Origin of the sequence: Amycolatopsis anabasis, from assembly GCF_009765355.1 — a bacterium.
Classification (GTDB): domain Bacteria; phylum Actinomycetota; class Actinomycetes; order Mycobacteriales; family Pseudonocardiaceae; genus Amycolatopsis; species Amycolatopsis anabasis.
This window is the reverse complement of the sequence record NZ_VTHK01000061.1, coordinates 6470-51110: the sequence shown is the minus strand read 5'-3', so window position 1 is coordinate 51110 and position 44641 is coordinate 6470. Positions and strand designations below refer to the sequence as shown.

44 protein-coding genes and 2 pseudogenes are annotated in these 44641 nt (G+C 70.1%); 15 read left to right on the top strand and 31 right to left on the bottom strand.

The window, feature by feature from the left end:
* Positions 1-338: 338 nt before the first annotated feature.
* The 13 genes from tyrS to FXO23_RS42775 form a co-directional block, all read right to left on the bottom strand.
* Positions 339-1613 (bottom strand): tyrosine--tRNA ligase, encoded by a 1275-nt coding sequence (gene tyrS, locus FXO23_RS42835; RefSeq protein WP_158893308.1) that lies wholly within the window; start codon positions 1611-1613, stop codon positions 339-341.
* A 42-nt stretch (positions 1614-1655) separates the two neighbouring features.
* Complete coding sequence (locus FXO23_RS42830; RefSeq protein WP_158893306.1) at positions 1656-2279, bottom strand: DNA-3-methyladenine glycosylase; 624 nt, start codon at positions 2277-2279, stop codon at positions 1656-1658.
* Entirely contained in the window at positions 2276-2893 is a 618-nt protein-coding gene (locus tag FXO23_RS42825; RefSeq protein ID WP_158893304.1) for a VOC family protein, read from the bottom strand. Before FXO23_RS42825 ends, FXO23_RS42830 begins: the two co-directional genes overlap by 4 nt.
* 33 nt (positions 2894-2926) lie before the next feature.
* Entirely contained in the window at positions 2927-4348 is a 1422-nt protein-coding gene (gene argH / locus FXO23_RS42820; protein WP_158893302.1) for an argininosuccinate lyase, read from the bottom strand.
* A 1-nt stretch (position 4349) separates the two neighbouring features.
* Positions 4350-5552, bottom strand: a complete 1203-nt coding sequence (locus FXO23_RS42815; RefSeq protein ID WP_158893300.1) for an argininosuccinate synthase — start codon at positions 5550-5552, stop codon at positions 4350-4352.
* A complete protein-coding gene (locus FXO23_RS42810; protein ID WP_158893298.1) occupies positions 5545-6063 on the bottom strand; it encodes an arginine repressor in 519 nt (172 codons plus the stop codon). Before FXO23_RS42810 ends, FXO23_RS42815 begins: the two co-directional genes overlap by 8 nt.
* Positions 6060-6989, bottom strand: a complete 930-nt coding sequence (gene argF, locus FXO23_RS42805; protein ID WP_158893296.1) for an ornithine carbamoyltransferase — start codon at positions 6987-6989, stop codon at positions 6060-6062. Before argF ends, FXO23_RS42810 begins: the two co-directional genes overlap by 4 nt.
* Positions 6989-8191, bottom strand: a complete 1203-nt coding sequence (locus tag FXO23_RS42800; RefSeq protein ID WP_158893294.1) for an acetylornithine transaminase — start codon at positions 8189-8191, stop codon at positions 6989-6991. The genes argF and FXO23_RS42800 overlap by 1 nt, the downstream gene beginning before the upstream one ends.
* Positions 8188-9108: an acetylglutamate kinase gene (argB, locus tag FXO23_RS42795; protein WP_158893292.1), complete on the bottom strand. Its 921-nt coding sequence runs from the start codon at positions 9106-9108 to the stop codon at positions 8188-8190. Before argB ends, FXO23_RS42800 begins: the two co-directional genes overlap by 4 nt.
* A complete protein-coding gene (gene argJ, locus FXO23_RS42790; RefSeq protein WP_158893290.1) occupies positions 9105-10256 on the bottom strand; it encodes a bifunctional glutamate N-acetyltransferase/amino-acid acetyltransferase ArgJ in 1152 nt (383 codons plus the stop codon). Before argJ ends, argB begins: the two co-directional genes overlap by 4 nt.
* Positions 10253-11281, bottom strand: a complete 1029-nt coding sequence (gene argC / locus FXO23_RS42785; RefSeq protein WP_158893288.1) for an N-acetyl-gamma-glutamyl-phosphate reductase — start codon at positions 11279-11281, stop codon at positions 10253-10255. Before argC ends, argJ begins: the two co-directional genes overlap by 4 nt.
* A 114-nt stretch (positions 11282-11395) precedes the next feature.
* Positions 11396-11794 (bottom strand): VOC family protein, encoded by a 399-nt coding sequence (locus FXO23_RS42780; RefSeq protein ID WP_158893286.1) that lies wholly within the window; start codon positions 11792-11794, stop codon positions 11396-11398.
* Between the two features lie 41 nt (positions 11795-11835).
* On the bottom strand, positions 11836-12318 hold the full coding sequence (locus FXO23_RS42775) for a helix-turn-helix domain containing protein (protein WP_158893284.1): 483 nt from the start codon (positions 12316-12318) through the stop codon (positions 11836-11838).
* A 318-nt stretch (positions 12319-12636) separates the two neighbouring features.
* On the opposite strand from FXO23_RS42775, the gene FXO23_RS42770 reads away from it, so the two are divergent.
* The gene (locus FXO23_RS42770) at positions 12637-13038 is read left to right on the top strand and encodes a DUF4240 domain-containing protein (RefSeq protein WP_158893282.1); all 402 of its coding nucleotides are present in this window, start codon (positions 12637-12639) and stop codon (positions 13036-13038) included.
* Between the two features lie 133 nt (positions 13039-13171).
* Here the strand turns inward: FXO23_RS42770 and FXO23_RS42765 are convergent, their stop codons facing one another.
* Positions 13172-14764: an alpha/beta hydrolase gene (locus FXO23_RS42765; protein WP_158893280.1), complete on the bottom strand. Its 1593-nt coding sequence runs from the start codon at positions 14762-14764 to the stop codon at positions 13172-13174.
* A 208-nt stretch (positions 14765-14972) separates the two neighbouring features.
* Here FXO23_RS42765 and FXO23_RS42760 point away from each other — a divergent pair, with 208 nt between their 5' ends.
* Positions 14973-15668, top strand: a complete 696-nt coding sequence (locus FXO23_RS42760) for a DNA alkylation repair protein (protein WP_158893278.1) — start codon at positions 14973-14975, stop codon at positions 15666-15668.
* 35 nt (positions 15669-15703) lie between these two features.
* Here FXO23_RS42760 and pheT read toward each other — a convergent pair whose 3' ends face one another.
* The 6 genes from pheT to infC all read right to left on the bottom strand — a co-directional run bounded on the left by pheT (position 15704) and on the right by infC (position 21586).
* On the bottom strand, positions 15704-18229 hold the full coding sequence (pheT, locus tag FXO23_RS42755) for a phenylalanine--tRNA ligase subunit beta (protein WP_158893276.1): 2526 nt from the start codon (positions 18227-18229) through the stop codon (positions 15704-15706).
* Positions 18229-19296 (bottom strand): phenylalanine--tRNA ligase subunit alpha, encoded by a 1068-nt coding sequence (pheS, locus tag FXO23_RS42750; RefSeq protein ID WP_158893274.1) that lies wholly within the window; start codon positions 19294-19296, stop codon positions 18229-18231. The genes pheT and pheS overlap by 1 nt, the downstream gene beginning before the upstream one ends.
* A gap of 125 nt (positions 19297-19421) precedes the next feature.
* A complete protein-coding gene (locus FXO23_RS42745; protein ID WP_246258375.1) occupies positions 19422-20240 on the bottom strand; it encodes a TrmH family RNA methyltransferase in 819 nt (272 codons plus the stop codon).
* 14 nt (positions 20241-20254) lie between these two features.
* The gene (gene rplT / locus FXO23_RS42740; protein ID WP_158893272.1) at positions 20255-20635 is read right to left on the bottom strand and encodes a 50S ribosomal protein L20; all 381 of its coding nucleotides are present in this window, start codon (positions 20633-20635) and stop codon (positions 20255-20257) included.
* 73 nt (positions 20636-20708) lie between these two features.
* On the bottom strand, positions 20709-20903 hold the full coding sequence (gene rpmI, locus FXO23_RS42735; RefSeq protein WP_158893270.1) for a 50S ribosomal protein L35: 195 nt from the start codon (positions 20901-20903) through the stop codon (positions 20709-20711).
* Between the two features lie 74 nt (positions 20904-20977).
* Positions 20978-21586, bottom strand: coding sequence for a translation initiation factor IF-3 (gene infC, locus FXO23_RS42730; RefSeq protein ID WP_158893268.1), 609 nt, complete (start codon positions 21584-21586; stop codon positions 20978-20980).
* A 230-nt stretch (positions 21587-21816) separates the two neighbouring features.
* Between infC and FXO23_RS42725 the strand changes: the two genes are divergently transcribed.
* Together FXO23_RS42725 and FXO23_RS42720 are read left to right on the top strand one after the other, a co-directional pair.
* Entirely contained in the window at positions 21817-22191 is a 375-nt protein-coding gene (locus FXO23_RS42725) for a DUF1844 domain-containing protein (RefSeq protein ID WP_158893266.1), read from the top strand.
* Positions 22192-22205: 14 nt separating this feature from the next.
* A complete protein-coding gene (locus tag FXO23_RS42720) occupies positions 22206-22850 on the top strand; it encodes a GntR family transcriptional regulator (protein ID WP_158893264.1) in 645 nt (214 codons plus the stop codon).
* Between the two features lie 9 nt (positions 22851-22859).
* Here FXO23_RS42720 and FXO23_RS42715 read toward each other — a convergent pair whose 3' ends face one another.
* From FXO23_RS42715 to FXO23_RS42705, 3 genes are read right to left on the bottom strand one after another with little or no spacing between them, the layout of a single operon-like run.
* Entirely contained in the window at positions 22860-23243 is a 384-nt protein-coding gene (locus tag FXO23_RS42715) for a RidA family protein (protein ID WP_158893262.1), read from the bottom strand.
* On the bottom strand, positions 23243-24010 hold the full coding sequence (locus tag FXO23_RS42710; RefSeq protein WP_158893260.1) for an IclR family transcriptional regulator: 768 nt from the start codon (positions 24008-24010) through the stop codon (positions 23243-23245). The genes FXO23_RS42715 and FXO23_RS42710 overlap by 1 nt, the downstream gene beginning before the upstream one ends.
* Positions 24007-24963, bottom strand: coding sequence for a sugar kinase (locus tag FXO23_RS42705; protein ID WP_246258374.1), 957 nt, complete (start codon positions 24961-24963; stop codon positions 24007-24009). The genes FXO23_RS42710 and FXO23_RS42705 overlap by 4 nt, the downstream gene beginning before the upstream one ends.
* A 148-nt stretch (positions 24964-25111) precedes the next feature.
* On the opposite strand from FXO23_RS42705, the gene FXO23_RS42700 reads away from it, so the two are divergent.
* From FXO23_RS42700 to FXO23_RS42665, 8 genes are all read left to right on the top strand, one after another.
* Positions 25112-26437 carry a type III PLP-dependent enzyme domain-containing protein gene (locus FXO23_RS42700; RefSeq protein ID WP_158893257.1) on the top strand — a complete coding sequence of 442 codons (1326 nt, stop codon included), beginning with the start codon at positions 25112-25114 and terminating at the stop codon, positions 26435-26437.
* A gap of 18 nt (positions 26438-26455) precedes the next feature.
* The gene (locus tag FXO23_RS42695; RefSeq protein WP_158893255.1) at positions 26456-28051 is read left to right on the top strand and encodes an N-acyl-D-amino-acid deacylase family protein; all 1596 of its coding nucleotides are present in this window, start codon (positions 26456-26458) and stop codon (positions 28049-28051) included.
* Complete coding sequence (locus tag FXO23_RS42690) at positions 28048-29433, top strand: GntP family permease (RefSeq protein ID WP_158893253.1); 1386 nt, start codon at positions 28048-28050, stop codon at positions 29431-29433. The genes FXO23_RS42695 and FXO23_RS42690 overlap by 4 nt, the downstream gene beginning before the upstream one ends.
* Positions 29434-29463: 30 nt before the next feature.
* Positions 29464-30591: a lactonase family protein gene (locus FXO23_RS42685; RefSeq protein ID WP_158893251.1), complete on the top strand. Its 1128-nt coding sequence runs from the start codon at positions 29464-29466 to the stop codon at positions 30589-30591.
* A gap of 175 nt (positions 30592-30766) precedes the next feature.
* A complete protein-coding gene (locus FXO23_RS42680; RefSeq protein WP_158893249.1) occupies positions 30767-32053 on the top strand; it encodes an extracellular solute-binding protein in 1287 nt (428 codons plus the stop codon).
* Between the two features lie 5 nt (positions 32054-32058).
* Positions 32059-33024 (top strand): carbohydrate ABC transporter permease, encoded by a 966-nt coding sequence (locus FXO23_RS42675; protein WP_158893247.1) that lies wholly within the window; start codon positions 32059-32061, stop codon positions 33022-33024.
* Positions 33021-33863 (top strand): carbohydrate ABC transporter permease, encoded by an 843-nt coding sequence (locus tag FXO23_RS42670; protein ID WP_158893245.1) that lies wholly within the window; start codon positions 33021-33023, stop codon positions 33861-33863. Before FXO23_RS42675 ends, FXO23_RS42670 begins: the two co-directional genes overlap by 4 nt.
* A 3-nt stretch (positions 33864-33866) precedes the next feature.
* Positions 33867-35285, top strand: coding sequence for a beta-N-acetylhexosaminidase (locus FXO23_RS42665; RefSeq protein WP_158893243.1), 1419 nt, complete (start codon positions 33867-33869; stop codon positions 35283-35285).
* 10 nt (positions 35286-35295) lie between these two features.
* Here the strand turns inward: FXO23_RS42665 and FXO23_RS42660 are convergent, their stop codons facing one another.
* Together FXO23_RS42660 and FXO23_RS42655 are read right to left on the bottom strand one after the other, a co-directional pair.
* The gene (locus FXO23_RS42660; RefSeq protein WP_158893241.1) at positions 35296-35520 is read right to left on the bottom strand and encodes a hypothetical protein; all 225 of its coding nucleotides are present in this window, start codon (positions 35518-35520) and stop codon (positions 35296-35298) included.
* Between the two features lie 444 nt (positions 35521-35964).
* Positions 35965-36324, bottom strand: a pseudogene (locus FXO23_RS42655) (two-component system response regulator); the annotation flags it as partial.
* Between FXO23_RS42655 and FXO23_RS42650 the strand changes: the two are divergent.
* Positions 36323-36662 (top strand): annotated as a pseudogene (locus FXO23_RS42650) (cation:dicarboxylate symporter family transporter); the annotation flags it as partial. The pseudogenes FXO23_RS42655 and FXO23_RS42650 overlap by 2 nt on opposite strands.
* A gap of 45 nt (positions 36663-36707) precedes the next feature.
* Here the strand turns inward: FXO23_RS42650 and FXO23_RS42645 are convergent.
* The 6 genes from FXO23_RS42645 to FXO23_RS42620 all read right to left on the bottom strand — a co-directional run bounded on the left by FXO23_RS42645 (position 36708) and on the right by FXO23_RS42620 (position 43260).
* Complete coding sequence (locus tag FXO23_RS42645; protein ID WP_158893239.1) at positions 36708-37154, bottom strand: SRPBCC family protein; 447 nt, start codon at positions 37152-37154, stop codon at positions 36708-36710.
* A gap of 16 nt (positions 37155-37170) precedes the next feature.
* Positions 37171-37878: an anti-sigma factor family protein gene (locus tag FXO23_RS42640; RefSeq protein ID WP_158893237.1), complete on the bottom strand. Its 708-nt coding sequence runs from the start codon at positions 37876-37878 to the stop codon at positions 37171-37173.
* Positions 37875-38414, bottom strand: coding sequence for a sigma-70 family RNA polymerase sigma factor (locus FXO23_RS42635; protein WP_179957040.1), 540 nt, complete (start codon positions 38412-38414; stop codon positions 37875-37877). The genes FXO23_RS42640 and FXO23_RS42635 overlap by 4 nt, the downstream gene beginning before the upstream one ends.
* Before the next feature lie 204 nt (positions 38415-38618).
* Positions 38619-39080 carry an SRPBCC family protein gene (locus FXO23_RS42630; protein ID WP_158893233.1) on the bottom strand — a complete coding sequence of 154 codons (462 nt, stop codon included), beginning with the start codon at positions 39078-39080 and terminating at the stop codon, positions 38619-38621.
* Between the two features lie 16 nt (positions 39081-39096).
* Complete coding sequence (gene uvrA / locus FXO23_RS42625; protein ID WP_158893231.1) at positions 39097-41952, bottom strand: excinuclease ABC subunit UvrA; 2856 nt, start codon at positions 41950-41952, stop codon at positions 39097-39099.
* A 69-nt stretch (positions 41953-42021) separates the two neighbouring features.
* Positions 42022-43260 carry an acyltransferase family protein gene (locus tag FXO23_RS42620; RefSeq protein WP_425484961.1) on the bottom strand — a complete coding sequence of 413 codons (1239 nt, stop codon included), beginning with the start codon at positions 43258-43260 and terminating at the stop codon, positions 42022-42024.
* A gap of 109 nt (positions 43261-43369) precedes the next feature.
* On the opposite strand from FXO23_RS42620, the gene FXO23_RS42615 reads away from it, so the two are divergent.
* Positions 43370-44047 carry an MBL fold metallo-hydrolase gene (locus FXO23_RS42615; RefSeq protein WP_158893227.1) on the top strand — a complete coding sequence of 226 codons (678 nt, stop codon included), beginning with the start codon at positions 43370-43372 and terminating at the stop codon, positions 44045-44047.
* A partial coding sequence (locus FXO23_RS51220; protein ID WP_218952320.1) for a restriction system modified-DNA reader domain-containing protein occupies positions 44044-44641 on the top strand: 598 nt, incomplete at its 3' end. The genes FXO23_RS42615 and FXO23_RS51220, both read left to right, overlap by 4 nt.

The following is a 44641-nucleotide window of genomic DNA, read 5'->3' as shown; positions in this document are numbered from 1 at the left end:
ACATAAAAGCTCTACTGGCTTAGTTCACTAGCACACTGTTGAGTTCTCAAACAACACGCCAGAGTCCAGCCGACAAACGACTGTCACCGACTCATGTCTTCATCTGGTTCCGGAGCAGACCCTGCCCCCAGTGGAATCTTGCGATTCTTTGGAGGTGACTTCGCTCCGACTTCGGACCACCCAGCCTACCACATGATCGTGAGAGCTTGGTTCGTGCTCCGGCCGCCCGGTCTCCCTGGCGACGAAGAAAAGATTACACGTTGGGGGATGGGGCCGAAACAGGGGGGTCCCTTAACGACGAACCCGCAGGTCAACCCCTGTTTCGGCCCCGCGAAGCGCTAGCCCGCGAGCCGCACGCCGGCGATGTTCCGCTTCCCCCGGCGCACCACGAGCCACCGGCCGTGCAGGCCGTCTTCCCGCCGCGGCCGCCATTCCTCGTCGCCGATCTTCGCGTTGTTCACGTACGCACCGCCTTCCTTCACCGTCCGGCGGGCGGCGCCCTTGCTGTCCACCAGCCCGGCCGCCAGCAACAGATCGACGATCGTCGGCTCGGCGGACAACGCGACCTCGCCGGTGGGCACCTCGGCCATCGCCGCGTCCAGCGTCGCCGCGTCCAACTCGGCCAGGTCACCCCGGCCGAACAGCGCCTGACTGGCCGCGATGACCTGGCGGGTCTGCCGCTCACCGTGCACCAGGGTGGTGAACTCCTCGGCGAGCCTGCGCTGCGCGGAACGCAGCTGCGGACGTTCCGCGGTGTCCGCCGCGAGCGCGTCGATCTCCTCCCCGGACAGGAACGTGAACAGCCGCAGGTAGCGGATCACGTCGGAGTCGCCGACGTTCACGAAGTACTGGAACCACGCGTAGGGCGAGGTCATCTCCGGGTCGAGCCAGATGTTCCCACCGCCGGTGGACTTGCCGAACTTGCGACCCTCGGCGTCGGTGACCAGCGGCGCGGTCAACGCGTGCGCGCTCCCGCCCTCGACCCGGCGAATCAGATCCACCCCGCCGACCAGGTTCCCCCACTGGTCCGAGCCGCCGACCTGCAACCGGCAACCGTGCTCCCGGTAGAGGTGCAGGTAGTCCTGCGACTGCAGCAGCAGGTAGCTGAACTCGGTGTAGGACATCCCGTCGGTTTCCAGGCGCCGCTTCACCGTCTCGCGGTTCAGCATGGTGTTCACCGGGAAGTGCTTGCCGATGTCCCGCAGGAACTCCAGCACCGACTGCCCGCCGGTCCAGTCCAGGTTGTTGACCACCTTGGCGCCGGTCGGCGAATCGTCGAACTCGACGAACCGCTCCAGCTGACCGCGAATGCGTTTCGCCCAGTCGGCGACCACGTCCGCGGTGTTCAGCGTGCGCTCGCCGGTGTCGCGCGGGTCGCCGATCATCCCGGTCGCGCCCCCGGCCAGCACGATCGGCCGGTGCCCGGCCCGCTGGAACCGGGAGAGCATCAGCAGCGGGACCAGGTTGCCCGCGTGCAGGCTCGGCGCGGTCGGATCGAAACCGCAATAGAGGGTGAGCGGGCCGTTGTCCAGGTCGCGCCGGAGGGCGTCGAGGTCAGTGGATTGCGCGATCAGACCGCGCCAGGTCAGTTCGTCAAGGATGTGCTCGCTCACGTCCTCATCTTCGCCCAGGCCGGTTCGGGGCCGCCAACCGGTTTAGCGACGGGCCCGGACCTTGCCGCCCCGCCGGTAGGCGGAGACGGCCGGTGACCCGGCGACCCAGAACCGCCACGGGGTGTCCATCGCGGCCGCCACCCCGACGCGCGGCCCGGTGCTGACCTGGGCGGCGGGCACCCGCTCCCCGGCCAGCAACCGCACCGGCGAAGCCGGGTCGACCAGGTCCACCCCGTTGTGCACCCGGTCCAGGCCGAGCACCGAGGTGAGGATGGCCGGGCCCCGGGCAAGAGTCGCGTCGCCCCGGGCGGCCGGTCGCCGTTTCCGGACGACGTCCACTCCGGACACCACCTCACCGGCCCGCAGCAGCACCGCACCGGCCTCACCGTCGGTTCGGCCGACCACGTTCGCGCAGAAGTGCATGCCGTAGACGAAGTAGACGTAGAGGTGACCGGCCGGGCCCCACATCACCGCGTTGCGCGGGGTCCGGCCGCGATAGCAGTGCGACGCGGGATCGTCCTCTCCCCGGTACGCCTCGACCTCGACGAGCCGGACCGCGACCGTCCCTTCCGGACTCCGCGACTCGACGACCGAACCCAGCAGCAGGCGCGCGAGATCCACCGGTTCGATCGCGAGCTCGTCGCGGCTGAACACCCGATCGCTCACCGCAGCACCAGGCCGCCGTCCGCGGTGGCCAGTACCGCTTCCAGCGCGGGCTCCGGCCCGGCGGTCACCGCGAGCTCCTGCCCGATCGCCGCGAGTTCGGCCGCGACCCGGGCCGGATCGGGGTGCACGCCCCGCAGCGTCACCAGCCGACCGGCGTCGGGCGTGGTCTCCGCGGGATGCGGCGAGGAACCCCAGTCGATCAGGAACGGCACGACCCCGGCGCCTTCGGGCGAGAATGCCAGCCGCCACCGCAGCAGCACACCGTCCGGCCTGCGCCGGGACATCTCGAACGGTGCCCCGGGGTCGTACCCGGCGGCCCGGGCCCGCTCGATCACCTCGTCCAGCCCGGTGACCCGGGCGGCCCAGGCCACCAGCCGCGGGCCGGTGAGCTCGTCGATGCCGAACGGCCGCGGGATGTCGGGGGCGGGTTGCTCCGGATCCGGTCCGATGACCTCGAGGTAGCACCCCTCCCCCAGCCCGGCCAGGAAGTTCCTGGTGCCGAGGCCGGGATGCGGCCCGCCGGGGGCCAGGTCGACGCCCTGCGCGCGCAGTACGGCGACGGTGTCCGCCAAGGCGGGGGTGGCGTAGACGAGATGATCGATCGCGGTGCTCACTCGTTCAGTGTGCCCAAACACCACCGGCCGGGCTCAGCCGATCCAGTCGCGGTGTTCGGCGACCCGCTCGACGAGGCGGTCGCGCTGCTCGGCGACCCGGACGGGCGCGGTGCCGCCCCGGGCGTCCCGCGACGCGATCGAGCCCTCGACCGTGAGCACCTCCCGCACCTGGGGGGTGAGCGCCGGGTGGATCTTCGCCAGCTCCTCATCGGTCAGCTCGTCCAGCCCGGCCCCGCGCGACTCGGCGACGCGCACGCTCTCACCCGCCGCCTCATGCGCCACCCGGAACGGAACTCCTTGGCGCACCAGCCATTCCGCGATGTCGGTGGCGAGGGTGAACCCGGCCGGGGCGAGTTCGGCGAGCCGGTCGGTGTGGAAGGTCAGCGTGCCGAGCAGTCCGGCCAGCGCCGGGAACAACAGCTCCAGTTGCTCGACCGAATCGAAGACCGGCTCCTTGTCCTCCTGCAGATCCCGGTTGTAGGCGAGCGGCTGCGCCTTGAGCGTCGCGAGCAGGCCGGTGAGGTTGCCGATCAGCCGCCCGGACTTGCCCCGGGTCAGCTCCGCCACATCCGGGTTCTTCTTCTGCGGCATGATCGAGCTGCCGGTCGCCCACGCGTCGTCGAGCGTGACGTAACCGAACTCCGCGGTGTTCCAGATGATCACTTCTTCGGCGATCCGGGACAGGTTCACTCCGAGCATCGCGAGCGCGAAGGCGAACTCGGCGACGAAGTCGCGGGACGCCGTGCCGTCGATCGAGTTCTCCACGCTCGCGTCGAAACCGAGTTCGCGCGCGACGGCCTCCGGATCGAGGCCGAGCGACGATCCGGCCAGCGCGCCGGAGCCGTACGGCGATTCCGCGGTGCGCGCGTCCCAGTCCCGCAACCGGCCGACGTCGCGCAGCAGGGACTGCGCGTGCGCGAGCAGGTGGTGGGCGAGCAGCACCGGCTGCGCGTGCTGCAGGTGGGTCCGGCCCGGCAGCACCGCGTCCGGATGTGCCTTCGCCTGCGCCACCAGCGCGTCGACCACGTCCAGGGTCCCGGCCGCGACCCGGCGCGCCGCGTCCCGCAGCCACATCCGGAACAGCGTAGCGACCTGGTCGTTGCGGGAACGCCCGGCGCGCAGCTTGCCGCCGAGTTCGGCACCGGCGCGTTCGAGCAGGCCGCGTTCGAGCGCGGTGTGCACGTCCTCGTCCGCGATGGTCGGGGTGAACGCGCCGGAGGCCACGTCGTCGGCGAGGGTGTCCAGCGCGGCGAGCATGCGGGTCAGCTCGTCCTCGGTGAGCAGTCCGGCCGTGCGCAGCACGCGCGCATGCGCCCGGGACCCGGCGATGTCGTACGGCGCCAGGCGCCAGTCGAAATGGGTCGACGCGCTCAGCGCCGCCATCGCCTCGGCCGGGCCGCTGGCGAACCGGCCGCCCCACAACTGCACCGGTTGTCCGGTGTCCTTCTCGCTCACGCTATCCCTTCTTCTGCTGGCGCTTGGCGGCGATCTTGCTGGGCAGGCCCCAGAGCTGGACGAAGCCCTTGGCCAGGGACTGGTCGAAGGTGTCGCCCTCGTCGTAGGTGGCCAGGTTGAAGTCGTACAGGGACTCCTCGCTGCGGCGGCCGGTCACGGTCGCGCTGCCGCCGTGCAGCACGAGCCGGATGTCGCCGGTGACGTGCTCCTGCGTCTTCGCGACGAACCCGTCCAGGGCGTCCTTCAGCGGCGAGAACCAGAGGCCGTCGTACACCAGCTCGCCCCAGCGCTGCTCGACCTGCCGCTTGAACCGGGCGAGGTCGCGCTCGACGGTGACGTTCTCCAGCTCCTGGTGCGCGGTGATCAGCGCGATCGCGCCCGGCGCCTCGTAGACCTCGCGGCTCTTGATGCCGACCAGCCGATCCTCGACCATGTCCAGCCGCCCGATCCCGTGCGCGCCGGCCCGGCGGTTCAGCTGCTGGATCGCCTCGAGCATGGTCACCGTCTCACCGTCGATGGCGACCGGGACGCCCTTGTCGAAGGTGATCACCAGCTCGTCCGGCGCCTGCCAGTTGACGGTCGGGTCCTCGGTGTAGGAGTAGACGTCCTTGGTCGGCGCGTTCCACAGGTCCTCGAGGAACCCGGTCTCCACCGCGCGGCCCCACACGTTCTGGTCGATCGAGAACGGCGACTTCTTGGTCACGTCGATCGGCAGGTTGCGTTCCTCGGCGTAGGAGATCGCCTTCTCACGCGTCCACGCGAAGTCCCGGACCGGCGCGATCACGTTCAGATCGGGCGCCAGCGCGCCGATGCCGACCTCGAAGCGCACCTGGTCGTTGCCCTTGCCGGTGCAGCCGTGCGCCACGGTGGTCGCCCCGTGGTACTTCGCCGCCTCGGCCAGGTGCTTCACGATCACCGGGCGGGAGAGCGCGGACACCAGCGGGTAGCGGTCCATGTAGAGCGCGTTGGCCTGCAGCGCCGGCAGGCAGTACTCGTCGGCGAACTCGTCCCGCGCGTCGGCCACCACGGCTTCCACCGCGCCGCAGTCGATCGCGCGCTTGCGGATGGTCTCCAGGTCCTCGCCGCCCTGGCCCAGGTCAACCGCCACCGCGATCACTTCGGCTCCGGTCTCCTCGGCGATCCAGCCGATCGCCACCGAGGTGTCCAGCCCGCCCGAATACGCGAGCACCACCCGTTCAGTCATCGTCCTTCTCCTTACTCGTTTCAACGTCCAAAGTAGACGACCGCCGCGCCAGTGCGGCGAAACGCTCCGCCAGGTCCTTCCCGGAGAGCGGTTCCCTGGCGATCACCGCCACCGTGTCGTCGCCCGCGATCGAGCCGACCACTTCCTCCAGCGCCGCCCGGTCGATCGCGCTGGCCAGGAACTGCGCCGCACCGGGCGGGGTGCGCAGCACCATGAGGTTTCCCGACGCGTCCACCGAGACCATCAGCTCGGCCAGCAGCCTGGACAGCCGGGTGGTGCCGCCCTGCACGCCCCGCACCGGGCTGCCGTCCTCGGGGATGACGTACACCGGCGCACCGGCGTCGGCGCCCCGCAGCTTCACCGCACCGAGTTCGTCGAGGTCCCGCGACAGCGTCGCCTGGGTGACCTCGATCCCCTCCGCGGCGAGCAGTTTGGCCAGCTCGGTCTGACTGCGGATGGCCATGGTGGACACCAGTTCGGTGATCCTGGCCTGTCGGGCGGCCCTGCTCATCGTCGTCGCGCCTCATCCAGCAACCAGACGAGCAAGGCCTTCTGGGCGTGCAGCCGGTTCTCCGCCTCGTCCCACACCGCGCTGGCCGGACCGTCGAGCACCTCGTCGGTGATCTCCCAGCCGCGGTGCGCGGGCAGGCAGTGCAGCACGATCGCGCCGGGGGCGGCCCGGTCCAGCAGGGCCGCGTTGATCTGCAGCGCGCGGAACGGTCCCACCCGGTCCTTGCCGTCGGTCTCCTGGCCCATCGAGGTCCAGGTGTCGGTCACCAGCACCTCCGCGCCGTCCACCGCGGCATGCGGATCGGTGAACACGGTCGCGCTCCCGCCGGTTTCGCTCGCCCGGTGCTTGGCGTCGAGCATCACCTGCTGATCGGGCTGGAACCCCTCCGGGGAAACCACCCGAACGTGTAGTCCCGCGGTGGTCCCGCCCAGCAGCAGCGAATGCGCCATGTTGTTGGCGCCGTCGCCGAGGTAGACCAGGGTGAGCCCGGCCAGTTCGCCCTTTCGTTCCCGGATGGTCTGCAGATCGGTGAGCACCTGGCAGGGGTGGAACTCATCGGTCAGCGCGTTGATCACCGGCACCCTCGACACCGAGGCCATCGCGTCCATGCGCTTCTGCGCGAAGGTGCGCCACACCACCGCGTCGACGTACCGGGACAGCACCCGGGAGGTGTCCTCGATGGTCTCCTCGCGGCCGAGCTGCATCGAGCGCCCGTCCACGATGACCGGATGCCCGCCGAGCTGGTGGATGCCCACGTCGAAGGACAGCCGGGTCCGGGTCGAGTTCTTCTCGAAGATCGCCGCGATCGACATGCCCTCGAGCGGTTTGCGGCCGAGTGGATCGGCCTTCAGTTCGGCGGCGAGATCGAGGACGGCGGCCTGCTCCTCGGGAGTCAGATCGTCGTCGCGCAGGAAATGCCGTGGCATCAGTCGTCCTTGCCTGTGGTGGTGTCGAGCGCGTTCGGGAGGGCGGCCAGGAAACCGTCGGCTTCCTGGTGGCTCAGGATCAGCGGCGGGGCCAGCCGGATGGTGTCCGGCGCGACCGGGTTGACCAGGTAACCGGCGTCCTGGGCGGCCTTCGCGACGGCGGGCGCGACCGGTTCGCGCAACCCGATGCCGAGCAGGAGACCGGCCCCGCGCACCCCGCTGACGAGCGGATGCCCCAGTTCCTCGATCCCGGCGGCGATGTCCTTGCCCAGCGCGGAAACGTGGTCCACGAGATTGTCGCGCGCGATCGTGCGCAATACCGCGAGCCCCGCCGCGCAGCACACCGGATTGCCCCCGAACGTGGTGCCGTGCTGACCGGGCCGCAGCAGCTCGCCCGCGGCGCCGACGCCGATCACCGCACCGAGCGGCAGCCCGCCGCCGAGCCCCTTCGCCAGGGTGATCACGTCCGGGGTGATCCCGGCGTGCTGGAACGCGAACCAGTGCCCGGTCCGCCCGATGCCGGTCTGCACCTCGTCGAGGACCAGCAGCGCTCCGGCGTCCTTGGTGATCTCCCGCGCGGCCTGCAGGTAACCGTCCGGCGCGGGAACCACCCCGCCCTCACCCAGCACCGGTTCCAGCACCACGGCCGCGGTTTCCCCGTCGACCGCCGCGCGCAGCGCCTCGCTGTCGCCGAACGGCACGTGCACCACGCCGGGCACCAGCGGTTCGAAGGCCTCCTTTTTGGACGGTTGACCGGTGAGCGAGAGCGAGCCCATGGTGCGGCCGTGGAAGGCGCCTTCGCAGGCGACGATCTTGGTCCGCCCGGTCAACCGGCTGATCTTCAGCGCGGCCTCGTTCGCCTCGGCCCCGGAGTTGACGAAGAGAACTTTCGCCTGACCGGACAACCCGGCCACGTCGAGCAGTGTCTCGGCGAGTTCGACCGCGACCGGGTTGACGTAGAGGTTCGAGATGTGGCCGATCTTGGCGATCTGCTCGGTGACCGCGCGCACCACCTCGGGGTGGGCGTGGCCGAGCGCGTTGACCGCGATCCCGCCGACGAGGTCTAGGTATTCGGTGCCGTCGGCGTCCCAGACCCGCGCGCCCTCGCCGCGCACCAGGGTGAGTTGAGGGGTGCCGTAGTTGTCCATCAACGCGGACTGCCAGTGCCCCTGGCCGTCTACATTGGACTTGATCTCGTTCACGGGAGCTCCTGTTCGGGCAGCACCATGGTGCCGACGCCTTGAGAGGTGAAGACTTCGAGCAGTACCGAATGCGCGAGGCGGCCGTCGATGACGTGCGCCCGGCGGACCCCGCCGCGGATCGCGCGCACGCAGGCCTCCATCTTCGGGATCATGCCGCTGGCCAGTCCGGGCAGCAGCTGCTCCAGCCGATCGACGCGGATCCGGTCGACCAGGGACGACCGGTCCGGCCAGTCGGCGTACAGCCCCTCGACGTCGGTGAGCATCACGAGTTTCTCCGCGCCCAGCGCGGCGGCCAGCGCCCCGGCCGCGGTGTCCGCGTTGACGTTGTGCACCACCCCGTCGACGTCCGGGGCGACCGTGGACACCACCGGGATCCGCCCGGCGTTGACGATGTCGAGCACCGCCGCCGGGTTGACCTCGGCGACCTCGCCGACCAGCCCGAGGTCGACGGCCTCCCCGTCGATCGTGGCCGTGCGCCGCTTCGCGGTGAACAGCCGGGCGTCTTCGCCGGAAATGCCCACGGCATAAGGACCGTGCGCGTTGATCAGGCCGACCAGCTCGCGGCTGACCTGGCCGACGAGCACCATCCGGACGACGTCCATCGTCTCCGGGGTGGTGACCCGCAGGCCGCCGCGGAACTCGCCCTCGATGCCCAGCCGGTTCAGCATGGCGGTGATCTGCGGGCCGCCGCCGTGCACCACGACCGGGTGCAGTCCGGCGAGCCGCAGGAACACCATGTCCTGCGCGAACGCCTGCTTCAACTCGTCGTCGATCATGGCGTTGCCGCCGTACTTGACCACGACCGTCGCGCCGTTGAACCGCTGCAGCCAGGGCAGCGCCTCGATCAGGACACCGGCCTTCTCCGCCGCGGTGGCCAGGCGCGCGTCGGCGGGGACCAGGGATTCCGGCGGGGTCATGTGGAGTACGCCGAGTTCTCGTGCACGTAGGCGTGCGTGAGGTCGTTGGTCCAGATCGTCGCGGTTTCCGTGCCCGCCTTCAGGTCGACCACGATGTCCACCGCGCGGGGTGTCAGATCGACCTTCTCGCGCGGCTCGCCCGGTTCGCCGCCGCGGCAGACCCAGACGCCGTTGAACGCGACGTCCAGCGCCGCCGGATCGAAGGTGGCTTGCGTGGTGCCGACGGACGCGAGGATCCGGCCCCAGTTGGGGTCCTTGCCGAAGACCGCGCATTTGAACAGGTTGCTCCGCGCGATGGACCGGCCGACCTCGACCGCGTCCTGTTCGGAGGCCGCGTTCACCACTTCGATCGCGATGTCGTGCTCGGCGCCCTCGGCGTCCCCGAGCAGCTGCTGGGCGAGGTCGTGGCAGACGGCCCGCAGCGCCTCGCCGAACTCCGCCGGATCCGGCCGGACACCGGACGCGCCGCTGCTCATCAGCAGGACGGTGTCGTTGGTGGACATGCAGCCGTCCGAGTCGAGGCGATCGAAGGTCACCCGGGTGGCGCCGCGCAACGCCTGGTCCGCGGTTTCCGGGTCGAGCACGGCGTCCGTGGTGATCACCACCAGCATGGTGGCCAGTGCCGGCGCGAGCATCCCGGCGCCCTTGGCCATCCCGCCGATGGTCCACCCGTCGCCGCTGTGCACGAACTCCTTGCGCCGGGTGTCCGTGGTCATGATCGCTTCCGCCGCGGCGGGCCCGCCGTCCGGCGAGAGTCCGGCCACGGCCTGTTCGATCCCCGCGGAAAGTTTGTCGGCCTGCAGTTGCTCGCCGATCAGGCCGGTGGAGCACACCGCCACGTCGATCGCGCCGATCCCGAGCCGGTTCGCGACGAGTTCCGCGGCGGCGTGCGTGTTCTGGAAACCCTGGGGGCCGGTGTAGCAGTTGGCGCCGCCGGAGTTGAGCACCACAGCCTTGGCCCGGCCGCCGTGGGTGACCTGCTCGCTCCAGAGCACCGGATTCGCCTTGCACCGGTTCGCGGTGAACACCGCGGCCGCGATGTCGAGCGGCCCTTCGTTGACGACCAGGGCCACGTCGGGCTTACCGCTGGGCTTGAGGCCCGCGGTGACCCCGGCGGCCCGGAACCCCTTCGGTGCGGTGACGGTCATGGCGCGACTCCTACGGTGGAAAGTCCGGTGGTCTCGGGGAACCCGAGCGCGATGTTCATGGACTGGACGGCACCGCCCGCGGTGCCCTTGGTGAGGTTGTCGATGGCGGCTACCACGACCAGTCGTCGCGCGTCGGCGTCGACCGTCACCTGGAGCTGCACGTTGTTCGAGCCGAGGGTCGCGGCCGTGGCCGGCCAGCTCCCCTCGGGCAGCAGTTGCACGAACGGTTCCGCGGCGTAGGCCTTCTCGTACACCGCACGCGCGCCCCCGGTGTCCACTTCGGACACCAACGGCGCGCTCGCGGTGGTCAGGATCCCGCGGGGCATCGGGGCGAGCACCGGGGTGAAGGACACCGTGACCCGCTCCCCCGCCACCGCGCCGAGGTTCTGGGCGAACTCCGGGGTGTGCCGGTGCGCGCCGCCGACCCCGTACGCGGTGGCCGAGCCCATCACCTCGGAACCGAGCAGGTTCGGCTTCAGGCTCCTGCCCGCTCCGGAGGTCCCGGTCACCGCGACGACCGTCACATCCGGCCGGACCAGTCCCGCCGCGAGCGCCGGCGCGAGCGCGAGCGACCCGCCGGTCGGGAAGCATCCCGGCACGGCGATTCGCTTGGCGCCGCGCAGGTTTTCGCGCGCCCCGGGCAGTTCCGGGAGCCCGTAGGGCCAGGTGCCCGCGTGCTCGCTGCCGTACCAGCGCTGCCAGTCGGCCGCCTCGGCGAGCCGGTGGTCGGCGCCGAGATCGACGACCAGCACCTCGGGACCGAGTCGCGCCGCGATCTCCCCGGACTGGCCGTGCGGCAGGGCGAGGAACACCACGTCGTGCCCGGCCAACGTCTCGGCGGTGGTCTCGGCCAGCACGCGGTCGGCCAGGGGCACCAGATGTGGCTGGTGCTTGCCCAGCGCCGTACCCGCGTTGCTCGCCGCGGTCAGCGCGCCGATTTCGACCTCCGGATGCGCCAACAGCAGGCGCAGCAGCTCACCGCCCGCGTACCCGCTCGCTCCCGCTACCGCGATCCTCACCGTCATACGCATGATTATGCATGCCGACGTAAATCCAATCAAACCGGATTACGCCGCGGTCAGGTCGCCGTGAGCGGTCCCACACCGCGCCCGGTGCCGGTCGGAGAACGCGCGGACGCGTCAGGCCCGGTCGTGGTGGCACACCGCCTCGAGCATGATCCCGAACGGATCGAGCCAGAACGCCGCGAAGTAGGGCGGCGGGTACTCGGGAAAGTGCCGGGGTTCGTGCAGCACCTCGGAACCGAGGCGGACGGCCTGGGCATGCGCCGCGAGTACGGCCGAGCGTGTCCTGACCATGAAGGCGACGTGCTGAAGGCCAGTCCGGTGGCGGGAATACTCGCCCGATTCCCGCGCCGGGTAGACGAACAGGAACGTGCCGGGCTTGCCGTCGGCCGGACGGTAGGCGAACTGGTCCTCGGCGTTGAGGAACTCGTCGAAGCCGAGGAAGGGCATCAGCCCGTCGTAATAGGCCTTCGCCGCCGCCAGATCAGGAACGTTGATGCCGAGGTGACCGATCACGATCGGATTGTCCCGCAACCCGCACCCGCGATCGCGCGCTCCTAGTCCATGGCGCCCTCCCCTCCGCGAACCCGTTTGCTCGGCGGCACCGGCAGGTACTCGCCGGGATTCACCGGATCGCAGCCGACCCGCGGCAGCCGGGCGCGAATACCGCCCGGTGTGCGTTCGAAGTGCTTCGCGATGTCTTCGACGCTTTCGCCGGCGAGCCAACGACGTTCCAGTTCCGCGTCCAGCAACGAGGTCCACGGGCGACCTCGTTTCGCGGGACTGTCCCGGTTTCTTCGCCGTCCTGGCGGATCGAGCCCCACCGCGGAGTGCAGCGCCTCCGCCAGGAGCGTGCCCAGTGCCGGCGCGGAGCCGGGTGCCACCTCGATCCGGCCGTCGGCGACCGGTTCGCCCCGCGGACCGGCTGCGCCGATCCGGACCAGAACGGTGGCCGGATCGGCCTTGCTCGCGGTGACCTCGACGGAATAGGTGTTGTCGTCCTGCCGGATCTCGGTCCGACATTGCTGGATTTCGATCATGCCGCGAAGCTAGCGCCCACCCCCGACAGTTTCTGCTCACCGCTCGCCGTCGCGCGGACACGTTCCGAAATTGTCGGACCCCCGGCTTAGCGTGATCGCATCATCACAACGAGCCGTGGGGAGTCACGATGAAGGAGTCCGAAATCTGGCGCGTGATCAGGCGCGGAGCAGGAACGGCGTCGCCACGCCTCCGCGCGCGACGCGATGCGCAGGCTCTGCCGGGTGACCGACAGCGAAGAGATCTCGCGCCACCTCGAAGACCTGTTGGCGGATCTGTCCGTTGCCGAGTTGATGCGGTTCCAGGAACGGCTGTGACAGGTGCATCGCCGGGCCTATCGCTGGGATCTCTGGACCGCGTTCGGCATCGCCATCGGCGGCGCCGATGGTGGAGAGTTCCGCGACGCGATCTGCTGGCTGATCCTGCGCGGGAGGAGGGCGTTCACCCGGACGCTGGTCAATCCCGATGCGCTGTCCGGAATGGACCTTGTCCCGCGGGAGATCGAGAAAGCGGGGCTGTTGGCCACGGCCGCCCACAGCCAGTTCGAAGTGTGCCCGCGGGAAGAAGGCGAGCCCGAAGCGGCGCTGAAACTGAGTTTGCTGGAGAGTCTCGGGGAGATCGAATACTCGGCCCGCCGTCCGGCGAGCCCGTACCGCAGGATCTCCCATCGCTGCGGCGGCGGTATTCCCGGCTCACCGCGCGACACGTGCCCGCCGAACTGACCGCGCTCGCCGAACCGGTGACCCGTCTCGACTCGGTCAGGACATGAACGCGACGATTCGCGCGCTGCCGCGGACAGCGCGAAGGGGCGCCCCGGCACGAGACAGGCCGGAACGCCCCTCCGGGAGCCGAACCTCAGTGGTGCGCGGCGCGGGCGACCAACGCCGAGCGGAGTTCGGCGGGCTGGCCCGCCGCCTGCGCGTCCGCCTTGGCGTCGGCGCCTTCGGGCACCGGATCCGGCAGCGGTGCGCATTCGGCATCCGCGCGGTTGCCGGGTTTGCGCGGCGGCAGTTTGCCGTCGGTCAGGTAGTCCGCGATCTTGTCGTCCACGCACGCGTTCCCGGCAAGGGAGTCGGCGTGCGTGGCGCCGCCGGGCTCACCGATCAGCCTCGCGTTCGGGAAACGGCGGCGGACCTCCAGGCTGCCCTCGAACGGGGTCGCGGCGTCGAGTTCCTCACCGACCAGCAGCGCGCCCGCCACCCGGCTACCGTCCACATCCACCGGTTCGCCGGCCTTCGCCGGCCAGAACAGGCACGGCGCGTTGTACCAGGCGTTGCCCCAGGTCTCGAACGGGGCGCGGAAGTGGGTGAGCCAGTTGTCGAACCGCCACTGGTTCCAGCTCCGCGGCCATTGGGTGTCGGTGCACTGCACGGCATTGTAAACCGCGAACCCGTTGTCCTCGCCCGGCGCGTGGGTGCCGTCGTAGAGCGCCTTCAGGGTCGTCCAGTCGGCGCCGTGCACCCAGCCGGCGAACGCCTTGGCGATGTCCACCCAGCCGAACCGGTAGTACCCGGCCTGCAGGAAGATGTCGGTCCACTCGTCCGGCCCGATCACACCGCCCGCGGGGTTCTTGGCCAGTTCGGCCTGCTTGGCGTACCAGAGCTTCTCCACCGCCGCTCCGGTCCGGCCGAGGTGGAAGAGGTTGTCGTACTTGGCGACCCAGTCGAAGTAGATCTTGATGTTGCGGTCGAACGCGACATCCTGGGCGAGGTTCGCCTGGTACCAGACCTTGCGCGGGTCGACGTTGCTGTCCAGCACCATCCGGCGGACCCGCTGCGGGAACAGCGTGCCGTACACCTGCCCGAGGTAGGTGCCGTAGGAGAAGCCGAAGTAGTTGATCTGCTCCTCGCCCAGCGCCTTGCGCAGGCTCTCCATGTCCTGCACGACGTCGGTGGTCTTGATGTGGTCCAGCAGCGGACCGTTCGTCGCACACGCCTGCGCGTAACCCCGCGACCGGTCCAGCCAGGTCTTCTCCAGTTCCGGCGTCCGCGGCACGTACGCGGGACGGTTGTAGCTGAAATAGTCGCCGTCACAGGTCAGCGCGGGTTTGCTGGCGCCGACACCGCGCGGATCGAAGCCGATCCAGTCGTACGCGTCGCCCGCGTGGTTGGGCACGGCCCGCCCGAGCATGGACATGGCCAGGCCCGAACCACCGGGACCACCCGGATTGACCAGCATGACGCCCTGCGAGGTGGCCGTGGTGTGCCGGACCCGGGAAACCGCGAGCGACACCTTCGCCCCGCCGGGTGCGTGGTAGTCCAGCGGCACCTCGAGGAAACCGCATTCGGCCTTCGCCTTCTTCAGGTTTTCCGACTCGCACGGACCCCAGTGGATCGGTGCGGGCATGAATTCCGGTCCTGGCGCGGGCGCCGCGACGGCGGTCGGCACCAGTGTCACGCCGCTGGCGAGAATGCCGGCAGTCGCGACCGCGGCTGCGATTCTGTTCACGTCGATCCTTTTCCTCGGCCTTTGTCCGGAGTCCCGGAGAAGCTACCAACGGTTGCGAACAACCTCCCCCAACGACGCGAGTTTTTCCCTCCACCGATAGACGGGACTTGCCCGGCACCGCGGGAAGACACCGCACGATTGGGGCACAACGGCCGGGCGTGCCACACCGCGCGTTACGCTCGTTCACCAGATCAGGGCAGGAGTGGCGATGGAATCCGTGGCAGCTTTCGTACAAGCCGCCCGAACCGGGTTGGCGGGGCTCGCCGATCCGGTCAAAGCACCCGAAATGCAGCGGTACATGAAATCCGAAATGCCGTTCCGCGGTGTGCCGAAACCGCTCCGGAGCCGCCTCGCCCGGACGCTGTTCGCCGAACATCCGCTGTCCGATCGGGACTCGTTCGTCGCGGCGGTGTTGCGGCTCTGGCGCGAGGCGGAGTACCGGGAGGAGCGGTACCTCGCCATCGATCTGACCGGCGATCGGCGCTATGCGCGGTGGCAGGACCCGGATCTGCTACCGGTCTACGAGGAACTGATCGTCACCGGCGCCTGGTGGGACTTCGTCGACGAAGTCGCCATTCGCCGTGTCGGTCCGCTGCTGCGGGCCAAACCCGAAGCACTCACCCCGGTGTTGCGACGCTGGTCGACCGATCCGGATCGCTGGCGGCGGCGCACCGCGGTGATCTGCCAGGTGGGCGCGAAACAAGGTACCGATCTGGACCTGCTGACCGAAGTGATCGAGTCCAATCTGGACGATCGAGACTTCTTCCTGCGCAAAGGAATTGGCTGGGCACTGCGCGAGTACGCGAAGACCGGCCCGGGCTGGGTCCGGTCGTTCGTGCGGGCCCACCCCGGTCTTTCCCCGCTGTCGGTCCGGGAGGCGTTGAAGCACGTCGGCGCCGCCTGACCCGGCCGATGGGCCGGGCCAGGCTCAGCACGTGCTCAGGCGCGCAGGGTGGCGCCGAAACGTTCCGCCGCGGCGGCGACGGCCGCATCGCGTGCCTGGGTGGCCTCTTCGACCTTCAGCGTCCGGTCCGGCGCGCGGAAGCGCAGTTTGTACGCGAGCGAACGCTTGCCTTCGCCGACCTGGTCTCCGCTGTACACGTCGAACAGCGAGATGTCCTCCAGGAGGTCACCGGCCCCGCTGGTCAGGGCGGTGGCGAGGTCCGCGGACGGCACCTTCGCATCCACCACGAGCGCCACGTCGAGCAGCACCGGCGGGTATGCCGACACCGAGGGCGCGGGCCGCCCCTCGGGCAGCGGGATCGCGTCGAGGTCGAGTTCCATCGCGACCGTGCGCTTGGGCAGGCCGAGCGCCTCGATCACCTTGGGGTGCAGCTCACCCGCGTGGCCGACCGGCCAGTCGCCGACCCGCAACTGGGCACAGCGGCCCGGGTGCCAGGGCAGCAGATCGGCGGCTTGCACGCGCAGTTCGACCCCGGCCGCCGCGGCGACCGTACGGGCGGCCTGCACCGCGTCGGCCCAGGTCGCCTGCTCGCCGCCGCCCCACCAGCCGGCGCGCTCGCGCTGTCCGGCCAGCACGACCGCGACGTGCACCGGCTGCTCCGGCACCGAGGCTTCGAGCTGGGCGAGTTCCTCGTCGGTGGGCCGACGGTCGACGCCGAGGGCCGGCATCGGGACCGGGTTCGGGCTGGGCAGGACGACCTGTCCGATGTGGAACAGGGCGACGTCCTTGAAACCACGGGAGGTGTTGCGCTGCAACGTTTCGAGCAGGCCGGGTAGCAGCGAGGTCGCCAGCTGGTCCTTGTCGGACTCCAGCGGGTTCAGCACCCGCACGGTGTTGCGGCGCACGTCGTCCTCGGCCAGGCCGAAAGCGTCCCAAGTGGACTTCGACATGAACGGGAAGGGGAGCACTTCGACATAGCCGGCTTCGGCGAGCGCACGGGAAACGGTGCGACGGCGGCGTTGGGCGTCGGTCAACCCGCGCCCGGCGGGTGCGGGCGGCACCTCGGACGGGATGCTGTCGTAGCCCTCCAGCCGCAGCACCTCCTCGACCAGATCCGCGGGCTGGCCGAGGTCGCCCCGCCAGCTGGGCGGGTAGGCGGTGACCAGGGCCGTGCCGTCGTCACTGGTGCCCACCGAGACCTTGCAGCCGATCTGCGTCAGCCTGCGCACGGTCACACCGCGCTGGTACCGCACGCCGGCGACCTGGTCTGGCAGGTTCATCGGCATGGTCACCGGCGGCAACGGTTCGACCGACCCCTCGTCGGTGCGGCCGGGCTGGATGCTGCCGTCGCCGTACTGGCGCAGCAGGCGCGCGGCCAGTTCGACCGCGGCAGGGCACAGCTGCGGGTCGGTGAACCGCTCGAAGCGTTTCGCCGCCTCGGAGAAGAGCTTGTGCCGCCGGGCGGTTCGGCTGATCGACGGTGGGTCCCAGTGCGCGGCCTCGAGCAGCACATCGGTGCTCTCCGGGGTGATCTCGGTGCTCGCGCCACCCATGGTGCCGGCGAGGGACACCGCGCCGGTGTCGTCGGCGATGACCACGTCGTCCGGGTCGAGATCGCGGACCACACCGTCCAAAGTGGTCAGTTTCTCGCCGGGCTTCGCGCGGCGCACGACCAGTTCGCCCTGCACGGAATTGGTGTCCCAGGCGTGCAGCGGGTGGCCGAGCTCGAGCATCACGTAGTTCGTGACGTCCACGGCCAGCGAGATGGACCGGATGCCGGCCAGCAGGAGCCGGCGGTGCATCCACCACGGCGTGGGCGCGCCGGCGTCCAGGCCGGTGACCCGGCGCACCACGAACCGGGGGCAGCCTTCGGCGTCCTCGATCCGGACCGGCCAGGCGTCACCCTCGGCCTCGGGCAGTTCCAGGGCGGCCGGATCGCCGAACGGCACGTCCAGCGCGTTCGACAGCTCACGGGCGAGGCCGCGGATCGAGAGCGCGTACCCGCGATCCGGGGACGGCACGAGCTCCAGCACCGTGTCGTCCAGGTCGAGCACGGACCGGGCGTCGTCGCCGGGGCTCGCGGTACCCGGGGGCAGCACCAGGATGCCCGCGTGGTCGTCGCCGAGGCCGAGCTCACGCGCCGAGCAGATCATGCCGTCGCTGACGCGGTTGTAGGTCTTGCGCGAAGCGATCTCGAACCCGCCGGGCAGCACCGCGCCCGGCAGCGCGACGACCACCAGGTCGCCCTCGGCGAAGTTGGTCGCGCCGCAGATGATGCCGCGGGTCTTCAGGCCGGACGGGCCCTCTTCGGCGTCGTCCGCCTCGTCCGCGGCCTGGTCCTCGCCGACCTCGACCCGGCAGTACCGGATCGGCTTCTTGAACTCGGTCAGTTCCTCTATCTCGGCCACTCGTCCGACCACGAGCGGGCCGGTCACGTGGTCGAGCGGCCGCACGTCGTCGACCTCGATGCCGATCTTGATGAAGGCGTCGACCAGCTCCTGCGATCCGACCGGCTCGCCGATGCCGAGGTGCTCGGTCAGCCAGCTCACGGGGACTCGCACTATGCCTCCGTTCCGAAGGGAAGGGTGAACCGGATGTCGCCCTCCACCATGTCGCGCATATCGGGAATGCCGTTGCGGAACTGCAGCGTGCGCTCGAGGCCCATGCCGAACGCGAACCCGGAGTACACCTCGGGGTCGACGCCGCAGGCGCGCAGGACGTTGGGGTTGACCATGCCGCAGCCGCCCCATTCGACCCAGCCGGCGCCACCCTTCTTCTCCTCGAACCACACGTCGACCTCGGCGGACGGCTCGGTGAACGGGAAGAAGTGCGGGCGCAGGCGGGTCTTGGCGTTCTGGCCGAACATCGCCTGGGCGAACAGGTCCAGGGTGCCCTTCAGATGGGCCATGGTGATGCCCTTGTCCACCGCGAGGCCCTCGACCTGGGAGAACACCGGCGTGTGCGTCGCGTCCAGCTCGTCGGTGCGGTAGGTGCGGCCCGGGCAGACCACGTAGACCGGCAGGTCGCGGTGCAGCAGCGCCCTGGCCTGCACCGGCGACGTGTGCGTGCGCAGCACCAGGCCGGAGCCCTCGTCGCCCACGTAGAAGGTGTCCTGCAACTGGCGCGACGGGTGGTCCTTGCCGAAGTTCAGCGCGTCGAAGTTGAACCACTCGGCTTCGAGCTCGGGGCCTTCGGCCACCTCCCAGCCCATGCCGACGAACACGTCGGCGACCCGTTCGGCGATCGTGGTGATCGGGTGCCGGGCACCGCGCGGGATCCGGTCCCACGGGAGCGTCACGTCCACGGCCTCGTCGCGGAGCACCCGCTCGTCGCGTTCGGCCTGCAGGACCGCGCGACGGGAGTCGAACGCACGCTGAACGGCCTGACGGGCCTCGTTCACCCGCTTGCCGGCCTCGGCCTTCTCGCTCTTGGGCAGCGCCCCGATCTCACGGCGGGCCAGCATCAGCGGCGCGTGGTCACCGAGGTGGGCCGGTTTGACCGTGGCCAAGGCCTCCAGATCCGCGGCGGCCTCGAAATCGGCTTCGGCTTTTTTGATCGCGGCCTGCAGGGTTTCCGGCGCAAGGGTGTCGGCCGGCTTCGAGTCCTGGTTGTCGTTGGCTCCGGACATAACTCCTCGGCGTCCGCTGTGACGGGGTTCGCGGCTCCACGCTGACGCGAGCGCACGTGAGCAATTGAGACGAGATTCTATGCGATCGGGGTTGGCCGCCGACCGGTAACCCTAGGCCGGGGCCCTCATCGACGGGCCGCCATCGCGGTGCCGTAGAGGCAGACCGCCGCGGCGGTGGCCAGGTTGAGGCTCTCCGCGTTGCCGTAGAGGGGAATCCGGACCGCGGCGTCGGCGTCGGCCAGCACCTCCGCGGGCAGGCCGTGGGCCTCGTTCCCGAACACCCAGGCCGTCGGCGGCGCCAGGTCGACGGCGTCCAGCGCGGTGTCGGCGTAACCGTGCGCGGCGAGCACCCGCAGTCCGGCGTCCCGGCAGAGCCGCACCGCGGCCGCGGGGTCCGGAATCCGGGCGATCGGCAGGTGGAACAGGCTCCCCGCGGATGCACGAACGCATTTGCCGTTGTGCGGATCGACACTGTCCCCGGCGAGTACCACCGCGCTCGCACCGGCCGCGTCGGCGACCCGGATCACCGTTCCGGCATTGCCGGGATCCGATACACCGGCGAGCACGGCCACCAGTCCGGCCCCGGCGAGCGGCAGGGTGTCCAGCGGTTGGTCGAGCAGCGCGCAGACGGCGGCAATTCCTTGCGGAGTCACCGTTTCGGACAATCCGGCGGCGGCCCGCTCGGTGATGAGCGAGATTCGCACATTCAGTTCCGCCGCGTGTGCGACGAGTTCCGCGTGGCCGTTCCGCGCCTTTTCGGTGACGAACAACTCATCGACGAATTCCGGCGATCGCCGGGCACGAGCGAGCGCGGCGCCGACCGCGTTCGCCCCTTCGGCCAGGAAACGGCCCGCCTTCTCCCGTTCGGCCCGCCGGATCAGGCGCCGGGCAGCGACAACCCGGGGGGTCCGTTCGGTGAACGGAGCCGCCCCGGGTTGCGGGATCTCGCTTCGCCGGATCAGGCCGACTTCTTCGCGTCGGCGGCCGGGATGTTCTGCTTGGCGACCTCGGCCAGCGCGGTGAAGGCGGCCGCGTCGTTGACCGCGAGGTCGGCGAGGATCTTCCGGTCGACCTCGACGCCGGCGGCCTTCAGGCCCTGGATGAACCGGTTGTAGGTCACGCCGTTCTGCCGGGCGGCCGCGTTGATCCGGGTGATCCACAGCTGGCGGAAGTCACCCTTGCGGGCACGGCGGTCCCGGTAGGCGTAGTTGAGCGAGTGGAGCGTCTGCTCCTTGGCCTTGCGGTACAGCCGCGAACGCTGACCGCGGTAGCCGCTGGCCAGTTCGAGAGTTGCGCGACGCTTCTTCTGGGCGTTCACCGCCCGCTTGACGCGTGCCACGGGTCCATCCTGTCGATCTCAGGGGGCGCACCCGCGCCCCGGGTTTACGGAAAGTCTTGCTGTTGGCAGGCGGTCATCGGCCGAGAAGCCGCTTGACCCTGCTGACGTCGTTCTTGGCGACCTCGGTGGTGCCTTCCAGCCGGCGGGTGACCCGGCTCGACTTCTTCTCCAACAGGTGGCGTCGGCCGGCCTTCTGGCGGCGCAGCTTGCCGCTGCCGGTGACCCGGATCCGCTTGGCGGTCCCGCTGTGCGTCTTGTTCTTCGGCATCGATAACTCTCTCTTCGTGCGGCAGCACACCGGAATCCGGTGTGCTGCTGACTGCGTCGGGCGGTTGGCCGAGGTCAGGAACCGGCCGGTTCCTTCGTCGCCTTGGGCTTCGCCTTCGCGTTCTTGTGCGGCGCCAGCACCATGATCATGTTGCGGCCGTCCTGCTTCGGGGACGACTCGACGTAGCCGAGCTCGGCGACCTCGTCGGCGAGCTTCTGCAGCAGCCGGAAACCGAGTTCCGGCCTCGACTGCTCGCGGCCACGGAACATGATCGTGACCTTGACCTTGTTCCCGGCCGAGAGGAAGCGGGACACGTGCCCCTTCTTCGTCTCGTAGTCGTGCTGGTCGATCTTGGGGCGCAGCTTCTGCTCTTTGATGACGGTCAGCTGCTGGTTGCGACGCGATTCGCGGGCCTTCTGCGCGCTCTCGTACTTGTACTTGCCGAAGTCCATGAGCTTGCAGACCGGCGGGCGCGCCTGCGGGGCGACCTCGACGAGGTCGAGATCCGACTCCTGAGCGAGCCGGAGCGCATCCTCGATCCGGACGATTCCGACCTGTTCACCGTTCGGCCCGACGAGCCGGACCTCCGGCACTCGAATGCGGTCGTTGATGCGTGTCTCGGAGCTGATGTGGCCTCCTTGGTCCGAGGTAAGTTCTTCTACCGTTCTCGACCTGGTGCCCACATACCTCGGGCCCCGTCACCAAGTGCTGGCGCGCGGGGCCCTGCTTTCCGATCGGCATCCGATCGCGACGATCGGATGCTCCGCGAACCGCGGCCTCGGCCGAACCGAGTGCCACGTTTCGCGAGACCGGACCCGGCTACCTGGCTGAGGCGGTAACTCGGGTGGGAGCGGGGCTCCACTTGCGGCCCCCGATCGCTCAGGGGCTGGTCGCTCGTGGAAGGGTACCAGACGTGTCTGATAACGCGTCGCAGCAGCCCGAAAATTCCCGGCCGACCGATTCGTCCACGGTACGCGAGCTGGAGGACATCCCCAGCGTCGAGGTGATCAGCCGGGCCGCGGTGATGCTGATGTCCGCCGCGGCCGAGCGGCTCGGCCTGGCCGACGCCGAGCCGGAGAACAGCCCGCGGCGGGACCTGGACGAGGCCCGGCGGCTCATCACCGCCCTGGCCGGCCTGGTCACCTCCTCGGTCGAGTACCTCGGCATGCACGCCGCGCCGCTGCGCGACGGCCTGCAGTCGCTGCAGAAGGCCTTCCGGGAAGCCTCGGCGGTGCCGGACGCTCCCGGCCAGGGCCCGGGCGAGAAATACACCGGGCCGGTTCACTGACTAACATTTCAGCTGTGAGTGCCCTCAAGCCCATCCGGCGGACCCTGCTCCGGGACGAGGCTTACGAGCTGATCCGGCGCGCGATCGTCGAGGGCGACCTGGGGCCCGGCGATCCGCTCCGGGACGCCGAACTGGCCGAGGAGCTGGGGCTGTCCCGCGCGCCGGTCCGGCAGGCGCTCACCCGGCTGGTCGCCGAGGGCCTGGCGGAATCGAAGCCGCAGAGCTACACCCGGGTGGCACCGATCGTCAGCGACGACGTCCGCGACGCCCTGCACCTGGTCCGGGCGTTGCACGATCTCGCGGTGCGCACCGCGGTGCCGCGGATGACCAAGGACCACGTGAAGGCGATGCGCGCGGCGAACGCGCGGTTCGCCGCCGCGGTGGAGGCGGGCGAGGTCTCGGCGGCCATCGACGCGGACGACGAACTGCACGGCATCCCGGTCCAGGTGTGCGGCAACCGGGCGGTCGCCGACACCCTGGACCGGTACACCGCGCTGCTGCGGCGGCTGGAGCACGCGCGGTTCGCCAGCCTGCCCGCACGCCGGTCCATCCGCCGCCACGACCAGCTCATCGACGCCATCGCGGCGGCCGACGCCGAACGGGCCGCCCGGGTCAGCGCCGAGATCTGGACCGAACTGGAAGCGCTCCTCGAGGCCTGACCAGTCGCCCTAGTCGCCGAGGACGGCGAGGGCGTCGATCTCGACGAGCAGCGGCGACGGCAGGCCCACGTACACCGTGGTGCGCGCGGCGAAGGGCTCGCCGACCAGGGCGTTGTAGGTCTCGTTGAACTCGGCGAAGTGCTCGGTGTCGGTCAGGTACACCCGGACCATCACGACGTCGTCGAAGCTGGACCCGGCCGCCGCGAGGACCGCCTCGAGGTTCTTGAACGTCTGCCGGGTCTGGTCGGCCACGGTCTCGCCGACCACCGTCCCGGTCGCCGGGTCGAACGCGACCTGCCCGGCCACCTGCAGGATGTTGCCCTTGCGAGCGGCCTGCGCGAAGTTCGCCACCGGTTTCGGCGCGTTCTCCGTGCTGATCGCGACCTTGGCCATCAATTTCCCCTTTCTCGTCCTGTTTTTCCTGTCCATCCACTGTGGACGGAAGCTTCCTCGGCGGCGGCCACGAGTTCGGGCACCAGCGCCAGCAGGCCGTCGAAGTCCAGCAGGATCTTCGGGACCGACAGCGACACCGCGGCCAGCACCTCTCCCCCGGCCCCGCGGATCGGCGCGGCGACGCAGTGGATGAAGTCCTCGTGCTCGGCGTTGTCCACGGCGTACCCGCGCTCGGCGACCCGGTTCAGCTCGGTGAGGTAGTCCGCCGCGTTGGTGATCGTGTTGCCGGTCAGCCGGACGTAGTCGAGGCCCTCGGCGACCTCGGCCCGACGGTTCGGGCTGAGCGCGGACACCAGCACCTTCCCGACCGCGGTGCAGTGCAGCGGCGCGCGCTTGCCGACGCGCGAGTACATCCGCACCGAATGCCGGCCCTCGTACTTGTCGATGTACACCACCTCGCCGTCCTCGTAACTGGCGAGGTGCACGGTGTGCCCGGTGCGCTCGTTCAGCGCCGAAAGCGCCGCCTCGGAGCTGCGCCGGACGTCCCGGTCCTCCAGCGCCTGGTTGGCCAGGTCGAACAGCGCGCTGCCCAGCCGGTAGTACCGGGTGCTCTCGCGCCGGACGAAGTGGTGTGCCTCGAGCGTGCGCAGCAGCCGCAGCACGGTCGACTTGTGCACGCCGACCTCCTCGGCGAGCTGGTCGAGGGTCTTCGCGCCCTTGGCCAGCCCGGTCAACAGGGTCAACGCCCTGTCCAGGCTTTGACTCATGCTCGGACCACTCCCTCGTCGGTCAACCGGGTCGCCGCCCACGCGCGCTCGTCGGCGCCGAGGAGTTCGGTGACGATCGAGGCGGGCAGCGGCTGCCCCACATCATCGTGGGTGCGCAGGGTCGACGCCGCCTGCAGGTGCCCGCTGCGCAGGCGGGTCTCCGGTCCGGCGCCGCGCAGCGTGGCGGCCAGGAACCCGGCGGCGAAGGCGTCCCCCGCCCCGACCGGCTCGACCACCTCCACCCGGAGCGCGGGGGCGAACACCGGTGGCCCGTCGGTCCCGTCCGGACCGCGTTCGATGAGCGTGGCCCCGTGTTCCCCGTGCTTGACCACCAGCGTCGCGGGTTCCGGCAGGCGAGCGCGCAGCGTCGCCGGATCCCCGGTCCCCCACACCACCTGGGCCTCGTCGTCCCCGACCAGCACGACATCGGCGAGTGCGGCGAGCTCGGGGAGCACGCCCGGATCGCGGCCCGCCCAGAGCGCCGGTCGCCAGTTGACGTCGAACGACACCCGGCGGCCCGCGCGCGGACCGGTGAGCACCGCGCGCACGAGTTCCAGGCAGCTGTCCGAGAGGGCGGCCGTGATACCGCTGAGATGGATCACGTCGACGGTGCTGAAGTCCAGACGCCCCAGCAACTCCGGCCCCATCGCCGATGCCGCGGAACCGGCGCGGTAATACCGCACGGGGCTCCCCTGCGCGCCACTTTCCTTGATGTACAAGCCGGTCGGCCGCCGCCGGTCCACATAGGTCGCGCTCACGTCGACCCCGGCCGCGGCGATCTCGGCGAGCAGCGCCCGGCCGAACGGATCGTGACCGACCGCGCTGACCCATGCGCTGGGCACCCCGAGCCCGGCGAGGTGACAGGCCACATTGGACTCGGCCCCGCCGACCGTCCGCTTCCAGGTGCGCACCTCGTGCGCCGGTCCCGGTTCGGCCGGCACGAACAGCGCCATCGATTCACCGATGCAGAGCACCTGGACCGCACCGTCCGCCACCGCCGACCTCCGTCCCCGACCGTTGACCTGCCGCGGACCGGATGCTACACCTATGGCACTCATTATGCGCAACATGCGTTGCACCACACGCAACGGAGCCGAAGCGATGGCAAGTACGACCACGCGCGCCTGCACCTGGGACGCCGAGGCAACCGACCGCATCCGCCAGGAGAAACTCGACTGGCGTTTCAAGGCGATTCCCACCGCGCTGTGGGGACTCAGCCTCGCCGAGGCGGCCGGTCGGCGTCCATCCCTCTTCGCGGACGGATTCGTTGGTCCGTTCGTCGTACTGGAGGCGGACGCGCTGGACCACAACCTCCGCACGATGGCGTCCTGGTGCGCCGAACGCGGGATCGCCCTGGCTCCGCACGGCAAGACCACCATGGCCCCGCAGCTGTTCGAGCGGCAGATCCGGCACGGCGCGTGGGGCATCACCGCCGCCAACACCGGTCAGCTGCGGGTGTACCGCGCGTTCGGGGTCTCCCGGGTGCTGCTCGCCAACCAGCTCGTCGACCCGGCGGGGCTGCGCTGGCTGGCCGGTCAGCTGGACGCCGACCCCGGGTTCGAGTTCGCCTGCTGGGCCGATTCGGTACGCGGGGTCGAGCTGATGACCGAGACGCTGGTCGCCTGCGGCGCCCGGCGCCAGGTCGACGTCCTGGTCGAACTCGGCGGCGCGGGCGGGCGGACCGGGGCCCGCGATCCGGAGACCGCGCGGGCCGTCGCGGAGGCCGCGGGGAACAGCCCGGCGCTCCGCCTGGTCGGCGTCGGCGGTTACGAGGGCGCACTCGCCCACGACGCCACGGCGGGCTCCCGCGAGATCGTTGAGTCCTATGTGGACTCGATCCGCGAGCTGACGATCTCCTTGGCCGGAGGCGGCTTCTTCACCGACACCGACCGGATCATCGTGACGGCGGGCGGCAGCGCCTACTTCGACCAGGTCACCACGGGACTGACCACCGGCTGGCCGGACGGCCTGCCGGTCCTGCCGGTGCTGCGCAGCGGCGCCTACCTGACCCACGACGACGGGTTCTACCGCGGGATCTCCCCGCTCGGCGGCAACCCGCGGATCCAGGGCACGCCGCCGCTGCGGTCCGCGCTGCGCGCCTGGGCCCAGGTCACCTCGAAACCCACCGGCGAACTGGCCCTGCTCACCCTGGGCAAACGGGACGCCTCCTTCGACGAGGGCCTGCCCGAACCGCAGACCCTGCGCAAGCCCGGCGCGGCACCGGTTCCGCTGGACGGGCACCGGATCACCGCGCTGAACGACCAGCACGCGTTCCTCGCCCTGCCCGCGGGGTCACCGGTCGAGGTCGGCGACTGGGTCGCGCTCGGCCTGTCCCACCCGTGCACGGTGTTCGACAAGTGGTCGCTGCTCCCGGTGGTGGACGGCGACGGGGAAACGGTCGTCGACTTCGTCCGCACCTATTTCTAGAACGACAGGAGGCGAGCAATGGAGCTGGTCTTCCGGGGAGCCCAGGTCGCCGACGGCACCGGCGATCCCCTGTTCCGCGCCGATGTAGGCGTGCGCGAAGGGCGGATCGCCGCGGTCGCGGACCCCGGTTCCCTCACCGGTGGCCGGACCGTCGACGCGACCGACCTCGTGCTCGCGCCCGGTTTCATCGACATGCACTCGCATTCCGATATCCAGGTGCTCGCGCACCCCGAGCACCTGGCCAAGGTCTCGCAGGGGGTGACCACCGAGGTCCTCGGCCAGGACGGGCTCTCCTACGCCCCGGTTGACGACGAAACCCTGGCCGCCCTGCGCGGGCAGCTCGCGGGCTGGAACGACGATCCGCCCGGTTTCGACTGGAACTGGCGGTCGGTCGGCGAGTACCTCGATCGCCTCGACCGGGGCATCGCGGTGAACGCCGCCTACCTCGTCCCCCAGGGCACGGTCCGGATGCTCGCGGTCGGCTGGGCGGACCGCCCGGCGACCGAGTCCGAACTGGACACCATGCGCGAGCTGGTCGCGACCGGGCTGGCCGAGGGCGCGATCGGGATGTCGTCGGGGCTGACCTACACGCCGGGCATGTACGCGGACACCGAAGAACTCGTCGCGCTGTGCGAGGTGGTCGGCGCGCACGGCGGGTACTACAGCCCGCACCACCGCAGCTACGGGGCCGGTGCGCTGGAGGCGTTCGCGGAGATGGTGGACGTGTCCCGCCGCTCGAAGTGCCCGCTGCACCTGGCCCACGCCACGATGAACTTCTCGGTGAACAAGGGGAAAGCACCCGAACTGCTGACCCTGCTCGACGAGGCGCTGGCGGACGGCTGCGACATCTCCCTGGACACCTACCCCTACCTGCCCGGGGCGACCTACCTGTCGGCGTTGCTGCCCAGCTGGTCGACCGAGGGCGGACCGGACGCCACCCTGGCCCGGCTGTCCGATGTGGACACCCGGGAGCGGATCCGGCGGGAGATCGAGGAAACCGGCTCGGACGGCGCGCACGGCGTGCCGATCGACTGGGCGAGCATCGAGATCAACGGGGTCCGCCGGGCCGAGCATGACCACCTGGTCGGCCGTTCGGTCGCCGAATCGGCCCGGGCCGCCGGTCGGCCACCGGCCGAGCTGTACTTCGACGTGCTCATCGCCGAGCGGCTGGGCACCTCGTGCCTGATGCACGTGGGCCACGAGGAGAACGTGCAGACGATCATGCGGCACGTCACGCACACCGGGGGCAGCGACGGGCTGCTCGTCGGCGCCAAACCGCATCCGCGGGCCTGGGGCACGTTCCCGCGCTATCTCGCGCGGTACGTGCGCGAACTGGGCGTGCTGGAGCTGGCCGAATGCGTCGCGCACCTCACCGGGCGGGCCGCCCGGCGGCTGCGCCTGACCGACCGGGGACTCGTCCGCGAGGGCTACGCGGCGGATCTCGTGCTGTTCGATCCGAACGAGGTGCGCGACACCGCGACCTTCGACAACCCGCGGCAGCCCGCCGCCGGAATCCCTTACGTCTTCGTCAACGGCGTCGCCACGATCGACGACGGCCGTCCGACCGGCGCGGTCGCCGGGCGTTCCTTGCGCAATCCCGGGAGGACCCGATGATCGACTGGTTGCAGCATTCCACCGGCGGGCTGCTCGTCCTGGCCGCGGTGTCCATCGCCGTCCTGCTCCTGCTGATCATCCGGATCAGGATGGAGCCGTTCATCGCGCTGATCGTGATCGGGCTGCTCACCGCGCTCGCCGCCGGGCTCCCGGTGGGCACGATCGTCGGCTCCGCGCAGAAGGCCTCGGATTCGTTGCTGGAGAAGGGCTTCGGCGGGATCCTCGGGCACATCGCGGCGATCATCGGGCTGGGCACGATCCTCGGCGCCATCCTGGAGAAGTCCGGGGGCGCGCGGGTGCTGACGACGTCGTTGCTGCGGGCCTTCGGGGAGAAGCGCGCCCCGCTCGCGATGGGCATCGCCGGGCTCATCTTCGGCATCCCGGTCTTCTTCGACATCGGCATCTTCGTGCTGGCGCCGCTGGTCTACGTCGCGGCCAAACAGGGCGGCCGGTCACTGCTGCTCTACTGCCTGCCGCTGATCGCCGGGCTCTCGGTCACGCACGCCTTCCTGCCGCCGCACCCCGGACCGGTGGCCGCGGCGGGCCTGCTGCACGTCGATCTCGGCTGGATCATCCTGATGGGCGCGGTCTGCGCGATCCCCGCCTGGTTCATCGGCGGCGTGCTGTTCTCCACCTGGATCGGCAAGCGCATCCACGTGCCGGTGCCCGCCGAGATGCTGGTCGAGGACGAGACCGAGGACGGCCCGGAGCCGCCGTCGCTCGGCCTGGTCGCCGCGATCATCGCGGTGCCGCTGGTGCTCATCCTCGCCGGGACGTTCGGCAGCATCTGGCTGCCCAAGGACTCCACGCTCGCCGGGGTCGCCGCGTTCATCGGCACCCCCGCGGTGGCGCTGACGATCGCGGTGCTGCTCGCGTCCTGGCTGCTCGGCATCCGGCGCGGGATGAGCGGGAAGCAACTGTCCGAGTTGTCCGCGACCTCGCTGCGCCCGGTCGCGATGATCCTGCTGGTGGTCGGCGCCGGGGCGTTCTTCGGCGCGGTGCTGGCCGCGACCGGGATCGGCAAGGCCGTCGCGGGTTCGCTGGACGACGCCGGGCTCCCGGTCATCCTCGCCGCGTACGTGATCAGTTGCGGGATGCGGATCGCGCAGGGCTCGGCCACGGTGGCGATCGTGACCACGAGCGGGATCGTCGCCCCGACCGTGGCCGAACTGGGCTACTCGCAGGTGCAGCTCGCCCTGCTGGTCGTGGCGATCTCGGCCGGTTCGATCATCGCCTCGCACGTCAACGACGGCGGGTTCTGGATCGTCTCGCGGTACTTCGGGATGTCCGTGTCGGACACGCTGAAGACGTGGACCGTCCTGGAAACCGTCCTCTCGGTCTCGGGTTTCGGGGTGGCGGCTTTGTTGATGGCTTTCGTCTGATCTCACCATTTCACTGAGGGAGTTGGGTTCATGGCAGAGCTCGGTCGTCGTACTTTTCTCGCTGCCGCGGGCGCCGTGACAGCAGGTAGCATGCTGAACATCGGTGTCGCCGGTGCGAGTGGACGAGGGGGTCGCGTGGTTTTCGTTGGCAGCTATACGAGTTCTCCGTCCGCCGGGCACGGGCTCGACGTCGCGACCTGCGCCGGTGGGCCCGCCCTGCGCCTGGACCACACGGTGCCCGGGGTCCCGGACGCCTCCTGGTTCGCCTTCTCCGCCGACCGCAAGGTGCTGTACTCGACGAACGAGGCCGAACCGGTCGGTTCGGTCACCGCGCTGAGCCTGCGGGATCCGGCGCGCCCGGCGGTGCTGAACAAGCAGACCTCGCGCGGATCGGCTCCCACGCACCTGTCCGTGCATCCCAGCGGGCGCTACCTGCTCACCGCCAACTACGGCGACGGAACCGTGGTGGTGCACCCGATCCTCGCCGGCGGCAAGCTGGGCGAGTCGACCGATCTGGTCAAGCACACCGGCTCCGAGCGGGACGCGCACGCGCACCAGGTGGTCACCGATCCGAGCGGCCGCTGGGTGCTCGCGGTCGATCTCGGCGCCGATTCGGTGTACGTGTACCGCCTCGACCTCACCAGCGGGAAACTCGCGCTCCACGAACAGGTTCGGCTGCCCTCCGGCGCGGGGCCGCGGCACCTGGCGTTCCACCCGAACGGCCGGGTCGCCTACGTCCTCGGTGAACTGCGGCCCGAGATCACCGTCGCCTCCTGGGATCCGGGCAGCGGCAAGCTGACCCCCGGCAAGGTCGTGCCCACGGTCGCCGCCGGCGCGCCCGGGCCCAACTACCCCGGCGAGATCGCGACCTCCGGCGACGGCCGGTTCGTCTACGCGTCCAACCGCGGCGAGAACACGATCGCGGCGTTCGCGACGGGCCAGGGCGGGCACGACCTGAAACGGCTCGGGGACAACGCGTCCTCCGGCGGCGACTGGCCGCGGCACTTCACGCTGGATCCGTCGGAGCGGTGGGTCTACGTGTCCAACCAGCGGTCCGGCGCGGTCACCTGGCTGCCGCGCGATCCCCGTACCGGCCTGCTCGGCGCCCCGCGCGGTTCCCTCGCCGTGCCGTCCGTCGCCACCGTCCTCTTCCGCTAGTCCGAACAGCCGCAATTCGCCGCCGAGTTGCCCTCTCTCACCGACTGAGCGAGGGCAACTCGGCGCGGATTGCCCGGCTTGGGTGGTCTAGACCCTTGTGTGCCCCCGATCACGGTTCTACGATCGGTTGCCAATAGCGAAACGCTCATTGCAATTAATGCAACGGAGATTCCTCATGAGAATCCGTCGTACCCTGATCGCGCTGACGGCCGTCGCGCTCGCCGCCGGCTGCGCACCCACCCAGTCCGGCCCCGCGAACCAGGGCGGGGACGAGAAGACCGGGACGTTGCGGGTCTGGCTGTTCGACGAGGCCAACCGCGCGCCGAAGGAGGCGACCGTCAAGGAGGCGATCGCCGAGTTCAAGGCCGCCCATTCCGGTGTCGAGGTCGACGTCCAGTGGATTCCGGTGGAGGGTCGCGCGGACCGTTTCTCGGGCGCCTTCAACGACCGGGCGAACGCACCGGATGTGGCCGAATTCGGCAACACCGACGTGGCGAGCTACGCCGAAACCGGCGCGCTGGCCGACCTCGGCGGCGATGTGGGGGCCTGGAAGGAGGGCGCCGATCTGCTGCCCGCGGTCCTGGACACCGCGAAGGTCGACGGCAAGCTGTACGGGCTGCCCTGGTTCACCGGGATCCGCGCGCTCTACTACCGCACCGACATCTTCGCCGAACTCGGCCTGAAACCGCCCGCGACCCTGGCCGAACTCACCGACACCGCACGGCGCGTCCGCGCGGCCAAACCGGATCTGTACGGGATTTCCGTCGGTGGCAAGTACACCTACGGCATGTTGCCGTTCCTCTGGTCGACCGGTGGCGAGCTGGCCCGGCGCGAGGACAACCGGTGGACCGCCGCGGTGACCTCGGCCCAGGCGAAGGAAGGCGTCACCGCCTACGCGCAGCTCCTCAAGCCGGACATCTGCCCGCCCGCGCAGTGCGCGAACTTCACCGGGACGCAGAGCGTGCAGGCGTTCGCCGGGGGCAAGGCCGCCATGACGATCGGCGGCGACTTCAACCGCAAGGCCGTGGATCAGGGCGCGTCGGCCGGGAAGTACGCGGTGGTGCCGCTGCCCGGGACGCAGCCCGGTTCGATCGCCCCGGCCTTCGCCGGCGGCAACCTGCTCGGGGTCTTCGGGTCCAGCAAGCGGCGCGGGCTGGCGGTCGAGTTCGCCGAACTGCTCGCCGGTGCGAAGTACCAGGCGAAGATGTACTCCGCGATGGGGAACCTGCCCACGCTGGGCAGCGTGCAGCAGCAGCTCGCGGCCAACGACGCGTTCCTCAAACCGTTCGTGGACACGCTGAAGGCGGGGACGAAGTTCGTGCCCGCCACGCCCGCCTGGTCGAAGATCGACGCGCAGAACATCCTGCCCACGGCGATCCAGCAGGTGGCCACCGGCGAGCAGAACGTCGACGCGGCGCTCGCGGCCGCCGCGGAGAAGATGAACAACGTGTTCGGCGGCTGACCTCGATGACCACCCAGCAAGTGCTCACCTCCCCGCCGACGCCCCGCACCCCGGCGCCCGTGCGCCGGACGCGTCGGCGGGGCGACGGCCGCGCGGCCGCGCTCTACCTCGCGCCGATGGCGATCCTGCTGCTCGGCGTGCTGGCCTACCCGATCTACCAGCTCGTGCTGATCTCGGTGTACGACTACGGGCAGCCCGAAGCCGCGGGCAACGCCCCGCTGGTGTTCATCGGGCTGACCAACTACACCCAGTTGCTGGCGACCAGCACCTTCTGGGTCGTCCTCGCCAAGACCCTCGGTTTCGCGGCGGTCTGCGTGATCGGGAGCCTGCTCGTGGGCACCGCGCTCGCGGTCCTGGCCAGCCGGGTGCGCGCGGTGCCGCGCATGCTGCTCTTCCTGGCCGCGCTCGGCGCCTGGGCCACGCCCGCGGTCGCCGGTTCGTACATCTGGCTGTTCCTGTTCGACACCGATTTCGGCCTGGTCAACAAGGTGCTCGCCGGGATCGGTTTCGACGGGATGGCCCAGTACTCCTGGACCTTCGACACCTACAGCGCGTTCGGCCTGGTCGCGCTCGAGGTCATCTGGTGCTCGTTCCCGTTCGTGATGATCACCATGTACGCCGGGATCAAGGCGATTCCGGACGAGGTGCTGGAAGCCGCCGCGCTGGACGGCGCGTCGACGCCGCGGATCGCGGTTTCGGTCATCCTGCCGATGCTGCGGACCGTGCTGATGATCGCGACCGTGCAGTCGATCATCTGGGATTTCAAGGTGTTCACCCAGATCTACGTGATGACCAACGGCGGCGGGGTCGCCGGGCGGAACCTCGTGCTGAACGTGTTCGCCTACCAGCAGGCGTTCGCCGGGCAGGAATACGGCCGCGGCGCGGCGATCGGTGTGGTGATGACGGTGATCCTGATGTCCATCACGGGCCTGTACGTGCGGTCCCAGCGGCGCAGTGCGGGACTGGTATGAGACGCCCGGGCCGGACGATCGCGGAGATCGTCACCGTCGCGATCGCGGGCCTGGTCGCGTTTCCGCTCTACTGGATGGTGCTCACCGCGTTCAAACCACCCGGGGAGATCCAGTCCGCGAATCCGGTGCCGTGGACCCTGGCGCCCACTGTGGACAGTTTCGAGCGGGTGCTGACCGTTTCCGGGTTCGGCGGGTATTTCCTCAACAGCGTGCTGGTCGCGGCCGCGGTCGTCGTGTTGTCGGTGCTGTTCTCGTTCCTGTCCGCGGTGGCGTTGACCCGGTTTCGCTTCCGCGGCCGGACGGTGCTGATGGTCATGCTGCTGGTGGCGCAGATGGTGCCGCTCGAGGCGCTCACCATCCCGCTGTTCTTCCTGATGCGCTCGGTCGGCCAGGCGGTTCCGGCGTTCGGGCTGAACGAGCTCGGCTCGCTGGTCCTGGTGCACCTCACCTTCAGCCTGCCGTTCGCGATCTGGATGTTGCGCGGATTCGTCGCCGCGGTGCCGGTGGAACTGGAGGAGGCGGCGCGGGTGGACGGCGCGAGCCGGTTCCGGTTCGTCTGGCAGATCCTGTTCCCCCTGGTGGCCCCGGGCCTGGTGGCCACCAGCGTGGTGGCGTTCATCCACGCGTGGAACGACTTCCTGTTCGCCAAGACGTTCATCTACACCAAAACGGAGAACCAGACGCTGCCGCAGGCGATGCTGGTGTTCTTCAAACCCGAGGAGAACGACTGGGGCGCGATCATGGCCTCGTCGACCCTGATGACGATTCCCGCCCTGGTCTTCTTCGTGCTCGTCCAGCGCCGGCTGGTCTCGGGGATGGCGGGCGCGGTGAAGGGCTGACTCATGACTGGATTCGACACGCTGCTCCCCCGGCCGCTCGAGGTGCGCCCGGCGCCCGGCGAATGCCGTTGGCCCGCGCCGGTCTCGGTGGAACGGGACACTTCCCTGCCCGCCGAGGGCTACCGGCTGGAGATCACCCCCGAACGCGTCGCGATGCGCGTGGCGGACGACGCCGGGGAGGTCTGGGCCCACCAGACCCTGCGCCAGCTCATCGGCCCGGACGCCTTCCGGGCCGCATCCATCCATAGTGGACAGTTGACCCTGCCCTGCGGGACGATCATCGACCAGCCCCGCTTCGCCTGGCGAGGCTGCCTGCTCGACGTGGCCCGGAACTTCCGCCCGAAGGCCGACGTCCTGCGCTTCATCGAGCTGCTCGCCGCGCACAAGCTGAACGTGCTGCACCTGCACCTGACCGACGACCAAGGCTGGCGGATCGAGGTGCCCCGGTTCCCGAAACTGACCGAGATCGGCGCCTGGCGCCGCGAATCCATGGTCGGCCGGCACGACGGCCCGGAACGGGACGGCCGCCCGCACGGCGGCTTCTACACCGGCGACGATCTCCGCGAGATCGTCGCCTACGCGGCCGAGCGCGCGATCACGGTGGTCCCGGAGATCGACGTGCCCGGGCATTCCCGCGCGGCCATCGCGGCATATCCGGAACTGGGCGCACATCCCGACCGGCGGCTCGAGGTGTGGACGTCGTGGGGCGTCAGCACGGACCTGCTCGCTCCGGAGGAGTCCACTGTGGACTTCTACCGAGCGGTGTTCGACGAGGTGCTGTCGATCTTCCCGTCCGACGTGATCGGCATCGGCGGGGACGAGGTGCCCGGCGCGACCGACCGGCACGCCTGGTTCGTCGAGCGGATCATCGAATACCTGCACGAACGGGGTCGGCGCGCCCTGGGCTGGGACGAGATCCTCGACCCCGGCCGGCCGCTGCCCGGCCCGACGGTCATCGGTTCCTGGCGCGGGGAAGAGGCCGGGGTCCGGGCGGCGATCGCCGGGCACGACGTGGTGATGTGCCCCGAGCAGTACGTCTACCTCGACCACCGGCAGTCCGATCATCCCGACGAGCCGATCCCGGTCGGCTTCCTGCACACGCTCGAGCACGTGTACGGCTACGAACCGCTGCCGCCCGGGTTGCTGGAAAGCGCGCGGCACCACGTGCTCGGCGCACAGGCGCAGGTGTGGACCGAGCACCTGGATTCCGCGCGCCGGGTGGATTACGCCGCCTTTCCCCGGTTGTGCGCGTTCGCCGAGGCCGCCTGGAGCCAGGGGCCGCGGGACTACCCGAAGTTCGCCGCCCGGCTGCGGGCACACCACCTCCCGCGGCTGGACGCCCTCGGGGTGGAGTACCGGCCGCTCGACGGACCGTTGCCCTGGCAGACCCGGCCCGGCGTCCCCGGGCGCCCGCGATCCTGACCCCGCCTCGTCACCGGCGACGCCCGCGACGAGGACGCCCGCGGCGCCGGCGGGCGGCCCGCTGCTGGAACCGGCGGGCGACGACCGCGCCGCCGGCCGCCGTCAGCCCGCCGAGCGGCCAGACGAGTGCGGGGCCGACCAGGATGGCGAGCACGATCAGCGTGCCCAGGAAAAGCAGGCACAGCGGGAAAACCAGCACGAGGAGCCGGAGGGTGGGCGCCCACGCCCCCAGCACGAAGAGTGTGAAGTGACTTAACCAGACTTCCGGCGGTCTACCCTGTTCACAGCCGTTTCGCTCGACAGGTGAGTTCCACTCATCCCCCTGGGACGCATGGTTCACAACACGCCTCCCCTGTGAACAGCCTTGTCCGGATCCCGCCACCGAGAAGCCTCCCCACTTCGCAGCGTGCCACTCAGTGTCATCAAGCAGGACCCGACCGTGCTATGGCAGTTCACCGGGTTACGGTCAGTGGTACCGCTGTCGCGACAAACGGGTGATCGAGTTTCCCCCGGGGCAATCACGCCTCATTCGAATGAACTTCCGAGGCCGAGTCGACCTCAAACATCCAGGTGCACACCCAAATGCACGTGCATACACACGTGCGGCAATTACCTGTCCTCGCCAAGTTGATCACCGTACGTCGCTGAATGGCTACCGTTCACCGAAATCCCGCGCGGCCTAGCCGACCGGCCGGTACCAGACCTCCGGCCGCCCCACCTGGCCGTACCGCGGCTCGCGTTTCGCCAAGCCGTTGTCGGCGAGATAATCTAGGTAACGCCGTCCGGTCACCCGCGAGACACCGGTCGCGGTGGCCGCCGCACCCGCGGACACCCCACCCGGCTCCTCCCGCAACGCCGCGCTGATGGCCTCGAGCGTCGCACCGCTCATGCCCTTCGGCAACACCAGGTGATCGGCGGTGCGCAAGGTGGCGAGCGCACGATCGACGTCGTGCTGATCCGCGGCCTCCCCCGGCTGCCCGACGCTCTGCCGGAACCGCGCGTACCGTTCGAGCTTCTCGCGCAGGGACGCGAACGTGAAGATCTCGTTGCTGGTGTTCATGATCATCGCGTCGAAGGGCGCGGCCGGGGTCAGCGGTGCCGGGATCGCGACGCTGGCCGGTGGGCTGTCCTCGCACCGTGCCGGAGCTGGTGGACGGGGTCGGGTTCATCCTCGGCATCGGCCGGTTCATGTCCGAAGCGCGGGCGCTGACCAACTTCGCCGGGAACGCGGTGGCCACCGTGCTCATCGGGACGTGGACCAAGGAGTTCGATCGCGCGCGGGCGGCCCGGGTGCTCTCCGGCGACGCCCCCTTCGACGAGGCGACCCTGCTCGACGAATCCCCCGCCGAACGGCCTCGCGAGTCGGTGCCCGCATAGGCCCTGCTCCCTGCTCGGCGGCCCCGCGCGGGCCGCCGATCGGGTTCAGGCCCGGGCCAGATGCGCCGCCAGCCCGCGCCGGCCACGCCGCATCATCAGCGCGTGGTTCATCCGGAACACCGGGCGCGCCACCCGGTCCAGGCGGCGCAGCAACTCCTTGCGGGCCACGACCTCCTGGGTGATCTCCAACCGGGTGCCGCCGTCGTGCGGCACCACGAGCCCGGCGAGCGACCCCTCGAGATCGCCGGTGAGCTCGACCCGCAACCGGCCCGCCCGCTCGTCCTGCTCGGCCCGGTGCATCCGCAGCACCAAGTGGTACGGCAGGGTCGCCCGGCAGACGAGTTCGGCGGTCTCGTCGTCGACCTTGCGCACCGTCCGGACGTCCGGCCACCACGCCGGGTACGTCGCCAGATCGATCACCGCGGCGAACACGGTGCTGGCGGGCGCCCCGAGCGACCAGGTGTCCCGGAACCGGTAGGGGGTGAGCCGCACGCCGCCAGTATGCCCGTCACGCTTTGGCCGAAACGAGTTTCCGGCCGTCGGTGGTGACCACGTCGACCGACGCGACCTCGTTCGGCGCGACCAGGGCGGAACCGTCGAGACCGGTGCCTTCGGCCTCGCCCTTCGCCGACACCAGCCAGCTACCGGCGATCATCGGCTGCCCCTGTTTCGGCGTCACCACGAGCAGGCACTTCTCGCCCTGGTGCACGCCTTGGACGGTCGCGTGCACCCGCACCCACCCGGCGGCCGGGGTGACCGCGGCGACCAGGGCCGCGCCGGTGCCCGGATCGGTGGCCGCGAGGGTGCGCACCCCGGCGGGCGGCACGCTGGTCAGGGGTGGTGGCGGAGACGGCGCCGCGCGGTTGTCGGGTGCGGTCTGCCGGCCGAGCACGACCCCGCCGCCGAGCGCGACGAGCACGGCCGCGGCCACCCCCGCGGTGACCGCCCAGCGCCGCGACCGCCGCGGCGGCTCCGGCTCGGCTTCCCTCGCCTGCCGGAGGGTCCGCTGCAGCAGCAGGTCGCCGCCCTCGGGCGGGCCGTCGAGAAACGCCTCGGGCGGCACCTCGTCCAGTTCGGACCGCAACCGCATCAGCTCCGCGAACTCCCGGCGGCAGGCCGGGCAGGCGTCGAGGTGCCGTTCGAACGCCGACGCCTCGCGGTCGTCGAGTGCCCCGAGCACATAGGCGCCCAGCGATTCGTGCTCCACCGCGCTCACCGGGCCACCTCCGTTCCTTTGCCCGACATCACGGCCCGGAGGGCGCGCAAGGCGTAGTAGGACCTGGACTTCACGGTACCCGCGGCCACGCCGAGCACCGCCGCGGCTTCGGTGACCGTGCGCCCGCGGTAGTACAGCTCCACCAGGACTTCCCGGTGTTCCGGGGACAGGCCGTCGAGGGCGCCGAGCACGGTCATCGAGTCGACCACGGTCTGCGCGTGGTCCCGTTCGACCGCGGGCGCCTCGACGGACTCGGCGACCTCCTGCGGCCGGGACGCCCGGGCCCGGGCCCGATCGGTGACGATGTTGCGGGCGACGGTGAGCAGCCAGCCGCGCACCGATCCCTTGCCGTTCTCCAGGATTTCGGTGTGTTTCCAGGCCCGGAGCAGGGTTTCCTGCACCACGTCCTCCGCGGCGGCCCGATCCCCGGTGAGCCGGGTGACGTAGGCCAGCAGGCTCCGGCCGTGCTCGTGGTAGAGGTGCCGGATCAGCTCCTCGCCCTGGGCCCGTTGCCTCCGCTTACCTGCGATCGACACCCCGGTCCTCTCCGTGCCTGTCCGAACGGTCGGCGAAGACAGTACTGCACCCGAGCGGCCCGGCGGGAATTGTCGGCCCGCCGCGATGACTGCCACATTCACTTCCGGCCGCCTCCGCTCCGCGCCCGCGCGATCAGTTGCTTCTCCACACGCGTGCGCGGGCCGAGCGGTTCAACCCGGGCGCGGGTTTTCTGCTCCCGCGGATCAGGCCTCGAACAGGGCCCGGAGCCGGTTCAGCGACCTGGTCATCCCGGCGGTGACGAACCGCTTCCCGGCCAGCCGGATCAGGATTCCGCGCAGCGGCCCGGCGGGTTCCTGGCGGGAGCGCAGGCGCACCAAGGTCTGCGCGCCGCGCGGTTCGAGTTCGATCGCGAACTCGGTGCGCCGCGCCAAGCGGGGCGCCGGTTTGCCGTCGAGCCGCTCGGCGAGGTGCTGCCAGACCAGCCGCCGCGGTGGCTCCCAGCGGATGATCTCCTGGTCGACCTCGCTTCGGCGGCGGCCCCAGTAGCCGTACTGCCGCCGCCGCTGGCCGGGGCCGTCACCGTCGACCACCACGACCCGATCGGCGAGCGCGTACCACTTCGCGGCTTCGGCGGGCTCGGCGACCACCGCCCAGATCTCCTCGGCGCCCGCGGGCACCAGGGTTTCCCGGACGATCTCGATCATCGCGCCCGCCTCTGTGTCAGGGGAGGACGTGGGTGAGGAACTGACCGGTGTAGCTCTCCTCGACGCTCGCGATGTGCTCCGGGGTGCCCTCGGCGACGACCGTGCCGCCGCCGGAACCGCCCTCCGGCCCCATATCCACGATCCAGTCCGAAGTCTTGATCACGTCCAGGTTGTGCTCGATGACGATGACCGTGTTTCCCTTGTCCACCAAGCCGTTGATCACGCCGAGCAGCTTGCGGATGTCCTCGAAGTGGAGCCCGGTGGTCGGCTCGTCGAGCACGTACACCGTCTTGCCGGTGGACCGCTTCTGCAGTTCGCTGGCGAGTTTGACGCGCTGCGCCTCACCGCCGGACAGCGTCGGCGCGGGCTGGCCGAGCCGGACGTATCCGAGCCCCACGTCGACCAGGGTCTGCAGGTGCCGGTGGATCGCCTTGATCGGCTCGAAGAACTCGGCGGCCTCCTCGATCGGCATGTCCAGCACCTCGGACACGGTCTTGCCCTTGTAGTGCACCTCGAGCGTTTCGCGGTTGTACCGGGCGCCCTTGCAGACCTCGCACGGCACGTACACGTCCGGCAGGAAGTTCATCTCGATCTTGATGGTGCCGTCACCGGCGCACGCCTCGCAGCGGCCGCCCTTGACGTTGAACGAGAACCGGCCGGGCTGGTAACCGCGCACCTTGGCCTCGGTGGTGGCGGCGAACAGCTTGCGCACGTGGTCCCACACCCCGGTGTAGGTGGCCGGGTTCGACCGCGGCGTGCGGCCGATCGGCGACTGGTCGACCCGGACCAGCTTGTCCACCAGGTCCAGCCCCTTGACCCGGGTGTGGCGGCCCGGCACCTGGCGGGCGCCGTTGAGCTTGTTCGCCAGCACGGTGGCCAGGATGTCGTTGACCAGGGTGGACTTCCCGGAACCGGAGACCCCGGTGACCGAGATCAGGCAGCCGAGCGGGAACGCCACGTCCACCCCGCGCAGGTTGTGCTCGCGCGCGCCGACCACGGTGAGCTGGCGCTTCTTGTCCACCGGGCGGCGGATCGCCGGGACCTCGATGCCCTTGCGCCCGGACAGGTACTCGCCGGTGAGCGATTCCTTGCTGCGCAGCAGCTTCTTGAAAGGTCCACTGTGGACGATGTGGCCACCGTGCTCGCCCGCGCCGGGGCCGATGTCGACCACCCAGTCGCTGGCCCGGATGGTGTCCTCGTCGTGCTCGACCACGATCAGCGTGTTGCCGAGATCGCGCAGCCTGGTCAGCGTCTCGATGAGCCGGTGGTTGTCGCGCTGATGCAGGCCGATGGACGGCTCGTCCAGCACGTAGAGCACGCCGACCAGCCCGGAGCCGATCTGGGTGGCCAGCCGGATGCGCTGCGCCTCGCCGCCGGACAGCGTGGCGGACGCGCGATCGAGCGAGAGGTAGTTCAGGCCGACGTCGAGCAGGAAGTGCAGCCGCGCCTGGATCTCCTTGAGCACCGCGCCGGCGATCATCGCCTCGCGCTTGCCGAGCTTGAGCTCGTCGAGGAATTCCGAGGCTTCGGAGATGGAGAGCGCGCAGATCTCGGCGATGGACCGTTCGCCCCGGGTCTTGTGCTCCAGCGTGACCGCCAGGATCTCCGGCTTCAACCGGCTCCCCTGGCAGACCGGGCACGGGACCTCGCGCATGTAGCCCTCGTAGCGCTCCCGCATGTATTCGGATTCGGTCTGCTCCTGGCGGCGCTCCAGGAACGGGATGACGCCCTCGAAGTTGGCGTAGTAGGACCGCTGCCGCCCGTAGCGGTTGCGGTAGCGGACGTGCACCTGCTCGTCGATGCCGTGCAGCACGGCCTTCTGCGCCTTCGCGGGCAGCCGCCGCCACGGGGTGTCCATCCGGAAGCCGATGGTCTCGGACAGCGACTCCAGCAGCCGCTGGAAGTACTCGGCGGTCTGCCCGCCCGCCCAGGGCGCGATCGCGCCGTCGGCCAGGGAGAGTTCGTCGTCCGGCACGACCAGCTCGGGGTCGACCTCCTTGCGCACGCCGATGCCGGTGCAGTCCGGGCAGGCGCCGTAGGGCGAGTTGAACGAGAACGAGCGGGGCTCGAGGTCCTCGATGGCGAGCGGGTGCCCGTTCGGGCAGGCCAGGTTCTCGGAGAAGCCGCGGGTGCGGTGCGGATCGTGCTCCGGGAGGTCCACGAATTCCAGCTCGACCAGGCCGTCGGCCAGCCGGAGCGCGGTCTCGACCGAATCGGTGAGCCGTTGCTTGGAGGTGGGTTTGACGGAGAGCCGGTCGATCACCACGGCGATCTCGTGCTTCTCCTGCTTCTTCAGCTTCGGCGGATCGGTGAGCGGGTGCACCGTGCCGTCGACCCGGGCGCGCGAGTAGCCCTGCTGCTGGAGGTTGGCGAACAGGTCGACGTACTCGCCCTTGCGACCGCGGACCACCGGCGCGAGCACCTGGAACCGGGTGCCGGGTTCCATGTCCAGCACCTGGTCGACGATCTGCTGCGGGGTCTGCTTGCTGATCAGCTCGCCGCACTTCGGGCAGTGCGCCTTGCCGGCCCGCGCGTAGAGCAGCCGGAGGTAGTCGTAGACCTCGGTGATCGTGCCCACGGTGGAGCGCGGGTTGCGCGAAGTGGACTTCTGGTCGATCGACACCGCGGGCGAGAGGCCTTCGATGAAGTCGACGTCGGGTTTGTCCATCTGGCCCAGGAACTGCCGCGCGTAGGCGGACAGCGACTCCACGTAGCGCCGCTGCCCCTCGGCGAAGATCGTGTCGAACGCGAGGCTCGACTTGCCGGAGCCCGAGAGGCCGGTGAACACGATCAGGCTGTCTCGCGGGAGGTCGAGGTCGACACCGCGGAGGTTGTGCTCGCGGGCGCCGCGAACAACGAGGCGATCAGCCACGCCAAGATCCCTTCAATAAAAGTGCTCGGACCTGCACGATCACGGCCTATGAGAGAGGCCGGGACCATGCTAGGACGGACCACCGACAGAAACGGGCGCCGGACCCTTCTGCGGGGGTTCGACCAGGTCATCGAGCCCGGTTGCCGGGGCGGGTGCCCGGCGATGGGCGGCTCGGGTCAGCCAACGATGGGCGGGCCGTTCCACCGCGACCGTGAGCAACCAGCCGGTCACGATCGCGGCGAGGAGGACGAGGAGCAGCCGGGTCCAACCGGGCACCCCAGCGTTGAGCAGAGCCTTGGCCAGGATATAGCCAAGTTCCTGGTGCACGAGATAGACGCCGTAGGAGATGCCCGCGAGCCAGCTCAGCGCGGGGGCGCAGCGGCGCAGCACGGGGAGGTCCCAGTCCGGTCCCCGCGCGGCCGCGCAGATCGCCAGCAGCAGCACCGCGAAACCGATGATCGACGGCCACCGGCTCGGGTCGATCGCGGTGGCGTGGCGTGCCGGGAACATGTGCAGGTCCTGGGCGTGCACGGTCGCGGCGAGGAGCAGGCCGAGGTGCCAGCCGGGGACCCGGCGGCGCGCCCACAGCCAGATCGCCACCCCGATCGCGAACGCGTGCACCCGGTGCAGGCCGAGGCCGAAGAGCAGGGTGGTCACCCACCCGGGTTCGGTGCCGGGGCTGAAGAGGACGAACCGCAGCACCACCGGCCCCGCGACGAGCAGCCAGATCAGGCCGAGCACGCGCCGATCGGTGCGCCAGCGCCGCGGCCAGAGCACGGCGGCCGCGCAGAATGCCATGAGCTGCACGGGAAGCGTCCAGTAGGACCCGTCGAGCCAGTGAAAGTCGACCGACCAGTTCTGGATCATGGTGAGGTTGACCACGAGGTCCAGCCCGACCGGGACGTACCAGGGGGACGCGTCCGGCGACACGTCGACCGGCGCGCCGAAGAGGATCGAGAACCAGTCGTCCCCGAAGTGCTGGCGGTTGAAGGCCGCGGTCGCCAGCCGCATGATCACGTAGGTGAGGACGACGGCCACCAGGTAGGCGGGCAGCAGCCGGGCCGCTTTCCGCCACAGCCAGCGGCCGGGGTGCCCCTTGCGCAGGGTCGCGCAGACGAAGTAGGCGGAGATGACGAGCAGGGTCGCCGCGCCGTACTGGGCGGGGATCGTGAACGGGTAGCCGGTCAGTTCCGGGTGCAGGACCGCGGCCTGGTGGGTGATGTGCCCGAGCACGACGGAGAAGACGGCGACCACGCGAATGAGGTCCCAATTGAGCCGCCGACCGGTCGGCACTGGGGAACGAGGCACGGTCATCCTGAGGGACTCGAATCGACGGGCAGCCCGAGACTACGTGGCGCGCGCGAAACGATCTCGAACGGGTGGAACTCCCCGGAACGAACCGACTACCGTGTGCCAGGTGAACGTCGTAGATGAGTACACCGGCCACGTCGAGCCGGGCGGGGATGCCGCACGCCGCACCCTGAACGCGTTGACCATCACCAAGATTTCGGTCGGCCCCATGGACAACAACGCGTACCTGCTGGTGTGCCGCGAGAACAATGAGGCCCTGCTGATCGACGCCGCCGCCGACCCGGAACGGATCTCGGACCTGATCGGCCACGGCCCGGACCGGCCCGCCCTGCGCACCGTGGTCACCACCCACCAGCACCCGGATCACTGGCAGGCCCTGGGCGCGGTCGCCGGCGCGAACGGCGCGAACACCGCCGCCCACCCCCTGGACGCGGAACCGCTCCCGGTGCCCCCGGACTTCCTGGTCGAACACGGCGACACCCTCACCGTCGGCGACTGCACCCTGGAAGTCATCCACCTGCGCGGCCACACACCCGGCTCGATCGCCCTCCTCTACCGCGACCCGGCCGGCCACCCCCACCTCTTCACCGGCGACTCCCTCTTCCCAGGCGGCGTGGGGCGGACGACCAACCCGGAGGACTTCACGTCGTTGATCGACGACGTCGAGTCCCGCATCTTCGGCGAGCTGCCGGACGACACCTGGTTCTACCCTGGCCACGGCGATGACTCCACGCTCGGCGAAGAGCGCCCCAAGCTCGCCGAATGGCGGGACCGCGGTTGGTGAGCGCGCAGGCCCCCGACAGCCGGCGGGAGAGTGTTCGGGACCTCCTCGAAGCAGGCCTGATTCGTGCGGGCGACCGACTACGATTCACCCGTCCCAGAGCAGGCGAAGAACACGTCGCCACGGTATCGCCTGAGGGACGCATCGCATTGTTGAACGGAAACGAGTACGACACCCCGTCGGATGCTGCGAAAGCGGTCGCCAACACGCAGGTAAACGGCTGGATCGCATGGCGCACAGACACGAATCGCACCCTTGCATCCCTACGCAACCAACTTCGTGACGCCGCAACTGGCGTTACCACGTCCTCTGCGCCACACGAGTACCTCAGCGAAGTCGGCGAACAGCTGAGAGCCAACGAAACTGTCTCGGTCACCGTACGAGAGCTTCTGCGCCACTGGAACGCGCGGAATCGTGGAACCCGGATAACCCGAAGCATAGAGAAGGACCTCGGAAGCCATGGGCTGCGGACGTTTCCCCACTTTCGTGATGTCGCACTCGACACCCTGGTGCGATTCTCGTTATTCGGCGATGAGGAAGGGATCAATTCACCGGATAAGTCCACACTCAAGATGCACACTATCCCCGAATCCGATT

What these genes read in the sequence shown, in the direction of transcription:
- FXO23_RS42815 (WP_158893300.1), bottom strand. Translation starts at nt 5,552, where the DNA reads ATGACTGAACGGGTGGTGCTCGCGTATTCGGGCGGGCTGGACACCTCG.
- FXO23_RS42810 (WP_158893298.1), bottom strand. Translation starts at nt 6,063, where the DNA reads ATGAGCAGGGCCGCCCGACAGGCCAGGATCACCGAACTGGTGTCCACC.
- argF (WP_158893296.1), bottom strand. Translation starts at nt 6,989, where the DNA reads ATGCCACGGCATTTCCTGCGCGACGACGATCTGACTCCCGAGGAGCAG.
- argB (WP_158893292.1), bottom strand. Translation starts at nt 9,108, where the DNA reads ATGACCCCGCCGGAATCCCTGGTCCCCGCCGACGCGCGCCTGGCCACC.
- argJ (WP_158893290.1), bottom strand. Translation starts at nt 10,256, where the DNA reads ATGACCGTCACCGCACCGAAGGGGTTCCGGGCCGCCGGGGTCACCGCG.
- argC (WP_158893288.1), bottom strand. Translation starts at nt 11,281, where the DNA reads ATGACGGTGAGGATCGCGGTAGCGGGAGCGAGCGGGTACGCGGGCGGT.
- FXO23_RS42775 (WP_158893284.1), bottom strand. Translation starts at nt 12,318, where the DNA reads ATGATCGAAATCCAGCAATGTCGGACCGAGATCCGGCAGGACGACAAC.
- FXO23_RS42760 (WP_158893278.1), top strand. Translation starts at nt 14,973, where the DNA reads ATGGAATCCGTGGCAGCTTTCGTACAAGCCGCCCGAACCGGGTTGGCG.
- pheS (WP_158893274.1), bottom strand. Translation starts at nt 19,296, where the DNA reads ATGTCCGGAGCCAACGACAACCAGGACTCGAAGCCGGCCGACACCCTT.
- rpmI (WP_158893270.1), bottom strand. Translation starts at nt 20,903, where the DNA reads ATGCCGAAGAACAAGACGCACAGCGGGACCGCCAAGCGGATCCGGGTC.
- FXO23_RS42715 (WP_158893262.1), bottom strand. Translation starts at nt 23,243, where the DNA reads ATGGCCAAGGTCGCGATCAGCACGGAGAACGCGCCGAAACCGGTGGCG.
- FXO23_RS42710 (WP_158893260.1), bottom strand. Translation starts at nt 24,010, where the DNA reads ATGAGTCAAAGCCTGGACAGGGCGTTGACCCTGTTGACCGGGCTGGCC.
- FXO23_RS42705 (WP_246258374.1), bottom strand. Translation starts at nt 24,963, where the DNA reads ATGGCGCTGTTCGTGCCGGCCGAACCGGGACCGGCGCACGAGGTGCGC.
- FXO23_RS42700 (WP_158893257.1), top strand. Translation starts at nt 25,112, where the DNA reads ATGGCAAGTACGACCACGCGCGCCTGCACCTGGGACGCCGAGGCAACC.
- FXO23_RS42695 (WP_158893255.1), top strand. Translation starts at nt 26,456, where the DNA reads ATGGAGCTGGTCTTCCGGGGAGCCCAGGTCGCCGACGGCACCGGCGAT.
- FXO23_RS42690 (WP_158893253.1), top strand. Translation starts at nt 28,048, where the DNA reads ATGATCGACTGGTTGCAGCATTCCACCGGCGGGCTGCTCGTCCTGGCC.
- FXO23_RS42685 (WP_158893251.1), top strand. Translation starts at nt 29,464, where the DNA reads ATGGCAGAGCTCGGTCGTCGTACTTTTCTCGCTGCCGCGGGCGCCGTG.
- FXO23_RS42680 (WP_158893249.1), top strand. Translation starts at nt 30,767, where the DNA reads ATGAGAATCCGTCGTACCCTGATCGCGCTGACGGCCGTCGCGCTCGCC.
- FXO23_RS42675 (WP_158893247.1), top strand. Translation starts at nt 32,059, where the DNA reads ATGACCACCCAGCAAGTGCTCACCTCCCCGCCGACGCCCCGCACCCCG.
- FXO23_RS42670 (WP_158893245.1), top strand. Translation starts at nt 33,021, where the DNA reads ATGAGACGCCCGGGCCGGACGATCGCGGAGATCGTCACCGTCGCGATC.
- FXO23_RS42665 (WP_158893243.1), top strand. Translation starts at nt 33,867, where the DNA reads ATGACTGGATTCGACACGCTGCTCCCCCGGCCGCTCGAGGTGCGCCCG.
- FXO23_RS42630 (WP_158893233.1), bottom strand. Translation starts at nt 39,080, where the DNA reads ATGATCGAGATCGTCCGGGAAACCCTGGTGCCCGCGGGCGCCGAGGAG.